At 57.3% G+C, this 44,358-nt stretch carries 46 protein-coding genes; 27 read left to right on the top strand and 19 right to left on the bottom strand.

The features are described from left to right. The 11 genes from GRPL_RS25165 to GRPL_RS25115 all read left to right on the top strand — a co-directional run. A partial coding sequence (locus tag GRPL_RS25165) for a GspE/PulE family protein (RefSeq protein WP_032698122.1) occupies positions 1-576 on the top strand: 576 nt, incomplete at its 5' end. A 1-nt stretch (position 577) separates the two neighbouring features. Then, positions 578-1,792 carry a type II secretion system inner membrane protein GspF gene (gene gspF / locus GRPL_RS25160; protein ID WP_032698123.1) on the top strand — a complete coding sequence of 405 codons (1,215 nt, stop codon included), beginning with the start codon at positions 578-580 and terminating at the stop codon, positions 1,790-1,792. Positions 1,793-1,812: 20 nt separating this feature from the next. After that, positions 1,813-2,235: a type II secretion system major pseudopilin GspG gene (gene gspG, locus GRPL_RS25155; protein ID WP_032697285.1), complete on the top strand. Its 423-nt coding sequence runs from the start codon at positions 1,813-1,815 to the stop codon at positions 2,233-2,235. Continuing rightward, entirely contained in the window at positions 2,235-2,753 is a 519-nt protein-coding gene (gene gspH, locus GRPL_RS25150) for a type II secretion system minor pseudopilin GspH (RefSeq protein WP_032689433.1), read from the top strand. Before gspG ends, gspH begins: the two co-directional genes overlap by 1 nt. Continuing rightward, on the top strand, positions 2,750-3,115 hold the full coding sequence (gene gspI, locus GRPL_RS25145) for a type II secretion system minor pseudopilin GspI (RefSeq protein ID WP_032698124.1): 366 nt from the start codon (positions 2,750-2,752) through the stop codon (positions 3,113-3,115). Before gspH ends, gspI begins: the two co-directional genes overlap by 4 nt. Then, positions 3,115-3,711, top strand: coding sequence for a type II secretion system minor pseudopilin GspJ (gene gspJ / locus GRPL_RS25140; RefSeq protein WP_032697303.1), 597 nt, complete (start codon positions 3,115-3,117; stop codon positions 3,709-3,711). Before gspI ends, gspJ begins: the two co-directional genes overlap by 1 nt. Continuing rightward, on the top strand, positions 3,708-4,694 hold the full coding sequence (gene gspK / locus GRPL_RS25135) for a type II secretion system minor pseudopilin GspK (RefSeq protein ID WP_032698125.1): 987 nt from the start codon (positions 3,708-3,710) through the stop codon (positions 4,692-4,694). Before gspJ ends, gspK begins: the two co-directional genes overlap by 4 nt. Continuing rightward, complete coding sequence (gene gspL / locus GRPL_RS25130; protein WP_032698126.1) at positions 4,681-5,883, top strand: type II secretion system protein GspL; 1,203 nt, start codon at positions 4,681-4,683, stop codon at positions 5,881-5,883. Before gspK ends, gspL begins: the two co-directional genes overlap by 14 nt. Beyond that, positions 5,876-6,370, top strand: coding sequence for a type II secretion system protein M (locus GRPL_RS25125; protein ID WP_032698127.1), 495 nt, complete (start codon positions 5,876-5,878; stop codon positions 6,368-6,370). The genes gspL and GRPL_RS25125 overlap by 8 nt, the downstream gene beginning before the upstream one ends. Next, on the top strand, positions 6,360-7,100 hold the full coding sequence (locus GRPL_RS25120) for a type II secretion system protein N (RefSeq protein ID WP_032698128.1): 741 nt from the start codon (positions 6,360-6,362) through the stop codon (positions 7,098-7,100). Before GRPL_RS25125 ends, GRPL_RS25120 begins: the two co-directional genes overlap by 11 nt. Before the next feature lie 14 nt (positions 7,101-7,114). Further along, the gene (locus GRPL_RS25115) at positions 7,115-7,912 is read left to right on the top strand and encodes a prepilin peptidase (protein ID WP_032689439.1); all 798 of its coding nucleotides are present in this window, start codon (positions 7,115-7,117) and stop codon (positions 7,910-7,912) included. A gap of 20 nt (positions 7,913-7,932) precedes the next feature. Here the strand turns inward: GRPL_RS25115 and hrpB are convergent, their stop codons facing one another. Then, a complete protein-coding gene (gene hrpB / locus GRPL_RS25110; RefSeq protein WP_032698129.1) occupies positions 7,933-10,362 on the bottom strand; it encodes an ATP-dependent helicase HrpB in 2,430 nt (809 codons plus the stop codon). 72 nt (positions 10,363-10,434) lie between these two features. Between hrpB and thpR the strand changes: the two genes are divergently transcribed. The 9 genes from thpR to panD all read left to right on the top strand — a co-directional run bounded on the left by thpR (position 10,435) and on the right by panD (position 17,538). Further along, a complete protein-coding gene (thpR, locus tag GRPL_RS25105) occupies positions 10,435-10,971 on the top strand; it encodes an RNA 2',3'-cyclic phosphodiesterase (RefSeq protein WP_032689441.1) in 537 nt (178 codons plus the stop codon). Then, positions 10,971-11,687, top strand: coding sequence for a DNA/RNA nuclease SfsA (sfsA, locus tag GRPL_RS25100; protein WP_032689442.1), 717 nt, complete (start codon positions 10,971-10,973; stop codon positions 11,685-11,687). Before thpR ends, sfsA begins: the two co-directional genes overlap by 1 nt. Positions 11,688-11,851: 164 nt before the next feature. After that, positions 11,852-12,307: an RNA polymerase-binding protein DksA gene (gene dksA / locus GRPL_RS25095; RefSeq protein WP_032689443.1), complete on the top strand. Its 456-nt coding sequence runs from the start codon at positions 11,852-11,854 to the stop codon at positions 12,305-12,307. A 62-nt stretch (positions 12,308-12,369) separates the two neighbouring features. Beyond that, positions 12,370-13,251: a tRNA glutamyl-Q(34) synthetase GluQRS gene (gene gluQRS / locus GRPL_RS25090; protein WP_032698130.1), complete on the top strand. Its 882-nt coding sequence runs from the start codon at positions 12,370-12,372 to the stop codon at positions 13,249-13,251. A gap of 50 nt (positions 13,252-13,301) precedes the next feature. Next, positions 13,302-14,696, top strand: a complete 1,395-nt coding sequence (gene pcnB, locus GRPL_RS25085) for a polynucleotide adenylyltransferase PcnB (protein WP_071824645.1) — start codon at positions 13,302-13,304, stop codon at positions 14,694-14,696. After that, positions 14,693-15,172 (top strand): 2-amino-4-hydroxy-6-hydroxymethyldihydropteridine diphosphokinase, encoded by a 480-nt coding sequence (folK, locus tag GRPL_RS25080; protein ID WP_032698131.1) that lies wholly within the window; start codon positions 14,693-14,695, stop codon positions 15,170-15,172. The genes pcnB and folK overlap by 4 nt, the downstream gene beginning before the upstream one ends. Positions 15,173-15,294: 122 nt before the next feature. Then, on the top strand, positions 15,295-16,086 hold the full coding sequence (gene panB, locus GRPL_RS25075) for a 3-methyl-2-oxobutanoate hydroxymethyltransferase (protein WP_004858008.1): 792 nt from the start codon (positions 15,295-15,297) through the stop codon (positions 16,084-16,086). Positions 16,087-16,097: 11 nt separating this feature from the next. Further along, entirely contained in the window at positions 16,098-16,952 is an 855-nt protein-coding gene (gene panC, locus GRPL_RS25070; RefSeq protein ID WP_032689446.1) for a pantoate--beta-alanine ligase, read from the top strand. A gap of 205 nt (positions 16,953-17,157) precedes the next feature. Beyond that, entirely contained in the window at positions 17,158-17,538 is a 381-nt protein-coding gene (gene panD, locus GRPL_RS25065) for an aspartate 1-decarboxylase (RefSeq protein WP_004858002.1), read from the top strand. A gap of 59 nt (positions 17,539-17,597) precedes the next feature. On the opposite strand, the gene GRPL_RS25060 is transcribed toward panD, so the two are convergent. The 7 genes from GRPL_RS25060 to GRPL_RS25035 form a co-directional block, all read right to left on the bottom strand. Further along, positions 17,598-17,840, bottom strand: coding sequence for a hypothetical protein (locus GRPL_RS25060; protein WP_032689447.1), 243 nt, complete (start codon positions 17,838-17,840; stop codon positions 17,598-17,600). Then, entirely contained in the window at positions 17,840-18,316 is a 477-nt protein-coding gene (locus GRPL_RS26345; RefSeq protein WP_072010657.1) for a DUF2778 domain-containing protein, read from the bottom strand. Before GRPL_RS26345 ends, GRPL_RS25060 begins: the two co-directional genes overlap by 1 nt. Further along, the gene (locus GRPL_RS25055; RefSeq protein ID WP_032698132.1) at positions 18,313-18,795 is read right to left on the bottom strand and encodes an Hcp family type VI secretion system effector; all 483 of its coding nucleotides are present in this window, start codon (positions 18,793-18,795) and stop codon (positions 18,313-18,315) included. The genes GRPL_RS26345 and GRPL_RS25055 overlap by 4 nt, the downstream gene beginning before the upstream one ends. 276 nt (positions 18,796-19,071) lie before the next feature. Continuing rightward, positions 19,072-20,319 (bottom strand): polysaccharide deacetylase family protein, encoded by a 1,248-nt coding sequence (locus GRPL_RS25050; RefSeq protein ID WP_032689569.1) that lies wholly within the window; start codon positions 20,317-20,319, stop codon positions 19,072-19,074. 62 nt (positions 20,320-20,381) lie between these two features. After that, positions 20,382-20,822, bottom strand: a complete 441-nt coding sequence (locus tag GRPL_RS25045) for a PTS sugar transporter subunit IIA (RefSeq protein WP_032697273.1) — start codon at positions 20,820-20,822, stop codon at positions 20,382-20,384. A gap of 119 nt (positions 20,823-20,941) precedes the next feature. Continuing rightward, positions 20,942-21,712 carry an ABC transporter permease gene (locus GRPL_RS25040; RefSeq protein ID WP_032689450.1) on the bottom strand — a complete coding sequence of 257 codons (771 nt, stop codon included), beginning with the start codon at positions 21,710-21,712 and terminating at the stop codon, positions 20,942-20,944. Beyond that, on the bottom strand, positions 21,709-22,635 hold the full coding sequence (locus tag GRPL_RS25035; RefSeq protein ID WP_004857993.1) for an ABC transporter ATP-binding protein: 927 nt from the start codon (positions 22,633-22,635) through the stop codon (positions 21,709-21,711). Before GRPL_RS25035 ends, GRPL_RS25040 begins: the two co-directional genes overlap by 4 nt. A 106-nt stretch (positions 22,636-22,741) precedes the next feature. On the opposite strand from GRPL_RS25035, the gene can reads away from it, so the two are divergent. After that, on the top strand, positions 22,742-23,404 hold the full coding sequence (gene can, locus GRPL_RS25030) for a carbonate dehydratase (RefSeq protein ID WP_032689451.1): 663 nt from the start codon (positions 22,742-22,744) through the stop codon (positions 23,402-23,404). 61 nt (positions 23,405-23,465) lie between these two features. Here can and hpt read toward each other — a convergent pair whose 3' ends face one another. Next, the gene (gene hpt / locus GRPL_RS25025) at positions 23,466-24,002 is read right to left on the bottom strand and encodes a hypoxanthine phosphoribosyltransferase (protein ID WP_015585135.1); all 537 of its coding nucleotides are present in this window, start codon (positions 24,000-24,002) and stop codon (positions 23,466-23,468) included. Positions 24,003-24,205: 203 nt separating this feature from the next. Here hpt and GRPL_RS25020 point away from each other — a divergent pair, with 203 nt between their 5' ends. Beyond that, positions 24,206-26,596: a glucose/quinate/shikimate family membrane-bound PQQ-dependent dehydrogenase gene (locus GRPL_RS25020; protein WP_032689452.1), complete on the top strand. Its 2,391-nt coding sequence runs from the start codon at positions 24,206-24,208 to the stop codon at positions 26,594-26,596. A 90-nt stretch (positions 26,597-26,686) separates the two neighbouring features. Here the strand turns inward: GRPL_RS25020 and cueO are convergent, their stop codons facing one another. Beyond that, the gene (gene cueO, locus GRPL_RS25015; RefSeq protein ID WP_032698133.1) at positions 26,687-28,312 is read right to left on the bottom strand and encodes a multicopper oxidase CueO; all 1,626 of its coding nucleotides are present in this window, start codon (positions 28,310-28,312) and stop codon (positions 26,687-26,689) included. Between the two features lie 146 nt (positions 28,313-28,458). Between cueO and GRPL_RS25010 the strand changes: the two genes are divergently transcribed. The 3 genes from GRPL_RS25010 (at position 28,459) to speD (ending at position 30,691) form a co-directional block, all read left to right on the top strand. Then, positions 28,459-28,806 carry a YacC family pilotin-like protein gene (locus tag GRPL_RS25010; RefSeq protein WP_015585138.1) on the top strand — a complete coding sequence of 116 codons (348 nt, stop codon included), beginning with the start codon at positions 28,459-28,461 and terminating at the stop codon, positions 28,804-28,806. Positions 28,807-29,012: 206 nt separating this feature from the next. After that, entirely contained in the window at positions 29,013-29,882 is an 870-nt protein-coding gene (gene speE / locus GRPL_RS25005) for a polyamine aminopropyltransferase (RefSeq protein ID WP_032689454.1), read from the top strand. A 14-nt stretch (positions 29,883-29,896) separates the two neighbouring features. Beyond that, a complete protein-coding gene (gene speD / locus GRPL_RS25000; protein ID WP_032689455.1) occupies positions 29,897-30,691 on the top strand; it encodes an adenosylmethionine decarboxylase in 795 nt (264 codons plus the stop codon). Positions 30,692-30,717: 26 nt separating this feature from the next. Here speD and GRPL_RS24995 read toward each other — a convergent pair whose 3' ends face one another. From GRPL_RS24995 to acnB, 6 genes are all read right to left on the bottom strand, one after another. Further along, complete coding sequence (locus GRPL_RS24995) at positions 30,718-31,485, bottom strand: DeoR/GlpR family DNA-binding transcription regulator (RefSeq protein ID WP_032689456.1); 768 nt, start codon at positions 31,483-31,485, stop codon at positions 30,718-30,720. Positions 31,486-31,494: 9 nt separating this feature from the next. Next, positions 31,495-32,478: a D-threonate 4-phosphate dehydrogenase gene (locus GRPL_RS24990; RefSeq protein ID WP_133959984.1), complete on the bottom strand. Its 984-nt coding sequence runs from the start codon at positions 32,476-32,478 to the stop codon at positions 31,495-31,497. Continuing rightward, entirely contained in the window at positions 32,468-33,739 is a 1,272-nt protein-coding gene (dtnK, locus tag GRPL_RS24985; RefSeq protein WP_032698134.1) for a D-threonate kinase, read from the bottom strand. Before dtnK ends, GRPL_RS24990 begins: the two co-directional genes overlap by 11 nt. After that, positions 33,736-34,689 (bottom strand): 2-keto-3-deoxygluconate permease 1, encoded by a 954-nt coding sequence (locus tag GRPL_RS24980; RefSeq protein WP_032689458.1) that lies wholly within the window; start codon positions 34,687-34,689, stop codon positions 33,736-33,738. Before GRPL_RS24980 ends, dtnK begins: the two co-directional genes overlap by 4 nt. Before the next feature lie 174 nt (positions 34,690-34,863). Beyond that, positions 34,864-35,226, bottom strand: coding sequence for a protein YacL (yacL, locus tag GRPL_RS24975; RefSeq protein WP_004857933.1), 363 nt, complete (start codon positions 35,224-35,226; stop codon positions 34,864-34,866). Between the two features lie 301 nt (positions 35,227-35,527). Further along, complete coding sequence (gene acnB, locus GRPL_RS24970) at positions 35,528-38,125, bottom strand: bifunctional aconitate hydratase 2/2-methylisocitrate dehydratase (RefSeq protein WP_049267581.1); 2,598 nt, start codon at positions 38,123-38,125, stop codon at positions 35,528-35,530. A gap of 356 nt (positions 38,126-38,481) precedes the next feature. Between acnB and GRPL_RS24965 the strand changes: the two genes are divergently transcribed. Together GRPL_RS24965 and GRPL_RS24960 are read left to right on the top strand one after the other, a co-directional pair. Continuing rightward, entirely contained in the window at positions 38,482-40,113 is a 1,632-nt protein-coding gene (locus GRPL_RS24965; protein WP_032698136.1) for a DUF3300 domain-containing protein, read from the top strand. Between the two features lie 9 nt (positions 40,114-40,122). Next, on the top strand, positions 40,123-40,917 hold the full coding sequence (locus tag GRPL_RS24960) for a DUF2950 family protein (protein WP_032697266.1): 795 nt from the start codon (positions 40,123-40,125) through the stop codon (positions 40,915-40,917). Positions 40,918-40,972: 55 nt separating this feature from the next. Here the strand turns inward: GRPL_RS24960 and GRPL_RS24955 are convergent, their stop codons facing one another. From GRPL_RS24955 to aceF, 3 genes are all read right to left on the bottom strand, one after another. Continuing rightward, complete coding sequence (locus tag GRPL_RS24955) at positions 40,973-41,257, bottom strand: hypothetical protein (protein WP_032689462.1); 285 nt, start codon at positions 41,255-41,257, stop codon at positions 40,973-40,975. A 162-nt stretch (positions 41,258-41,419) separates the two neighbouring features. Beyond that, positions 41,420-42,844 (bottom strand): dihydrolipoyl dehydrogenase, encoded by a 1,425-nt coding sequence (gene lpdA, locus GRPL_RS24950; protein ID WP_004857924.1) that lies wholly within the window; start codon positions 42,842-42,844, stop codon positions 41,420-41,422. Positions 42,845-43,176: 332 nt separating this feature from the next. Further along, positions 43,177-44,358: dihydrolipoyllysine-residue acetyltransferase (gene aceF, locus GRPL_RS24945; protein ID WP_032698141.1), on the bottom strand; the 1,182-nt coding region annotated here is incomplete at its 5' end.

Raw genomic sequence — 44,358 nt, forward strand, 5'->3', positions numbered from 1 at the left:
GCCCGCGGGCTGCGCGCGATTTTGCGTCAGGACCCGGACGTGGTGCTGGTGGGGGAAATTCGCGATGGCGAGACGGCGCAGATCGCCGTGCAGGCCTCGTTGACCGGACATCTGGTGCTCTCCACGCTCCATACCAACAGCGCGCTGGGGGCCATTTCGCGTCTGCAGGATATGGGCGTCGAGCCGTTTTTGCTCTCCACGTCGCTGCTGGCCGTCATGTCGCAGCGTCTGGTGCGCCGCCTTTGCCCGCACTGCCGCCAGTCGCAGCCGGCCGATGCGCAAACCGCCGGCCAAATGGCCATCGCCCGCGGAACGCCGCTGTGGCGGGCGGTCGGCTGCGCGGAGTGTAGTTTTACCGGCTATCGCGGACGCACCGGGATCCATGAACTGCTGCGGGTTGACGATCGGGTGCGCATGGCCATCCACCGGGGAGAAAATGAATTAACGCTGATTCAGCAGCTGGGGGCGGACTACACCACTCTGCGGGATGCCGGGCGGGACAAGGTGCTGGCCGGAATCACCAGTTGGGAAGAGGTGGTCAGAGTGACCGAACAGCGCACGGGAGAAGCAGACTAAAATGGCTATCTTTCGCTATCAGGCGCTCGATGAGCATGGCAAAACCCAGCGCGGCGTGCAGCAGGCCGATTCCGCCCGTCACGCCCGCCAGCTGCTGCGAGAAAAAGGCTGGCTGCTCCTTGAGATTCACGCCGTCGCGCAGGCAACGCCGGGCTCCCCTCGATCGCTGCTGACGCGGCGCACCAGTGCCAGCGATCTGGCCTTGCTGACCCGCCAGCTGGCCACGCTGGTGGCGGCCGCCATCCCGCTCGAGAAAGCGCTGGATGCCGTGGCGCAGCAGTGCGAAAAAGCCCCTCTCAGGACCCTGATGGCGGGCGTGCGCGGCAAGGTGCTTGAAGGCCATTCGCTGGCGGAATCCATGCGCGGTTATCCGGGCTGTTTTGATCAGCTGTACTGCGCCATGGTGGCCGCCGGGGAAACTTCCGGTCATCTTGACAGCGTCCTGAACCGACTGGCGGACTATACCGAACAGCGCCAGCAGCTGCGCGCCCGTCTGCTGCAGGCGATGATCTACCCTATCGTCCTGACGCTGGTCGCCATCAGCGTGATCGCCATTTTGCTCTCCACGGTGGTGCCCAAAGTCGTCGATCAGTTTGTCCATATGAAGCAGGCGCTGCCGTTCTCAACCCGCCTGTTGATGGCCCTCAGCGATCTGGTCCGCACCGCCGGCCCCTGGCTGTTGCTGGCGCTGATCGGCGGAGGCCTGCTGCTGCACTACGCCTTACGTCAGCCCACGCGACGTCTGCTGTGGCACAAACAGCTGCTGCGCCTGCCGCTGATCGGTCGGGTCGCCCGCAGCATCAACAGCGCCCGCTATGCCCGAACCTTAAGCATTCTGAACGCCAGCGCCGTTCCGCTGCTGCTGTCGATGCGCATCAGCGCGGAAGTGCTGAGCAACGCGTGGGCACGCCGCCAGCTGGAGGCGGCCACGGAGTCGGTACGCGAAGGCATTAGCCTGCATCGCGCCCTGGAAATGACCGCCCTCTTCCCGCCGATGATGCGCTACATGGTGGCCAGCGGCGAACAGAGCGGAGAACTCAACGGCATGCTCGAACGTGCCGCCGACAACCAGGACCGCGAACTGAGCGCGCAAATTCAGATGGCGCTCAGCCTGTTTGAACCTTTGCTGGTGGTGGCAATGGCTGGAATGGTGCTGTTTATCGTTCTGGCGATCCTGCAACCGATCCTGCAACTCAACACCCTTATGAGTATGTAATTGTCTTAATGGAGAAAAATATGCAACGGCAGCGCGGCTTCACGTTACTGGAAATTATGGTGGTGATTGTCATCCTCGGCATTCTCGCCAGCCTGGTGGTGCCCAACTTAATGGGCAACAAAGAAAAAGCGGATCGCCAGAAGGTGGTCAGCGATCTGGTGGCGCTGGAGGGGGCGCTGGATATGTACAAACTGGACAACAGTCGCTACCCCAATAGCGAGCAGGGTCTCCAGGCGCTGGTCAGCCGGCCTGACGCCGAGCCGCAGGCGCGTAACTACCCGGAGGGCGGCTATATCCGCCGCCTGCCTCAGGATCCGTGGGGCAACGACTATCAGCTGCTCAGCCCCGGCCAGCACGGTCAGATCGACGTATTTAGCGTTGGCCCTGACGGGATGCCGGATACCAATGACGATATTGGCAACTGGAATATCGGGAAAAAATAGTGCGACAGCGCGGCTTCACGTTACTGGAAATGATGCTCATTTTGCTGTTGATGGGCGTCAGCGCGGGCATGGTGATGCTGGCGTTTCCGACATCACGCGAGGATGACGCGGCGCACACTCTTGAGCGATTTCAGACGCAGCTGCGCTTTATCCGCGAACGCGGGCTCCAGACCGGCCAGTTCTTTGGCATCTCGATTCACCCCGATCGCTGGCAGTTTATGCTGCTGCAACCGCGCGATGACGCTGCGGCGAATCCCGCTACGGAGGAGAGCTGGTACGGTTATCGCTGGCTGCCGCTGCCGCCGGGCCGCGTCGCCACCGCAGGCCAGGTCGCATCGGGAAAACTGACCCTGAGCTTCCCGCATGATGCCCAATGGACGCCGGGCGAACAGCCCGATGTCCTGCTGTTTCCCGGCGGCGAAGTCACGCCGTTTCAGCTGCAGATCGGCAGCGCCGAAGGGATTGCCGTCGATGCCCGCGGCGCAATCCGCTCAGCCCGACAGGATGATGGACGATGAAAGCACAATCCGGAATGACGCTCATCGAAGTCATGGTCGCCCTGGTGGTCTTCGCCCTGGCCGGGCTCTCCGTCATGCAGGCGACCCTCCAGCAGACCCGCCACATGGGGCGGATGGAAGAGAAAACCCTCGCCGGCTGGCTCGCCGATAACCAGCTGGTGCAGCTGAAGCTGGAAAACCGCTGGCCGGCGCTGAGCAGCTCGGAAACCGAGGTACAGGCGGCGGGAAGCCGCTGGTATATCCGCTGGCAAGGCGTGGAAACGGAGATCCCGCAGCTACGCGCGCTGGATGTCGAGGTCCGTCACGATAAGCAGGATAAGACCCCGATCGCTTCGCTACGTACCTACGTGACTCAGCCATGATGATACGCACGATGCGCGGTTTTACTCTCGTGGAGATGCTGCTGGCGCTGGCGATTCTGGCGGCGCTGAGCATCGCTGCGATGGCGGTTCTGCAAAACGTCCTCCGCGCCGATAGCCTGACCCGGGAAAAAACGCTGCACGTTGAGGCGCTGCAACGCACCTTCAGCCAGATGGCCGCCGACTTCAATCAGATTATCCCGCGTCGCAGCCGCGAGAGCGCCAGCCTCTTTTTTGCCGGACGTTTTCAGCTCAACAGCGATGACTGGGCGATAGCCTTCAGCCGCAACGGCTGGCCGAATCCGCTGGGGATGCTGCCGCGTTCCGAGATCCAGAACGTCAGCTACCGTCTGCGCCAGCAGCAGCTGGAACGGCTGAGCTATGATCAGCAGGACCCGCTCACCGGCGTCGAACCGACGGTGGACGTCCTGCAAGATGGCATCCAGGCCTTCCGTCTACGCTTCTATGCCAATGGCCGCTGGCAGGAGCGCTGGGACAACACGCAAAGCCTGCCCCTGGGCCTCGAAGTCACCCTGACGCTGGATGGCTACGGGGATATCACGCGCCTGTTTCTGATAACGCCCGGAGCCAGCCAATGAACCACCGACAGCGCGGCGTCGCGCTCCTGATGGTACTGCTGATCCTGACCCTGATGATGGTGCTGGCAAGCGCGATGACCGAGCGTACGGCGCGCCTCTATCAGCAAACCGCCACCACCCTCGATAACCTGCAGGCGAAATGGTATGCGCTAGGCGCGGAAACCATGGCCGCCGCGCTGCTTCAGCGCGATGCGCTGGACTCCCCGAACCAAACCCATCTGGCGCAAAACTGGGCGCAGGAAGGACGCCGCTTCACGGTCAACGACGGCGAGATTAACGCGACCATCACCGATGGCCAGGCCTGCTTTAACCTCAATGCTATCAACCACGGCAGCGGCGAGGAAAGCGAAGCGATCCCCTGGCCGGCGCGCGCCTTTACCCGCCTGCTGGAAAACCTCGGCGAAGAGCCGCTACAGGCGCTTCAGCTCACCGCCGCGCTGCGCGACTGGATCGATGGCGACCGGGAACCGCGCCTCAACGGCGGCGAAGATGAGGTATACATGGCGCGCTCGCCGGGATACCTCGCCGCGAATCAGAAGATCCAGGACGTCAGCGAACTGCGGCTGATTGCCGGAATGGACGCCGCGCTGTATCTGCGCCTGCTGCCCTTTGTTTGCGCCCTGCCGGACGACGCCCTGCAGCTCAACGTAAATACGCTCAGGGTAGACCAGGCCCCGCTGCTGATGGCGCTCTTTCCTACCGGCGTCAATCTCCAGCAGGCGCGCCAGCTGCTGCAGGATCGCCCGCGCAGCGGCTGGAACAGCGTTGCCGCTTTCCTGGCCCTGCCAGCTTTACAGCAAAGCGATACCGCCGCCGCCCGCCCGTGGCTGACGGTTCACAGTCAACGGTTTGTGGCCGCCTTCACCGTGGTGATGGGCAGCACGCGTTATCAGCAGCGGAGTGTCCTGCAAAAAGAAGGTCGTACTTTCCGTATTATCCAGCGGCATTATGGACTCTATAGGGTGGCCGATGAATCACGATAAAACCGCACAGCGAGAGATGCTCATTGTGCGTCTTGCTGCCCCCGAGCGCCCCGTCGCCTGGCGACTGGTCTGCCCGGGTGACCCGCAACGGGAAGCCTGCGGCGAGTGGTCCGCCACCGGCGCTGACGCTACGCTCCCCGAACTGGCGCAACGCTATCCCGCCTGGGTACTGGTCCCGGCCAGCGACTGCGCCTTCCACCACGTCACGCTCCCGGCGGGTCTGCGCAAAGCTCCACAACAGGTGGTGCCGTTTTTACTGGAAGAGCAGCTGGCCACCGACGTCGACGAGACCCACTTCGCCCTGCTCCACCGTCAGCGTGAGCGCTGTGCCGTCGCGGCGATAGCGCGGCAGAAGATGGCCGCCTGGCTCGCCCGCTGCGACGAACTACGGCTTCATATTCTCGCGCTGACGCCGGATGTATTGACGCTGCCCTGCCTCCCCGATCGCTGGAGCGCGGTACAGGCCGATGACCAATGGCTGATTCGCCAGGACGCCTGGTGCGGGATGGCGGTAGAAACCCCGTGGCTTGCGGAAGTACTCGCGGCCTGGGAAACGCTGCCGCCGATCGATTGCTATTCCCCACCGCCTGCCATCTCCGCCCCCTGGCACGCGCTCGCACCGCAGGATGTGCTCGCTCTGGCGGCGGCGAACCCGGCGGCCCGGCAGATCTGTTTACGTCAGGGGACCTTTGCACCAAAGCGTCGCTGGCAGCCGGCCGGCCGGCGCTGGCGCCCGACGCTCGCCGCGGCGGCAGCGCTGATGCTGCTGTGGAGCACCAATGCCGTGCTTGACCACCTTGCCCTGAGCCGCCAGGCGGATGCGGTCCAGGAGGCCAGCCGGGCGTTTTATCGCCAGTGGTTCAAAAACGATAAAAATGTTATCAACCCGCGCCTGCAGATGCAGCAGCACCTGCACCAGTTGGAAGCGACAACCGCCGCCTCACCGCTGGCCGCCCATATTCGCAGCTTGCAAAATATGGTCTCCGACACCCCGGGGATTCAGCTGCGGTCGTTGACCTGGGATGCCGCGCGCAATGCGCTTCAGCTCGATATTTCGGCGGTTTCTTCACGGGCGCTGGAGCAGTTCACCACCCGCGCACAGGCCGGTTTTCGCGTGCGGACTGGAGAAATGAAGCCCCGCCCCGACGGAATTGAAGGGCGTCTGACGCTGGAGGGCAACGATGGCTGATTGGGTTATGTTATGGCAACAGCGCACCCGTCGCGAACAGCGCCTGTTAATCGGCATGGGCCTGCTGCTGGCGGTGGGCATCATCTGGTACGCGCTCTGGCAGCCGTGGCTCAGTCGGGAAGCCCGCTGGCAACAAACGCTCGTCAGAGAGCAGGCAACCCTGCGCTGGATGCAGCAGCAAACGCCCCGGCTCCAGCAGCTAGCCCGCCAGACACCGGGGGCCGCGACCGCGACGAAGGAGGATCTCTCCGCCGCCATCATGCGTGAAGCCACCCGCCTGGAGCTGGCGATTGTCCGGCTACAGCCGCAGGGCGCCCGGGTGAACGTGACCTTGCCGGCCTGCACTTTTCAGGCGCTGATGACATGGCTGGACGCCCTCGCCCGCCAGGGCATCTTCGCCTCTTCTCTGGCCGTCAGCGCTCAACCGACGCAACCCGGTTGGGTGACGGTGACGACCCTGGTGCTGGAGCGTCCGCATGCCCCGTAAAGTCGCGTTCGGCCTGCTGCTCGCGGGAATGTATCTGTGTTGGCTGCTGTTGACCGCGCCGGCCCGTCTGCTGACTTTCGCCCTGCCGGACGGCGTCAGAGTCGGCGAGCTCAGCGGAACCGTTTGGCACGGTGAGGCCCGGCAGTTAGCCTGGCGCGGCGTTCGCCTCGCCCACCTTCGCTGGACGCTGACCTTCTCTTCCGGCCTTCCCGGCTGGCGGGTCACGCTCGACGATCCCGACGGCTTACGCGGACACGTCTCGCTCTATGGAATGACCACGCTCCGCTTGCAGAACGGCCTTTTGATCATCCCCGCCAACCTTGCCAGGCGCTGGCTCACGCCGGCGCTGCCGGCCGAGGCCAGCGGCCAGATCGCCCTGAACCTGTCGGAAGGTCGCTTTAACCAGGCCGGCTGCCAGCAGGTGTCCGGCGGCCGCCTGCAGTGGCAGGAAGCGCAGCTAAGCTCCCCGGCCGGCTCCCTCGAGCTGGCCCGCGTAAGCGGCAAATTTAGCTGCACGCCCGCAGGGGCGCTGGCGCTCACCCTCAGCCAGGACTCTCATCAGCTCAGCCTCACTGGCCAGGGCACCCTGAGCCCCGATGGTCGCTACGCCTTTCACGGCAAGCTGCAGACACGTCAGTCAACCCCAGCCCTCCTCACCCTGCTCGTTGCCCAACATCAGCGCCAGGATGAGCAGGGACGCATCCCCTGGCAACTGCAGGGGAAATGGTAATCACAGGAGACATCATGACGCTACTTAGCGCATTTTCGTTGCAGTTCCCCCTGTTATGGGGCGGATTTTTGTTTATTTTCGGCCTGACGTTTGGCAGCTTTTTTAACGTGGTTATCCACCGTTTGCCGCTGATGATGCGGCAGGAAGAGTCCGCACGATTCAACCTGTGCGTTCCCGCCTCCTTCTGCCCCCAGTGCCAGCGGCCTCTCATCTGGCGGGATAACATTCCTCTGCTCAGCTATCTCTCACTCAAAGGACGCGCCCGCTGCTGCCAGGCGCCCATTTCCCAGCGCTATCCGCTGACGGAACTGGCCAGCGGACTGCTATTTGTGCTGGCCGGATATCTCCTGACGCCGGGGTTACCGCTGTTGGGGGGTCTGATCCTGCTCTCCACGCTGCTGGTGCTGGCGATCATCGACGGCCAGACTCAGCTCCTGCCGGATCGGCTGACTCTGCCGCTGCTGTGGGCCGGTCTGCTGTTTAATCTCAACGGCACGTTTGTTCCGCTCAGCGAAGCGGTGATCGGCGCCATGACGGGCTATTTATCGCTGTGGACGGTTTACTGGCTGTTTCGCCTGTTGACCGGCAAAGAGGCGCTCGGATACGGAGATTTTAAGTTGCTGGCGGCACTCGGCGCATGGTCAGGCTGGCAGATCCTGCCGCAGACGCTGCTGTGCGCCTCGGCCAGCGGCCTGATCTGGACCTTGCTGCAACGGCGGATCACCCTCCAGTCCCTGGATCAGCCGCTGGCCTTCGGCCCCTGGCTGGCGCTGGCGGGCAGCGGCCTGTTTCTGTGGACTCAGACGCTGTAACCGGAGCTCGACAAGCCCGGTTACGAATACTTTTTGGTGCGCCGCGTCGGCGCGGTATTGGCCGGGTCGTCCGGCCAGACATGTTTGGGATAACGCCCCTTCATCTCTTTTTGCACCTCGCGATAGGTCCCCTGCCAGAAAGCGCTGAGGTCGCGGGTAATCTGCAGCGGACGCTGCGCAGGCGACAGCAGCTCCAGCACCAGCGCGATCCGGCCCTGGGCTATCGTCGGCGTGGCGGCTTCGCCGAACATCTCCTGCATACGTACCGCCAGCGCGGGCGGATTATCGGCATGGTAGCGGATCGCTATCCGGCTCCCGGTCGGCACCGTGTAATGGGTTGGCAGTTCGCTGTCCAGCTTCTGTCGCAATGACCACGGCAGCCAGTTTTGTAGCGCCTGGCGTACATCCAACGCTTTCAGCGCGCGCAGCGAGTGCACTCCGCTCATCTGCGGTAGCAGCCAGGCTTCAAGCGAGTCCAGTAGCGAGGCGTCGTCGACGGCCGGCCACGCCTCTTCTGGCAGCCATTGTGCCGCGCAGAGCAGGCGCAGACGCAGCTGTTCGGCTTCCGGCGTCCAGTTAAGCACGCCGAGGCCCTTATCGCGGATGCCGTTGAGCATCGCCTGATGCAGCTCCTCTTCCGAGGGTTTCGCCAGCGGCTGGGTTTTTAACACCAGTTGACCGATACAGGTACGTCGCCAGGCCTTCAGCGTCCCCTGCGCCTCATCCCATTCGACGGTATCGGAACGCTGCGCCAACCCGGGGCACTGCGCCAGCAGCGCATTGACATCCAGCGGCAGCGCCAGGAGGATCCGCGCGTCCGGCGAGGCGCTTCCCTGCAGGAGCAGAGGCGCAATCAGCCATTCGTGGCGCCCGAGCGCATCGTCGGCGTCCAGCATCGCCCCCATCCCGTTGGCGAGCTGATAGCGCCCTTCCTGACCGCGGCGACGGGCGATCCGGTCGACAAATGCCGGCGCCAGCAGCGGCGCCAGGCGCTGTGCATCGGGCTGACCATCACGGCTGCCCAGCCGCTTCAAAAGCTGCTGCGCCCGCTGCTGCCAGTTCGGCTGCTGGCGGGCAAACGCCGCGCCGAGATCGCTGTTTCCGCCGCGCGGAGGCTCTTCGAGGATCGCCGCCAGTTTCGCCGCGGTCGCCGCATCATCCGGATCGGCTGCCGCCGTCAACATGGCCGCGAGACGCGGGTCATTACCCAGGGTGGCCATTTGGCGCCCGCGCGCCGATAACCTGTCGCCCTCCAGCGCCGATAGCGCCGTCAGCAAGCGTCGGGCCGCTGCCAGGTTTGCCTCAGGCGGTAAATCGAGCCAGTGCAGCTGCGCCGGATCGCGGCATCCCCACTGTAAAAGCTCCAGCAGCAGCGCTGAGAGATCGCTGTGCAGTATCTCAGGATCGCTCTGTGCCGCCGCGCGTTCCGCCTGTTCTTTGCCGATTAAATGCAGACAAATCCCCGGCTCCAGACGGCCGGCGCGACCGGCGCGTTGGGTCATTGACGCCTGGCTGATGCGTTGCGTAATCAGTCGGGTTAAGCCGGTACGGGCATCAAAGCGGGCGACGCGCTCCTGGGCGCTATCGACCACCAGCCGGATGCCTTCGATGGTTAAGCTGGTCTCGGCGATATTGGTCGCCAGCACCACTTTGCGCTGACCTTCGGCGGCCGGGAGAATCGCTTTACGCTGCTCGCTCAGCGGCAGCGCACCGTACAGCGGACAGAGCACCACATCGTCGGCCACCCGTTCGGCCAGCTGCGCCTGCACCCGCTGAATTTCCCCCACGCCCGGGAGGAACAGCAGCATCGAGCCGCGCTCCTGGCGCAGCAGTTCCGCAGCGGCGATGGCGACCGCTTCATCGAAACGCTGATGCGCGGCAAGCGCCTGAAAGCGTTTTTCCACCGGGAACGCATGCCCTTCAGAGCAGATTGTCGGCGCCGAAGGCAGCAGCCGCTGCAGACGATCGTTATCCAGCGTCGCTGACATAATCAGCAGTTTAAGATCCTCCCGTAGCCCCTGCTGGACATCCAGCAGCAGCGCCAGCGCCAGATCCGCCTGCAGGCTGCGCTCGTGGAACTCATCGAGGATCACCAGCCCGACGCCGCTCAGTTCGGGATCGTGCTGGATCATCCGCGTCAGAATGCCTTCAGTCACTACCTCCAGTCGCGTATTCGGTCCGATGCAGGTTTCCGCGCGCATCCGGTAGCCGACGGTCACCCCCGGTTTCTCACCCAGCAGCTCCGCCAGACGTTGTGCCACGTTGCGGGCGGCTAATCGCCGCGGCTCCAGCAGAATAATGCGCCCGTCGATATGGCCATCGGCGAGTATTTGCAGCGGCAGCCAGGTCGATTTCCCGGCGCCGGTTGGCGCATTGAGCAATACCTGCGGCGCCTGCTGCAGTGCGGAAAGAAGTTCAGGGAGGACGGCGGCAACCGGCAATTGGGACACGAATGGCTCCGGAGGTTAACATTTGAGGGCAAGCATTGTAGCATCCTGATAATTCATTACCGAGTCTCTATCATGTCCGAGCCGAAAAGGCTGTTTTTCGCCCTTGAGCTGCCTGCTGAAGCCCAGCGGCAAATCGTTCACTGGCGCGCGGCGAACTTTCCGGAAGATGCCGGACGGCCGGTGGCCGCAGATAACCTGCACCTGACGCTGGCCTTTCTCGGCGAAGTCAGCGCGGACAAGCAGCGTGCGCTGGCGGCGCTGGCCGGGCGCATCCGCCAGCCCGGTTTTACGCTCACGCTCGACGATGCCGGCCAGTGGCTGCGTTCCCGCGTGGTGTGGCTCGGCACCCGCCGGCCTCCGCGCGGCCTGCTACAGCTGGCTAACATGCTGCGCGCCCAGGCGGCACGTAGCGGCTGCTATCAAAGCCCGCAGCCGTTTCATCCGCATATCACCCTGCTGCGCGAAGCCCGCCACGCGGTGCCCATTCCGCCGCCGGGCTTCAGCTGGACTTTTGCCGTCAGTGAGTTTGTGCTTTATGAATCCCGTTTTTCCCGCGGACGCACCCGCTATACCGCGCTGGAACGTTATCCCTTTAACAAGGAAAGCTGATGCAGTTCACTCCACCTTTACAATCCGCCATCCTGATTAAGCGTTACAAACGGTTTTTGGCGGATGTGGTCACCCCCGACGGTCGGGAGCTTACGCTACACTGCCCGAATACCGGCGCGATGACCGGCTGCGCGACCCCCGGCGATACCGTCTGGTACTCCACGTCGGATAACCCGAAACGCAAATACGCCCATACCTGGGAATTAACGCAAACCCAGCGGGGCGCAATAATTTGTGTTAATACTTTACGCGCGAATATACTGGCAAAAGAGGCGATACTTGCGGGGAGCATTGTCGAACTTTCTGGATATAACACGCTGAAAAGTGAAGTAAAATACGGCGAGGAAAAGAGTCGTATCGATATTATGTTACAGGCAGAAGAGCGACAAAACTGCTATATTGAAGTGAAATCGGTTACGTTGGCGGAAAATGAAAGCGGTTATTTCCCCGATGCTGTGACCGAGCGCGGTCAAAAGCACCTTCGGGAGCTGATGAGCGTGGCGGCGGCAGGCGACCGGGCCGTAATCTTGTTCGCCGTGCTCCATTCGGCGATCGACCGTTTCTCACCCGCGCATCATATTGATGCCAGATACGCACAGCTGTTGATTGAGGCGCAAACCAAGGGGGTAGAAATTCTCGTTTATAAAGCGGAACTTTCTACTGAAATGATGACTCTGAATAAGCCGATTACCGCGGTGTTAACCCCCGGTAAATAAACGGCTAAATTGTGTCCGGGTCGCGAGCGCAAATACGCTTTTCTTCACAGGGTTGTCAAGTGTAACGTTTAGATAATTGCTATCCGGAAAAGCATCTGCTATTTATAGCGGCCTGATTTTTCCCCCAACATGGGGATCGATAGTGCGTGTTAAGGAGAAGCAACATGCAAGAAGGGCAAAACCGTAAAACATCGTCCCTGAGTATTCTCGCCATCGCTGGGGTGGAGCCATATCAAGAGAAGCCGGGCGAAGAGTATATGAACGAAGCCCAGCTGGCGCACTTCAGGCGTATTCTTGAAGCATGGCGTAATCAACTCAGGGATGAAGTGGATCGCACCGTATCGCACATGCAGGATGAAGCAGCTAACTTCCCGGATCCGGTAGACCGTGCCGCTCAGGAAGAAGAATTCAGCCTGGAACTGCGTAACCGCGACCGCGAACGTAAACTGATCAAAAAGATCGAGAAAACGCTGAAGAAAGTCGAAGACGAGGATTTCGGCTTCTGCGAATCCTGTGGCGTTGAGATTGGCATTCGCCGTCTGGAAGCGCGTCCGACCGCTGACCTGTGCATCGACTGCAAAACGCTGGCGGAAATTCGCGAAAAGCAGATGGCTGGCTAATCCGCTTCGCTATCGTATCTCCGGCGGGAGTCTCTCCCGCCTACATGTTTTATTAGTCACCCATGAATGACTCACACTATATTGGCCGCTTTGCCCCCTCACCTTCCGGCGAACTCCACTTCGGCTCTCTGATTGCCGCACTCGGCAGCTATCTTCAGGCCCGTGCGCAAAACGGTATCTGGCGCGTACGCATTGAAGATATCGATCCGCCGCGTGAAGTCCCCGGCGCCGCCAGTACGATTCTGCGCCAGCTGGAGCACTACGGCCTGCACTGGGACGGCGAAGTGCTGTGGCAGTCGCAGCGTCACGAAGCCTACCGCGAGCGGCTGGCCTGGCTGCATGAACAGGGGCTTTGCTATTACTGCACCTGTACCCGGGCCCGTATTCACGCCGTCGGCGGCGTGTATGACGGCCACTGCCGCGATTTACGACTCGGCGCCAACGACGCCGCCCTGCGCTTACGTCAGACGCGACCGGTCCTCGCGTTTTATGACCGTCTGCGCGGTACCCTCGTCGCCGATGAGGCGCTGGCGCGGGAAGATTTCATTATCCACCGCCGCGACGGTCTGTTCGCCTATAATCTTGCGGTGGTCGTGGACGATCATTTCCAGGGAGTCAGCGAAATCGTCCGCGGGGCGGATCTTATCGAACCGACGGTGCGCCAGATTTCGCTGTATCAGCATTTTGGCTGGCAGGCTCCGGACTATGTCCATCTGCCGCTGGCGGTGAATGCCCAGGGGAATAAACTCTCCAAACAAAACCACGCCCCGGCGCTGCCGGAGGGCGATCCGCGTCCCGAAATTATGCGGGCGTTAATGTTTCTTAATCAGGATATTGAGCAGGAATGGCGAGCGTTAAGTATTGAGGATTTACTGAAGAATGCGGTAGCCAACTGGGACCTGCAAAAAATCCAGCATTCTCAAATGACTCTCGCTGAGCTATGATTAGCCGCTATTTTTTGTCCTGAAGTCCGTCTGACACTACGAGGTGCAACATTTTTACCCGAGTCGCTAATTTTTGCCGTAAGGTGCTAAGCCGTGAAGAGCGCGACGCAGAAGCCGCCGTTGAACAAACGCATATGACGGTTATCCCGCGTGAACAGCATGCAATTTCCCGCAAAGATATCAGTGATAATGCCCTCAAGGTGCTCTATCGACTGAACAAGGCGGGCTATGAAGCCTATCTCGTCGGCGGTGGCGTACGTGACCTTCTGCTTGGTAAAAAACCTAAAGATTTTGACGTGACAACCAGCGCGACGCCGGATCAGGTTCGTAAACTGTTCCGCAACTGTCGTCTGGTGGGTCGTCGTTTCCGCCTGGCGCACGTGATGTTCGGGCCGGAAATCATCGAAGTCGCCACCTTCCGCGGCCACCATGAAGGGCACACCACCGATCGTGTGACTTCACAGCGCGGCCAGAACGGGATGCTGCTGCGCGACAACATCTTCGGATCGATCGAAGAAGATGCCCAGCGTCGCGACTTCACCATTAACAGCCTGTATTACAGCGTGGCCGATTTTACCGTGCGCGACTACGTCGGCGGCATGAAAGATCTGCAGGAGGGCATGATTCGCCTGATTGGCGATCCGGAAACCCGCTACCGCGAAGATCCGGTCCGCATGCTGCGCGCTGTGCGCTTTGCCGCCAAGCTGAATATGAACATCAGCGCGGAAACCGCCGAGCCGATTCCGCGTCTTGCCGCGCTGCTCCATGACGTTCCCCCGGCGCGTCTGTTCGAAGAAGTGCTGAAGCTGCTGCAGGCGGGCTATGGCTATGATACCTACATGCTGCTGCGCGAATATAACCTGTTCCAGCCGCTGTTCCCGACCATCACCCGCTACTTTACCGAGCGCGGCGATAGCCCGATGGAACACATCATTACCCAGGTGCTGAAGAATACCGATAACCGCATCCATAACGATATGCGCGTTAACCCGGCGTTCCTGTTTGCGGTCATGTTCTGGTATCCGCTGCTGGAAATGGCGCAGAAAATCACCCAGGAGAGCGGTCTGGCCTACAACGACGCTTTCGCGCTGGCGATGAACGATGTGCTGGATGAAGCCTGCCGTACGCTGGCCATTCCGAAGCGTATTACCACTCTGGTACGCGATATCTGGCAGCTGCAGCTGCGCATGTCCCGCCGCCAGGGCAAACGCGCCTGGAAGCTGATGGAACATCCGAAATTCCGCGCCGCCTACGATCTGCTGGAGCTGCGTGCCGGCGCCGAGAAAAATGGCGAACTGCAGCGTCTGACCAAATGGTGGGGCGAGTTCCAGGTTGCCGCGCCGCCAGATCAAAAAGAGATGCTTAACGAGCTCGATGACGAACCCGCACCGCGCCGCCGCCATCGTCGCCCGCGTAAACGCACCCCGCGTCAGGGTGGCGCATGACCCGCGTCTACATCGCGATCGGCAGCAATCTGGCTTCTCCTCTGGAGCAGGTCAACGCTGCCGTGACGGCGCTGGCTGCCATTCCAGACAGCCGGATGGTTGCGGTCTCCTCTTTTTACCGCACGCCGCCGCTGGGGCCGCAGGATCAGCCTGACTACCTCAATGCCGCCGTCGCCCTGGAGACGGAACTGCAGGCTGAAGCCTTGCTGGAGCATACCCAGCGCATCGAGCTGCAGCAGGGCCGTCAACGCAAAGCCGAACGCTGGGGCCCTCGTACGCTGGATCTCGATATCATGCTGTTTGGCGATGCCGTGATTAACAGCGAGCGCCTGACGGTACCGCACTACGATATGAAAAACCGCGGCTTTATGCTGTGGCCGCTGTATGAGATTGCCCCGACGCTTCATTTCCCCGACGGCGCCACTCTGCGCCAGGCGCTGGAAAACCTCGGCGCCGAAAAGCCGGCGATCTGGTAGTTCCCCCTTCCCCATTTTTAGCCATTACGGCGATCGTCGTTATCGGTTGCCTAAAACCATTGCCCCTCTGAATGCTGCTGTTAGAATGCCGGTTAATATGACTTTCATCATCAGGAAACGTTATGAAACCGACCACTATCGCCCTGCTGCAGAAATGCAAACAGGAGAAGCAGCGCTTCGCCACCATCACCGCCTATGACTACAGCTTTGCGAAGCTGTTTGCCGATGAAGGGATCAACGTGATGCTGGTAGGTGACTCGCTGGGTATGACGGTGCAAGGGCACGACTCGACCTTGCCGGTGACCGTGGAAGATATCGCCTACCACACCCAGGCGGTACGTCGCGGCGCCCCCCATTGCCTGCTGCTCGCTGACCTGCCGTTTATGGCCTACGCCACCCCGGAACAGACCTTCGCTAACGCCGCCATTGTGATGCGCGCAGGCGCCAACATGGTTAAGCTTGAAGGCGGCGCCTGGCTTGCGGAAACGGTGAAAATGCTGGCGGAACGCGCGGTGCCGGTTTGCGGCCACCTTGGTCTGACCCCACAGTCGGTCAATATTTTCGGCGGCTATAAAGTGCAGGGCCGCGGCGACGCGGCGCAGGCGCTGTTCGACGACGCGCTGGCACTGGAAGCGGCTGGCGCACAGCTGCTGGTCCTTGAGTGCGTCCCGGTCGAGCTGGCTCAACGTATCACCGAGGCGTTAACCATTCCGGTTATCGGCATTGGTGCGGGTAACGTCACCGACGGCCAGATCCTCGTGATGCATGACGCTTTCGGGATCACCGGCGGCCATATCCCTAAGTTCGCTAAAAATTTCCTCGCTGAAGCGGGCGACATGCGCGCCGCAGTGCGGCAGTATATTGCCGACGTGGAGTCCGGCGTTTATCCGGGCGAAGAACACAGTTTCCATTAAGGAGTCTTGTTGTGCTGATTATTGAATCCCTGCCGCTGCTGCGCCAGCATATCCGCCGTTTGCGCCAGGAAGGTAAGCGTATCGCGCTGGTTCCCACTATGGGCAACCTGCACGACGGTCATATGCAGCTGGTGGATACCGCAAAAGCCAGCGCCGATGTCGTGGTGGTCAGTATTTTCGTCAACCCGATGCAGTTCGATCGTCCTGACGATCTGTCGCGCTATCCGCGTACGCTGCAGGATGATTGCGAAAAGCTGAACAAACGTAAGGTGGATTTTGTTTTCGCCCCCGCGCCGGCAGAGATCTATCCGCACGGTACCGAAAACCAGACCTGCGTGGATGTACCGGGGCTGTCGACCATGCTTGAGGGTGCCAGTCGTCCGGGCCACTTCCGCGGCGTATCGACCATCGTCAGCAAGCTGTTTAACCTGGTCCAGCCGGATGTCGCCTGCTTTGGCGAGAAGGACTTCCAGCAGCTGGCGCTGATTCGTAAAATGGTCGCCGACATGGGTTACGATATTGAGATAATCGGCGTGCCGATTATTCGTGCTAAAGATGGTTTGGCGCTGAGCTCACGCAACGGCTACCTCACCGCAGAGCAGCGTAAAATTGCGCCGGGCCTGTACAAAGTGCTGAGCGCCGTCGCCGATAAGCTTGCCGCCGGTGAACGTAACCTGGATGAAATCATTACCCTTGCCGGGCAGGAGCTGAACGAGAAAGGCTTCCGCGCCGACGACATCCAGATCCGGGATGCGGATACGCTGCTGGAGCTGACGGAAACCAGTCAACGTGCGGTGATCCTGATGGCCGCATGGCTGGGACAGGCGCGGTTGATCGATAACCAAATCGTCGAACTGGGTCAGTAGACAAGGGTTAAAAATCTGGCAATATTGCCGGACATTTACTCAAAGCGGATGTCATGTCCGCTTCGTATCATTTAAGGTATAGACCCTGACTACTCCGCTTGCAGACCGGCGGCAGGCAAGAGCACTACCGTCCCCCATCAGGGGAAAGTCGCTCGCCCGCCACGCCCCTGCACTCTGAAGCAGGACGGGAAGAAAGGTAGACATCATGATTCGTAATATGCTGCAGGGCAAACTCCACCGCGTTAAAGTCACGCAGGCCGACCTGCACTATGAAGGTTCCTGCGCCATTGACCAGGATTTTCTGGATGCGTCCGGTATTCTTGAAAACGAAGCGATCCACATCTGGAACGTGACCAACGGCAACCGTTTCTCCACCTATGCCATTGCCGCCGAACGTGGCTCGCGAATCATTTCGGTGAATGGCGCTGCCGCGCACTGCGCCAGCGTGGGTGACATTCTGATTATTGCCAGCTTCGTCACCATGCCTGATGAAGAAGCCCGCCGCTGGCAGCCGAAAGTGGCCTATTTCGAAGGCGACAACGAAATGAAGCGCCAGGCAAAAGCCATTCCGGTACAGGTTGCCTGATAGCCAATCGCTGACGGTGCGCCGCCCAGACGGGGCACCGTTTATTTATAACAGAATACTCAAGATAAACGTCTTTTAATCGCAGCCGTTATATAAACCACTATTGCTACGATGAACAGTGAAGCAATACAAAGCGACAGAAAGTAATACTTATCCCATATATCACCAGGTATAACTTCTGTATAGCGTCTGATCAGATAATAGGTTTTGACTTCCGGCATAAATAAAAACAGCAGTACGAACACTACTGTATATAGTAATGCTTCGCCAATCCATAATAGCGCGTATTGTATCGGTTTCATTAGTACACCTGTACGGTCCCGAAGGCAGTTAATGACGCTGTTACCTGTATTGTGGGCGTATTAAGTAATGCAGCACGTAACAACATAAAATCAGATAGTCGGGGTAGAGTAATACAACCTTCACTAACTCCCTTATAACCTGCTGGATGAAGTCTAAAATGTCCCCTCTGTACTTCTCCCCCCCATGTTAGATCATCTATCTGTGAATCATGTCGATACAGGGCAAACCATATCGACCGCTCCGAGCCAGAAATAAATGACGCTATGGGATCAGTTAACGCCGTAAGCAACCCTCCGGTACCACGCGTAACGATATAGTACAGGCCAGTCGGTAATGGTCCAATAGAGGGTACAGCCACCGCATCAGGATCGTTACGTGATGTTCCGGTACCCGAATAGGCAGGGAAAAAACCGATTCCCGGGCAACTCAGGTTACTTAGCTGATTTCCGTTGAGACAGAAAGTACATCGAATCATCGCTCATTCCATGCGTCAGAAAAGAGAATGTTGCCATCACAATGTTTCCATGTAATTTTTTCATAACGTAATGAAACTGCTTCCAGGTGATTATATTTTTCAGTTGCCGGATTTTTACAATCATGCATCATTGGGCAAATAGAGATGACCTTAACGTTCTCAAGTAACATATTAAAGTATTCTTGTTCCTGTCCACAGTCGTTAATTTTATACCATTTAACTTCTACGCTTTTCAGCGTTTGCCCCTTTGCGACGGCTTTATAAATATATGGACTTGATGAATCAAACTCTTTTTGAAATATTAATGGTGAATGTAAACGTGTCCCCGTAATCTTACCGGTGCTGTTATCGGTTGGAAGATGTAAACCATGACTAAAACCGAGAACTTCAATACTCCCCTCACGATCCTGAACATCAACCGCGCCTTTGATATCAGCACCGCCATCATCTTTCATCCATAAATAAGCCGGAATTGCCATTCTGCACATCCTTTTTCTATGATTAGATCTAATGACCATAAATAAAAAATGGACTTTATGCTATCGAATAAATTCTAAAAATAAATAAGATTATTAATGGCATGATATAATAAAGAGCCTGCTCAGAAACTCACCTGTAGGGTATCTGATATCACATCACCGGCAATGGAATCTTATTCTTAGCGCTATTTTGCCGCTCCGTGAGTACGTGCAGCCAGAACTTTGCGCCTGCATTTTCCGCTACCGTACGAGTTTCAGCCCCGGACCAGCCACCATTTATCCCTGCGGCTGGTTGCTGATCAGCCGTGACATCGTCTCCAGCGAATCGGTCCGCAGAATATAGAGTCTTTTCAGTAAGAACGGGTTATCGCCCGGCTTCACCTTGCCTCTCACCGTGGTCACCGCCATATGAAAACCGGCGTCGTTCGCCGCCCTGACCGCCGTCGCGTTATAGCCGCCAAACGGATAAGAGAGATACAGCACGTGCGGATTAAACTGGGCCAGCGCGCGCCGCGAACGTTCAAAATCGAACAGCACATTATGGTAGCTGCGGCTTAACAGAATCGGATGATGCTGGGCATCAACCCGGTGCAGGAAGTGCGTATGGGACTGTATATCAAAAACGTCCTGAATCTGCTTGAGCTCGGAAACGCTCATAAACTGCAGCGATTTCGGCTCCCACTTCTGCGGGTGACGTTTGATACGCGATGAGATAATAAATGCCGTCGCGTGAAAGCCATACTGCTTCAGTATCGGGTACGCGTAGCGGTTAACCGACTTCAGACCATCGTCAAAGGTAATCACCACCGAGCGGGCCGGCAGATTGATTTTATTACGCAGATAGCCTTCCAGCTGATACATCGTCAGCGTGGTGTAGCCACGATCGCGGAGCCAGGTCATCTGGTTGCTGAAGGCACGAACCGAAGTCGTGGTAGAGGTGTGGCGAAAACGGGTGTTCTCTTCATCGCGCAGAATGTGATGGTAGGTCAGCATCGGGATACCGCGATCTTCCTGAGCATCCAGGCTACTGACCCATGCCAGCCGGTTACCCATGCGAATTTGAAACCAGGTCTGGTTGAGACGGTCTTTCAGCTTGCTGATAATGGGATAGCGCAGATTATTCGCCAGGGTGCCAAACGGCGCGCTGCCGACGGAAGGCGCATCGTACACCGGCGTATCTTTCCAGGTGAGCAGGTTCTGGTTACTCAGCGGTTTATGCAAATCGCCGAGGTTGTCTTCAACCCGCTGCTTGCCCTGCACCGGTTCGAGGTGGCCTTTATCGATAAAGCCGGTGCCGAAACCGAAGCTGAATTCGTAATAATCGGCGGACGTCGGCACCACGGCGATAATTTGCCCGCCCCGAATGTTCCCCACGCTCACCACGTCATTCCCGACCTGCGCCCAGATAACCGCATCTTCCGTCGTCTGCATATAGCGGGCGGGGGTGCCCTGCTGGCTAAGCAGGCTGGCTGAAGCGCTGAGCGATGTCAGCAAAAGGAACAGGGCAACAATTCGGGCAAACATGCAGGTCGGACCGCTAGAGAAATCAGCCGCCATTGTAACAAAAGCGGCATCAATACCAATGCTTAATTACCGAACGCATCATGGCGCAGGCGGAAAGGCGGATTTTTTTGCTGTTGGTGCCAGAGGCTGCTGACGACCGGGCCTCCGCTGCTCACGATCGCGTCGCGAAACGCTTCGCTGCTCAGGGTGTCGCGCAGAAGATACATCCGCTCCAGTAATGGATAGCTGATACCAGAGATCACTTCACAATGGGTATGTTTATGGCTCATCAGGGCCGCCACACGATAGGGAGGTGCCCCGGTGTGGTCGGTCAAAAAAATCACGCCATCGCCGCTGTCCGTGGCGTGCAGCGCATCGCACATCATCCGGCTCAACATATTGCTGCTAAGGTTACGCCAGTAATTTACCGCCCGGCATTGCGCCAGCGGGCCAAACTTTTTTTCCAGACGATCCAGCAGCTCCTCCGCTTTCTCATCATGACAGGTAATCACCCAACCCAACATAGACAGCCTCCTTAGCAGAGAAACACTGTAACAAAGGGGATAAGGCAGATGAGTGATGGCAGTCAAGATTAGCAAATAGCGCCTGGTCTTCAGGCCAGACGCTATTTGCCGACGCGCGGTTAGCTGCGCAGACCGCGTCCACGCTGGATCAGATACCAGCACAGCGCGTAGAACAGAACAATAAAGACCACCAGTACGCCAAAGGTCGTAACCAGCGGAACATCGTTGATGCCGAGGAATCCGTAGCGGAAGCCGCTGATCATGTAAACAATCGGGTTGAGGTGCGACAGCGCCTGCCAGAATGGCGGCAGCAGGGTCAGGGAGTAAAACACCCCGCCGAGGTAAGTCAGCGGCGTCAGCACGAAGGTGGGGATCAGGCTGATATCATCAAAGGTCTTGGCAAAAACCGCGTTCAGCAAACCCGCCAGCGAGAAGAGGACCGCGGTCAGAATCAGCGTCAGTCCAACGAATAGCCAGGAATGCACCTGGAACGGCACGAAGAATAACGATATCGCGGTAACCAGAATCCCTACGCACAGCCCGCGCGCGACCCCGCCGCCAACATAGCCGGCGATAACCACGTGCGTCGGCACCGGTGCCACCAGCAGCTCTTCGATATTGCGCTGAAATTTCGCGCTGAAGAACGAGGAGGCCACGTTGGCGTAGGCGTTGGTGATCACCGCCATCATGATCAGACCCGGCACAATAAACTGCATATAGGTAAAGCCATGCATTTCGCCGATCCGCGAGCCGATCAAATTGCCAAAGATGACAAAATAGAGGGTCATGGTGATCACCGGCGGTACCAGCGTCTGGATCCAGATACGCATAAAGCGGTGAATTTCCTTGGCCCAGATGCTTTTCAGCGCGACCCAATAAAGCTGCATCATGCTGATTCTCCTTTTCTGTCATGCACCAGCGTGACAAACAGCTCTTCCAGCCGGTTGGCTTTGTTACGCATACTTAACACCTGAACACCCTGAGCACTCAGCTGGGCAAATACGCTGTTAATCCCCTGCTCGCGCAGCACTTCGACTTCCAGCGTGGAGGTATCCACCAGCCGATACTGATAACCTTCCAGCGTCGGCAGCGGGCTTTTCGGCGCCAGATCGAGGATGAACGTTTCTGATTTCAACTTGGCAAGCAGCGCCTTCATTGAGGTGTTTTCCACCAGCTCTCCCCGTTGAATAATCCCGATATTGCGGCACAGCATCTCCGCCTCTTCCAGGTAGTGAGTGGTCAGGATGATGGTGGTGCCTTTATCGTTCAAATCCTTGAGAAAACCCCACATCGAGCGGCGAAGTTCGATATCCACCCCCGCAGTAGGTTCATCAAGGATCAGCAGTTTGGGTTCATGCATCAACGCGCGGGCAATCATCAGGCGTCGCTTCATCCCGCCGGAGAGCATCCGTGCGCGTTCGTTGCGCTTTTCCCACAGATCGAGCTGTTTTAAGTACTTTTCGCTGCGCAGAAGCGCTTCTTTATGCTCAACGCCGTAGTAGCCGGCCTGGTGAACGACGATCTGCTGGACGGTTTCAAACGGGTTGAAGTTGAACTCCTGCGGCACCAGTCCGAGCTGACGCTTGGCATTTACCACGTCCTTTTGCAGGTCGTAGCCAAAGACGTTGACCTCGCCGGAGGTTTTATTTACCAGCGAACTGATAATGCCAATCGTGGTGGATTTCCCCGCCCCATTAGGGCCGAGCAGCGCATAAAAGTCCCCTGCTTCCACCTGCAGATCGATTCCCCGAAGCGCCTGAACCCCACCGGGGTAGGTCTTGGTGAGCTGTTTTAATTCCAGAGCAATGGTCATTAAATATCTCTTCTCGTGTCATGACACGCGATGGGTTGTTTTAAATAAAGTGAGGTTAACCTATATTAGCCCAACGCACTTACTTGGTTACAGGCCGTAAACGTCCATGAATGATATAGATACACTCATCAGCAATAATGCACTATGGTCAAAAATGCTGGTGGAAGAAGACCCCGGCTTTTTCGCGACATTGTCGCAAGCGCAGAAGCCACGCTTTCTGTGGATTGGATGTTCTGATAGCCGTGTTCCTGCGGAACGCTTAACCGGCCTTGAGCCCGGTGAACTGTTTGTCCATCGTAACGTAGCCAATCTGGTGATTCATACCGACCTGAACTGTCTTTCCGTGGTGCAGTATGCCGTCGACGTGCTGGAAGTCGAGCATATCATCATCTGCGGCCACTACGGCTGCGGCGGCGTGCAGGCGGCGGTCGAAAACACCGAGCTGGGGCTTATCGACAACTGGCTGCTGCATATTCGCGATATCTGGTTCAAACACAGCTCGCTGCTGGGCGAAATGCCCGAAGAGCGCCGGCTGGATACGTTATGTGAACTGAACGTGATGGAGCAGGTCTATAACCTGGGCCACTCGACCATTATGCAGTCGGCGTGGAAGCGGGGGCAGAAGGTCACCATCCACGGCTGGGCCTACGGTATCCATGACGGGCTGTTACGCGATCTTGATGTGACTGCCGTCAGCCGCGAAACCCTTGAACAGCGCTACCGTCAGGGAATTTCCAACCTCAAGAGCAAACACATCAACCACAAGTAACCCGCCCGCTTCAGAAAACCCCGGCAGCGCAGTGCGCCATCGTCCGGGGTTGCATAAAACCTTACTCGTCCAGCAGCACCACTTTGCCGACGTACGGCAGATGGCGATAGCGCTGAGCGTAATCAATGCCGTAGCCGACCACGAACTCATCCGGGATAGCAAAGCCAACAAACTCTACCGGCACGTTCACTTCACGACGGCTCGGCTTGTCCAGCAGCGTACAAATCGCCAGAGATTTCGGCTCACGCAGGCTGAGAATTTCACGCACTTTAGACAGCGTGTTGCCGGAATCGATAATGTCTTCCACAATCAAGACGTCTTTACCGCGAATGTCTTCATCCAGATCTTTGAGGATTTTAACGTCACGGGTCGTCGACATGCCGCTGCCGTAGCTGGAGGCGGTCATAAAATCGACTTCATGCGGCACCTGCACTTCACGACACAGATCGGCCATAAACATAAATGAGCCGCGCAGCAGCCCCACCAGCACCATTTCGCTGCCGCTGTCTTTGTAGCATTCGTTGATTTGACGACCCAGTTCGGCGATACGCGCTTTGATCTCGGCTTCCGGGATCATCACTTCTACAGTATGTTTCATTAAACTAACCATTTGATTCTTAAGATAAATCATCAACACCGCTGCGAATGCACCGACATTGACCGGCAAGCTATGCAGTATACCAGTAAAAAGAAATATGCGATGCAGGGAATAATAAAGCCCATTTTGTGATTCCGATCACACTTGTTAAATCCTATAATTAATTGCAATTAAAAAATTAACAAACAACCGAGTGTCTTTCTATGGCAGAAACAAAGTCTCAACAATCACGGCTTCTCGTGACGCTGACAGCTCTCTTTGCAGCGTTCTGCGGCCTGTATCTTCTTATTGGTGGGGTATGGCTGGCGGCCATTGGCGGCTCCTGGTATTACCCTATTGCGGGTCTGGTCATGCTGGGCGTCACCGTGATGTTGTGGCGCGGCAAACGTTCAGCGCTGTGGCTCTATGCCGCACTGCTGCTCGCCACCATGATCTGGGGCGTCTGGGAAGTCGGCTTTGACTTCTGGGCGCTGACGCCGCGTAGCGATATTCTGGTCTTCTTCGGCATCTGGCTCATTTTGCCTTTTGTCTGGCGTCGTCTGCCGATCCCATCGGGTGGCGCGGTCGCCGGTCTGGTCGTTGCCCTGCTGATCAGCGGCGGTATCCTGACCTGGGCCGGTTTTCATGATCCGCAGGAAGTGAACGGTACCCTGAATGCCGATGCGACGCCGGCGGCGCCGATCTCCGCGGTAGCCGATGGCGACTGGCCGGCGTACGGCCGTAACCAGGAAGGCCAACGTTATTCACCGCTGAAGCAAATCAATGCCGATAACGTGAAAAACCTGAAGGAAGCCTGGGTGTTCCGCACCGGCGACCTGAAGCAGCCGAACGATCCGGGTGAAATCACCAACGAAGTGACGCCGATTAAAGTCGGCAATATGCTGTACCTGTGTACCGCCCACCAGCGTCTGTTCGCCCTTGATGCGGCTACCGGGAAAGAAAAATGGCACTTTGACCCGCAGCTGAATGCGGATCCGTCCTTCCAGCACGTCACCTGCCGCGGCGTCTCTTACCACGAAGCGAAAGCGGATAACGCGCCGGCTGACGTCGTCGCCAACTGCCCGCGCCGTATTATTCTGCCGGTCAACGATGGCCGCCTGTTCGCCATTAATGCCGACAACGGCCAGCTGTGCGAATCCTTTGCCAACAAAGGGATTCTCAATCTGCAGACCAATATGCCGGTTACCACGCCGGGGATGTATGAACCGACATCGCCGCCGATTATTACCGACACCACCATTATCATCGCCGGTGCGGTCACCGATAACTTCTCTACCCGCGAGCCGTCAGGCGTCATTCGTGGTTTTGATGTCAACACCGGTAAACTGCTGTGGGTGTTCGATCCGGGCGCGAAAGATCCGAACGCCATTCCGGACGATGAACATCACTTCACGCTGAACTCCCCTAACTCCTGGGCGCCGGCGGCCTATGATGCGAAGCTGGACCTCGTGTACCTGCCGATGGGCGTGACCACTCCGGATATCTGGGGCGGCAACCGCACGCCGGAACAGGAACGCTACGCCAGCTCGATCGTGGCGCTGAACGCCACCACCGGTAAACTGGTATGGAGCTATCAGACCGTTCACCACGATCTGTGGGACATGGATATGCCGTCTCAGCCTACGCTGGCGGATATCGACGTTAACGGTAAAACCGTTCCGGTCATCTACGCACCGGCCAAAACCGGGAATATCTTCGTCCTTGACCGTCGTAACGGCGAACTGGTCGTCCCGGCACCGGAAAAACCGGTTCCTCAGGGCGCAGCCAAAGGCGATTATGTCTCTAAAACTCAGCCATTCTCCGACCTGAGCTTCCGTCCGAAGAAAGATTTGACCGGCGCGGATATGTGGGGCGCCACCATGTTCGATCAGCTGGTGTGCCGCGTTATCTTCCATCAGCTGCGTTATGAAGGCATCTTCACTCCGCCGTCAGAGCAGGGCACTCTGGTCTTCCCGGGTAACCTGGGGATGTTTGAGTGGGGCGGGATTTCCGTCGACCCGAACCGTCAGGTGGCGATTGCCAACCCGATGGCGCTGCCGTTCGTATCGAAACTGATCCCGCGCGGCCCGGGCAACCCGATGGAACCGCCGAAAGATGCGAAAGGTTCCGGTACCGAATCCGGTATCCAGCCGCAGTATGGCGTACCGTTCGGCGTGACCCTCAACGCCTTCCTGTCGCCGTTTGGCCTGCCGTGCAAACAGCCGGCCTGGGGTTACATCTCCGCGCTGGATCTGAAAACCAACGAAGTGGTATGGAAAAAACGTATCGGTACGCCGCAGGATAGCCTGCCGTTCCCGATGCCGATCCAGCTGCCGTTTAACCTGGGTATGCCGATGCTGGGCGGCCCAATCTCCACCGCGGGCAACGTGCTGTTTATTGGCGCTACCGCCGATAACTACCTGCGCGCATACAACATGAGTAATGGTGAAAAACTGTGGCAGGCCCGTCTGCCGGCAGGCGGCCAGGCTACGCCAATGACCTATGAAGTGAATGGCAAACAGTATGTGGTCATCGCCGCTGGCGGCCACGGCTCGTTTGGCACGAAGATGGGCGACTATATCGTCGCCTATGCGCTGCCTGATGAAGCGAAATAAGCCCTGAGTAAAAACGCAGTACCAAAACAAAAGGCCCGGTGAAAACCGGGCCTTTTTTACGCGAGCACAATCTCCCCGGCGAGGGGAAAACTAGACCGTAAAGCCGAGCATCATGCCGGTATCTTCATGTTCCAGCAGGTGGCAGTGCGCCATATAGGCATGCTCTTTCGACGCCTCGTGATCGAACTTCACCAGCACTTCACTGACGCCACCCTCAACCCGTACGGTATCTTTCCAGCCTGAACGATGCGCGGCAGGCGCAGCGCCATTCTCCGACAGGATACGGAACTGGGTACCGTGAATATGGAACGGGTGCAGCATCATGTCGCCTTTGCCGGAAATCACCCAGCGCTCATATTGCCCTTTTGCTGCGGCAAACATCGGCAGATTCATATCAAAGGCTTTGCCATTGATCCGGTTAGCATTATGGAAATCGAAACCGTCAGCGCCGTGGTTCATCTGCCCCATGCCGCCGTGGTTCATGTTCCCCATATCGCCATGATTCATCTGACCCTTGTCGCTCATATTGCCCATCATGGAATGGCCCATATTGCCGTGATCCATCATGCTGCCGTGGTTCATGCCGGACATCGCCTGGTTACCATATTTTTGCATCAGCGCCTGCATTCCCATCATATCCAGCATCGGATCCATCGACAGCTGGAGCGTGCGCTGAGTCAGCCCCTCCAGCGACGGCAGCGCCGGCATACTGACCAAAGAATCCGGCAGTTTGCCGGAGGCCTGGATAGTCAGCGGCTGGATGCGCAAGACCGGCTGCGGCTTATCAAACGGCGCGATTGCCATCCCCATCTGGCTCACCGGCAGCGTGATCAGATCGAAAGCTTTACCGTCGCGGGTATCGATCAGCACTTCAAAGCGCTCGCCCATTAACATCGGCAGTTCATTCACCTTCACCGGCTCGGCAAGCAGTCCACCGTCGCTGGCGATAACGTACATCGGCCGACTATCGCTGGTGGAGAAATTCAGCGAGCGGGCGTTACAACCGTTGAGTAAACGCAAACGCAGCCAGCCGCGCGGCGCGGCGTGTTCCGGGTAAAGTGCCCCGTTTGCCAGCAAGGTATCGCCAAACCAGCCGACCGCCGCGCTCATGATGTCGAGCTGATAATCGATCTCCCCGGCAGCGGTAAAGCGCTTATCCTGCACAATCACCGGTACGTCATCGATCCCCCACTGCTTCGGCAACAGCAGCTGCTCGCTTTCTTCATCAGAAATCAGTACCAGTCCCGCCAGCCCCATCGCCACCTGACGACCGGTTTTTCCATGCTGGTGCGGGTGGAACCAGCAAGTCGCGGCCCGCTGGCTGGGGGTAAAGTTCACGCTGCGGGAGGCGCCAGGCGCAATGATCCCCTGCGGACCGCCGTCGACCTCACCCGGCACCTCCAGCCCATGCCAGTGTACGGTCGTCTCTTCGGCCAGGCGGTTGTGAATATCCACGGTCACCGCCTCCCCTTTTTTGAGCTTCAGCGCCGGCCCCAGCAGATTTCCGTTATAACCCCAGGTGGTCGCCTGATGCGGACCAAACTGCGTTTTTCCGGTCTGGATGGTTAATGTGATGCGATTACGTGCGTCGGCGGTCAGAAGATCGGGCACCGGCAGGGCCGGACGGCCAGCGGCGAAAACCGAACGACTCCAGAGCGGCAGCGCGCTGAATACGCCGGCCGCCGCGGTTAATTTGATAAATTCACGACGTTGCATTTTCACATCCTTTTTATTCTGCTGGTGAACTTTTGAGCTTAAACCTTCCACCAACAGGAAGGTCAAGCAGAAGAGTAAGAATAAAGCTCTACGTAGTGTAAAGAAGTATGCTAACTTTGAGCGTCCGTGATTCAATGGTAGAGAAAATGAAGACGCTTTTCAGAACAATAGTGCTCGGCAGCCTGCTTGCTCTGTCCGCCAATAGCTATGCGTTAAGCGAGTCCGAAGCGGAAGATATGGCTGATTTAACGGCGGTATTTGTCTTCCTGAAAAACGACTGCGGTTACCAGAATCTGCCGAATACCCAAATTCGTCGCGCGCTGGTCTTTTTTGCTCAACAGAACCAATGGGATCTGAGCAACTACGACAGCTTCAATATGAAGGCGCTCGGTGAAGACAGCTACCGCGATCTCAGCGGTATCAAAATCCCCACGACCAAAAAATGCAAAGCGCTGGCCCGCGATTCGTTGAGCCTGCTCGCTTACGTTAAATAGTCCACCCGCCGGCCCGGACGCCATCCCGCCGCCTGTACAAGGTGGCCTGGTCTCCCCATCCCGCAGCCCGGCAATATTCCTGCCATTCAGCCCTGCGCCATGCGAATTGCTGAAATATCCACCGTGCATCATCATCTATAGTTGGCTATGATGTTGCGCTCGTTTTTTTCGAGTGAACCGGACGTTCACAATGGAGGAATCCGCCCGTGGCTGATAACAATCTGTGGCATGAAACGCTGCACGACCATTTTGGTCAGTATTTTGCGGTTGATAATGTGCTGTATCACGAAAAGACCGATCACCAGGATTTGATCATTTTTGAGAACGCCGCCTTTGGCCGCGTGATGGCGCTGGACGGCGTGGTCCAAACCACCGAACGCGATGAGTTTATCTATCATGAGATGATGACCCATGTGCCGCTGATGGCCCACGGCCAGGCGAAACATGTGCTGATTATCGGCGGCGGCGACGGCGCGATGCTGCGAGAAGTCTCTCGTCACCGCACCATCGAAACCATCACCATGGTCGAAATCGACGCTGGCGTGGTCTCATTCTGCCGCCAGTATCTGCCAAATCACAACGCCGGCGCCTATGACGATCCGCGCTTTACGCTGGTGATTGACGATGGCGTCAATTTTGTTAACCAGACGACGCAAACGTTTGATGTGATCATCTCCGACTGCACCGACCCTATTGGTCCCGGCGAGAGCCTGTTCACCTCGGCCTTTTACGAAGGTTGCAAACGTTGCCTGAATCCCGGCGGCATTTTTGTGGCCCAAAACGGGGTCTGCTTTCTGCAGCAGGATGAAGCGATCGACAGCCACCGCAAGCTCGGCCACTATTTCAGCGATGTCAGCTTCTACCAGGCCGCGATTCCGACCTATTATGGCGGCATTATGACCTTCGCGTGGGCGACCGATAATGATGCCCTGCGCGACCTGTCCAATGAAATTATCCAGGCGCGTTTTCACAAAGCGAACCTGAAGTGCCGTTACTATAATCCGGCTATTCACAAGGCGGCATTTGCCCTACCGCAATATTTACAGGATGCGCTGTCCGCCAGCGATCTTCAGTAAGGGGGTGAACTAAATTGAAAAAACTGAAGCTGCATGGCTTTAACAACCTGACCAAGAGCCTGAGTTTTTGTATTTACGATATCTGCTATGTCAAAACGGCAGAGGAGCGCGATGGCTACATCGCCTATATCGATGAACTCTATAACGCCAACCGTCTGACCGAGATTTTGTCAGAGACCTGCTCAATCATCGGCGCCAACATTCTGAACATTGCTCGCCAGGATTATGAACCTCAGGGCGCCAGCGTGACGATTCTGGTCAGCGAAGAACCCGTTGACCCACAGCTTATCGACCAGACCGAACACCCGGGCCCGCTCCCGGAAGCCGTCGTCGCCCATCTCGACAAAAGCCATATCTGCGTGCATACCTACCCGGAAAGCCATCCGGAAGGCGGGCTGTGCACCTTCCGTGCCGACATCGAAGTCTCCACCTGTGGGGTTATCTCACCGCTTAACGCGTTGAATTATCTTATCCACCAGCTGGAATCTGACATTGTCACTATTGATTATCGCGTCCGCGGTTTTACCCGTGATATCAATGGCATGAAGCACTTCATTGACCATGAAATCAATTCAATTCAGAACTTTATGTCCGAGGACATGAAAGCGCTGTATGACATGGTGGACGTCAATGTCTACCAGGAAAATATCTTCCACACCAAGATGCTGCTGAAAGAGTTCGATCTGAAGCACTACATGTTCCACACCAGACCCGAAGATCTCAGCGCCGCAGAGCGCAAGTCCATCACCGACCTCCTGTGGAAAGAGATGCGGGAAATTTACTACGCCAGAAATATCCCTTCCATCTGAACATCTGACGGCGCCTGCGGGCGCCGTTACTCGGGCTGAACCAGTTTGAGGGTAACGTTCTGCTCTTTGAGCGCGTTCTGAACCGCCTGCGAGAGATTAACGTCGGTCACCACTTCGCTAAAACCGGCAAGCGGCGCCACGGTAAATAATGAATGTGCGCCATACTTGCTGCTGTCGGCCAGCAACACTTTACGCTGGGCGTTGGCAATGATTTCCTGCTTCAATCCAGCCTTCTCTTCCGTCGGTGTAGTCACTCCGGTTTCCGCACTCCATGAGTTACAGCTCATAAAGGCAATAGTCGGGAAAACGCTACGCAACATTTTGCGGCCATACTCACCAATGCAAGACTGACTGCTGTCATCAATTCGTCCGCCGACGATGGTCACTTCAATTTGCCTGAATTCGGATAAAAACAGGGCAATATGCAAGTCGACGGTTATAACCCGCAGCGGCAGATGGGTTAAGCACTTTGCCAGCTCCAGCATGGTCGTCCCGGCATCCAGAACCACCGCATCCCCAGGATGTACCAGAGAGGCAGCATAGCGCGCAATGGCTCTTTTTTCGGCAGGCGATCGCAGCTGCTTTTCATTCGTAGTGGGCTGTACAGGTTCAAAGCGGCGTAACGCTACGCCGCCATGGCTTCGACTGATAACGCCCTGTTCATCCAGTTTGATCAAGTCACGTCGGATAGTGGCCGGGGATGCATCCACCGCCTCAACCAGTTGCTCTACCGTAACCAGCGTATGGTTTTTCAGATACGCCACTATTTTATCCAGACGGTGTTGTCCTTTCATAACAGGGAATTACGCCAGTTGCATTGCCAGTTTTATCGATATAGCCATGCTCTCAGATTTTGCTTTTCCCGTCCAGGCGATATCAAAAGCGGTCCCGTGATCGGCTGACGTCCGGATAAACGGCAGCCCGGCAGTAATATTAACGCCATCATAGAAACCTAATAATTTCAATGGAATATGTCCCTGATCGTGGTACATGGCGACCACCATATCGTATTGCCCTTCATAGGCCTGAAGAAAAATCGTATCCGGAGGGCAAGGGCCGTAAACCGCTATCCCTTTGGCCTTTGCGCTGGCAATGGCCGGCACCAGAAACCGGCCTTCTTCATCACCAAACAGGCCATTCTCACCCGCATGAGGATTGACGCCGGCGACGGCAATGCGCGGTTTCGCATAGCCGACGCGCTTGAGAAAATTATCTGCAATCGCGATAACGGTTTCGACGCGGGACGTATTCAGGGTGTCCAGGAATGTGCGTAGGGCGATATGCGTCGACACATGGATAACTTTCAGCTTCTCCGTGAACAGCACCATGGCATAATCGCGGCTTTCGGTCAGCGTCGCCAGCAGTTCGGTATGCCCGGGATAGTTATGTCCGGCGAGATGCAATGCCTCTTTGTTCAGAGGCGCCGTGGCGATCGCCTGAACGTCACCTTTCAACGCCAGCGCCGTCGCCCGCTTGACACAACGATAGGCCAGATCGCCCGCCTGGGCCTGAACTTTTCCCGGCACCAGCGCCTGTGGATCCGCCAGCGGCTCATCAATCACATGGATTACTCCGGGCGTAAAGCGCGCAGCGGCCACCTCGTTGATAGCGCGAAACTCGACATCCGCTGCCAGACCTTTTTCCTGCAACCGCTTCAGGGTTTGCAGACAACCGACCACCACCACAGGCGTACCGTTCAGTGAATCTTCCGCGAGGGCTTTAACAATAATTTCTGGCCCAATCCCCGCGGGATCGCCCATCGTGATAGCAATAGTCTTAATGCCCACTATACATCTCCTCAATATAATAAAGCGCATCGCACAGCGTGCTGTCCGATCCAAATCCCCCGGCCTTAGTGATCACCGGCAAATCATCCAGTTCGCTGTTGATAAATGTCCCGCAAGGAATGCAGGGCGCAACCTCACTCTGAATCCGATATCCCTCCGCGCCCAACGCGCTGGCCACCGCAGTGGCGATGTCGCCCCCAGTCAGAAACAGGCCGCCGACTCGCGCCTGCCCGAGGATCTGCAATGTGATCGCCCCGATCCGTTGGCTTAGCATCTCCCCCAGCTGCTGGCGACTTATCGCGGCGGAACCACACAAACTCTCGATCAGATGTCGATCTTCCGCGCTGCGACTGGTACGCAAGATCGTATGATGCTGGCGACCGAGCTGGGCGCAGGCTTGCTCTGCCACCGAGGCTATCTCCAGGGCATATGAGGAAGAGATCAGGCGGGAGGCGTCGATATCCACCACCTCTGCTCTCCCTTCGTAAAGCGCACGATCCACCTGTCGGCGCGTGGCCTCACTCAGTGAGCCTGCCACCACCAGCACAGGCAGAGTCTGCTGCTCTTGCATAAAGAAGCTGACAGGCAAGGCATTTGCAAGGCCCGCCGCTCCGACCATCAGCGGAAGCCGTTCTTGTTCCCCGAGAGCCTGAGCGATCAGCATCAGATCGCGATCCTCAACGGCATCAACGACCACCATGCACTCGCCTTCGGCGTCCAGGGCGCTCAAAACGGCGCTGAGTCCTCCGTGTCGGACCTCCTCCAGATGAACTTCGTAAACAGGAATACCGCTTTGCAGCGCGATCAGTTCAGCAATTCGGGACGACGTAACTGGCGTTTTCGGATCGCTGGCAAATTCGGTCTCCAGAAGCGGAACACCGTTGACCAGACACAGGCCGTTCTGCGTAGTGCGGCCGGCGGAAGGAATAGCCGCGGCAATCACCGCCATGCGACTACCGATGGCTTGCATCGCCGCCACGACTTCAGCCCCGACGTTACCACGAAAGGTAGAATCAATTTTTTTGTACACCAGCGGCGGGGCTATCGTTTCACACCACGGCGCGAGTGCGCGACGCACGGCCTTTGCGGCCAGCTCTGCGGAAACAGCCCGGCTCTCGGTATTGATGATGAGCACATCGGCGCGACGTGAAGGCTTCTGCGAGGTACTGAGCATCACTTCCGTTCGTGCGCCTTTTTTCGCCAGCTGTACCCCGGTATCATTCGATCCCGTAAAATCATCGGCAATCACGATCATTTTCATGTGTTCTTTTCCTCCGGAAGCTGACGCACCTGCCTTTTTGCCACCCAGGAAGTCAGTATCGGCGTCAGGATTGCGGTCGTGATAACCGAGGCCGCTATGAGCGGGGCCGCCGCGGCAGCGACGGATGCCAGCGAAGGATCGGCCTGGGCAATCGCCAGCGGTGTAGCCACCGCGTTACCGGCCGTGCTGGATGCTGCAGCGCCAGCGATACCACTTCCTCCGACCAGCCGATCGGCGCGAATATTAAAAAATCCGCCAATAAAGGTGGTCAGAATGCCGAGGAGAATGCCCGCCAGCCCGCCCTGGAGCAACATTTCCAGATTGATACCAGCCCCCAGAGCAAAAGCAAAAAATGGAATGAGCAGCGGTCCGCCTTTCGTCAGGAAGTCGCGCATGTGCACGTCAAGGTTGCCAAGGATCATGCCAACAATCAGAGGAATCAGTACCGCAACGAGTGCCATGATCGGAATGTTGGCCATACCTGCCGCCCCCAGCGCGATCATGGTGAAGAAAGGACCATCGTTCAGTGACAAAATAGAGATAGCGCCGACATCACGTTCATTGCCAAACTCCCCAACCAGCGCCGCGTAAAGCCCGCCGTTGGAATTGCTCATGGCGGCAATAATCGCCAGGCCGCTCAAACCGAAGATCCCCTCGGCGCCGAAAAGATGTTCAACCCCCAGCCCTAGCGCGATGGCGATAAGGAGTTTGGTCAGCGTGATAGTCCCCCCCTGTAACAACGCCTGAGGAGCGGCTTTGATGCTAATCCCCGCCCCCATACACAGCAAAAATGCGCCAATCAGCGGTGCAGCACCGTTCTTAAAGAGCGCGGTTGTAAACCCGCCGACCTCCAGCGCATGAGGTGCAAACGTATTTATGACCGCACCGATGACCAGTGGCACAACCATCATGCCTCCGGGTACTCGCTCTATTGCTTTTTTGATGTTCATGTCGTGCCGCCTGTCATTAATATGATTAAATGAAATCACATTGATTATATTTAATCAAAAACAAACGATAAACACGCGCGATCACAGTTTTAAAATGATTAAATAAAATCAATTAATCATTCAGGGCAAAAAAAAGCCGGGAGTTCGGCTCCCGGCGTGAATGCATGAAGGGGGTTACGCTTTGCTGACAAACTCGCGGTACGCGGCCACCACCTGTAAAAAATCCTCAACGCCGCACAGAGAGAGGCTTTCTTCGTCGTAGTAGCTCATCCCCTCTTCGATTTCATCACCTGAAATCTCCAGCTGGTTGGCGCGAATCATCACCTCTTCGCCATCCAGCCATAGCGTGTATTCATGTCCGGCACGCTGCCAGGAACGCTCGCTGCCTTTTACGGTGCGCGCGGCCTGTTCCACTTCATCCAGCAGGGCGAGGTTATCTTTCACCTCTTCGTTAAACCAGTGCCCCACCACCTCGTGGCCCATCGACATTCGCACCTTTACCACTCCGGTAATATCGCGCAGAAACTCGTAATCCATAGTGTCTTCCTCTGCAAGGGCAATGCGTCACCGCTACATTGTACCCATAGGGTAATTATCGCAGCCCCCGGGCAGAAAAAAAGTGGACCAGATAGAGCAACAGTAAATAAAAGCGCCTCAGTTGGTTAACCGGTCGTCTTGCCGCCAACTGGCGGGCATTATTCCACCATTCTTTGCCCGCTGCCGGTCTGTCGGCGTCAAATCCCTTGCGCCTTTACCAGATGCCGATGGTTATCGGAGTACGTTTAGCGCAGCAATAAAAAAGCCACTCCGAAGAGTGGCTTTGAGCAGCAAGATTCGCTTATACCGCGGTCTGGAAAATCACACCGTCAGCTTTATCAGTGTACTGTTCCAGCTGGTTGAAGTTCAGGTAGCGATAGGTATCCGCCGCAGTCTTATCCACCTGAGCGACGAAGGTCTGGTACTCTTCCGGCGTCGGCAGTTTGCCGAGCAGGGAAGCGACCGCAGCCAGCTCCGCAGAGGCCAGATAGACGTTAGCGCCGGTGCCTAAACGGTTCGGGAAGTTACGGGTTGAAGTGGATACCACCGTCGCACCGTCCGCCACGCGCGCCTGGTTACCCATACACAGGGAACAGCCAGGGATTTCAATGCGCGCGCCGCTCTTACCAAACACGCTGTAGTAGCCTTCTTCAGTCAGCTGCGCCGCATCCATACGGGTTGGCGGAGCCACCCACAGACGAGTCGGCAGCTGGCCTTTGTGGCTGTCCAGCAGTTTACCCGCCGCACGGAAGTGACCGATGTTGGTCATGCAGGAACCGATGAAGACTTCGTCAATCTTCTCACCCTGCACATCGGACAGCAGACGCGCATCGTCCGGATCGTTCGGTGCACACAGGATAGGCTCTTTGATATCCGCCAGATCGATATCGATCACCGCGGCATACTCGGCATCGGCATCGGCTTCCAGCAGCTGCGGATCCGCCAGCCATTTTTCCATCCCCTGGATGCGACGCTCCAGCGTACGACGATCGCCGTAGCCTTCTGCGATCATCCACTTCAGCAGGACGATGTTGGAGTTCAGATACTCGACGATCGGTTCCTGATTCAGCTTAATGGTACAGCCGGCAGCAGAACGCTCTGCGGACGCATCGGTCAGCTCAAACGCCTGCTCAACTTTCAGATCCGGCAGACCTTCAATTTCCAGAATGCGTCCAGAGAAGATGTTTTTCTTCCCTTTCTTCTCAACGGTCAGCAGCCCCTGCTTAATCGCGTACAGCGGGATCGCATGGACCAGATCGCGCAGGGTGATCCCCGGCTGCATCTTGCCTTTGAAGCGAACCAGCACCGATTCCGGCATATCCAGCGGCATGACGCCGGTCGCGGCGGCAAAGGCCACCAGACCAGAACCTGCCGGGAAGGAGATACCAATCGGGAAGCGGGTATGAGAGTCACCACCGGTACCGACGGTATCCGGCAGCAGCATACGGTTCAGCCAGGAGTGGATAACGCCATCGCCCGGACGCAGAGAGACACCGCCACGGTTCATAATGAAGTCTGGCAGCGTATGGTGCGTGGTGACGTCAACCGGCTTCGGATAGGCCGCGGTGTGGCAGAAGGACTGCATCACCAGATCGGCGGAGAAACCAAGGCACGCCAGGTCTTTCAGTTCATCACGCGTCATCGGACCGGTGGTATCCTGGGAACCGACGGAGGTCATCTTCGGTTCACAGTAAGCGCCCGGACGAACACCGGCAACGCCGCAGGCGCGGCCAACCATTTTCTGCGCCAGCGAGTAGCCGCGGCTGCTTTCCGCCACGTCTTTTGCCTGACGGAATACGTCGCTGTGCGGCAGACCCAGCGCTTCACGCGCTTTCGTGGTCAGGCCGCGACCGATGATCAGCGGAATACGGCCGCCGGCGCGGACTTCATCAACCAGCACATCGGTTTTCAGCTCGAAGCTTGCCAGCAGTTCGTTGGTTTCGTGGTTACGCACTTCGCCTTTGAACGGGTAAACGTCAATCACGTCGCCCATATTCAGGTTGTTGACGTCCACTTCAATTGGCAGCGCGCCGGCATCTTCCATGGTATTGAAGAAGATAGGTGCAATTTTGCCGCCCAGGCAGAGACCGCCGCCGCGCTTGTTCGGCACGTTCGGGATATCGTCACCCATAAACCACAGCACCGAGTTGGTGGCGGATTTACGCGAAGAGCCTGTACCAACTACGTCACCGACGTAGGCCAGCGGGAAACCTTTTTGCTGAAGCGCTTCAATTTGCTTAATCGGGCCAACGGAACCCGGCTGATCCGGCTCGATACCTTCGCGGGCGTTTTTCAGCATCGCCAGCGCGTGCAGCGGGATATCCGGACGGGACCAGGCATCGGGGGCCGGAGACAGGTCATCGGTGTTGGTTTCGCCGGTAACCTTGAATACGGTGACGGTGATTTTCTCAGCCAGCTGCGGACGATTCAGGAACCACTCGGCATCAGCCCAGGATTTCATGACCTGTTTAGCGTACTCGTTACCCGCTTTGGCTTTCTCTTCTACGTCGTAGAAGTTATCGAACATCAGCAGGGTATGGGACAGCGCTTTGGCGGCGATCGGCGCCAGTTTAGCATCGTCCAGAGCATCAATCAGCGGGTGAATGTTGTAACCGCCCTGCATGGTGCCCAGCAGTTCAACGGCTTTTTCAGGGGTAACCAGTGGGGAGGTCGCTTCGCCTTTGGCGATAGCGGCAAGGAATCCGGCTTTAACATAGGCGGCTTCGTCGACGCCCGGCGGTACACGGTTGATTAACAGGTCTAACAGGAATTCTTCTTCACCCGCAGGCGGGCTCTTCAGCAGTTCTACCAGCGCGGCCATTTGGGTTGCATCTAAGGGTTTGGCAACAATCCCAACGGCTGCACGCTCAGCTACGTGCTTACGGTATTCTTCTAGCACGACGGTTCTCCTCGCTCTCATTGTAAAATGCGGTAGGCGATTCTCTTCACGCTCCTGTGAGACAGCAGTTTGTAGGGTAAATGCCCGATACCGCGTCGGCAGCATAGCAGGATTTTGGCGAGGTGTTAATCTGTTTACAAAAAAGCAACATTAAAATTTAGCTGAATCGTTAAGGGCAGGATTTTACAGGCTTTACGTACATTTCCCGGGATATAAATTTAATTCTGTTACACATAACTGAGCAAAATCCCAACAATCATCAAAAATCAAAAATAGACCGGCTTATACTCCGTCGCGAGCGCTATTTTCGGCGATACTCAGTGGAAACGGGCCAAACTATAGCGCCGGGAGCTAACATGATACGACCTTTGAAACCCCACGTGATTGCCCTGGTGTGCAGTGCCGGGCTATTAGCCGCCTCCGGGGCCCTGTACGTGACAAGCCGCGCCGCAGAAACGCCGCCCGCTCCTGCCCCCCAACCCACCGCCGCTGCCGTTGAGTCCGCCGCTCCGACGGCGCAACCGGTCGCGGCCACCTACACGGCGGCGCAAATCGATCGGTGGGTCGCCCCCGTCGCCCTTTATCCGGATAACCTGCTGTCGCAGGTGTTAATGGCGTCAACCTACCCGAGCAACGTCCTGCAGGCCGTCCAGTGGTCGCAGGATAACCCAACGATGCAGGGCGACGCCGCCGTGCAGGCCGTGGCGAACCAGCCGTGGGACCCCAGCGTGAAATCGCTGGTCGCCTTCCCGGCGCTGCTGTCGCTGATGGGTGAAAATCCGCAGTGGGTGCAGGACCTGGGTAACGCGTTTCTCGCACAGCCGCAGGACGTGATGAATTCGGTGCAGAAACTGCGTGCCATCGCCCAGCAAACCGGGACGCTAAAATCGTCGCCGCAGCAGAAGGTGACCACAACCAAAGCGACGCCGCCACCGGCGACTTCCACCGCCACGTCAACGACGAAAACCACCACGGTGGTCGAGCCTGCGCCCACCACAGAAATCATCAAGATTGAATCTACCGATCCGAAGGTGGTGTATGTGCCAACCTACAACCCCAATACGGTTTATGGCACCTGGCCGAACACCGCGTACCCGCCGGTCTATTTGCCGCCAACGCCGGGTGAACAGTTTACCAACAGCTTCGTCAACGGCCTCGGTTTCAGCCTCGGGGTAGCCACCACTTATGCGCTGTTCAGCAGCATCGACTGGGATGATGACTATCATCACGACGATGACTGGGATCACGGCGGCTACCATGGCGGCGGGAACAACAATATCAATATCGACGTCGATAACTACAACCATTTCAACAAGCAGCGTTTTGACGGCAACAACGCTAGCTGGCAGCACAACCCGGCGTTCCGCAACAATGTGCCGTACCCGAACAATAACGTGGCGCAGCGTTTCCACCAGACCAACGTTCCCGGCGGCCTGAGCGCCACGCAGCACACTCCGGCGAACCTGACCAGCCAGCGTCAGGCGGCGCTCGACCAGTTCCAGCACAGCACTCACAACGGCGCGGCAAAAGGCCTGACCGCGGGCGGAGTAACGGCGGCGGCAGGCAACAGGGATACCCAACGCCAGGCGGCCTCACAGCAGCTCAACAAAATCACCCAGCGCAGCAACTACCGGGGCTATGACACCCCGGAAAACCGCGCGGCGGCGAAGCAAAAGCAACAAAATCCGGCGCCCCAACAGCAGCGACGGGACAAAGCAAACTCGCACCTCCAGAACCCGACGACGCAGCAGCAACAGCATCGCGACGCGGCGAAGTCGCAGGTTCAACAGCGCCCGCCGCAGCAGCGCCAGCAGAGAGTGCAGAATGTTCGTTCGAATGCGTTCAGCGGCAACGACAGCCGCTCGCCATCATGGGAGGCCCAGCGCCAGCGGGGCGCGCAGAGCCGGAGTACAGCGCACCTCAACACTAACCAGCGTGCGGCGGCGCAACAGCGCACGGGCCAACATCGCGAACTGCGTCATCGCTAAGGAGCGGTCATGAAAAAAGTCCTGATTTCTGGCTGGCTGGCGCTTTTTGCCCTGCCCGTTTTTGCCCAACAGTATTTTGCCACCCCGGAGAAGGCCGCCACTGCGCTGGCGGAGGCCATTTCGACGCAAAATGAGCCCGCGCTCAACGACCTGCTGGGGGAGGACTGGCGTCAGTACCTGCCGCAGCGGGAGGCAGATCCGCAAGCCGTCGCCCGTTTTCTTCGCGACTGGAAAGTCGGCCATAAGATTGTCGAACAGGGGGATATGGCACACCTCAACGTAGGCCGTGAAGAGTGGCAGCTGCCGCTGCCGATGCTGAAAAGCGCCGAGGGTTGGCACTTCGATATGGCGCAGGCGGCAGATGAGATCCAGACGCGAGAAATCGGCCGTAACGAGCTGTCGGCAATCCAGGCGATGCACGCCTACGTTGATGCGCAAAATGAGTATTATCAGCACTTCCAGCGTTACGCCAAAAAGCTGTTCAGTAGCACGGGGAAAAAAGACGGTCTGTACTGGCCAACTCAGCCCGGTGAAGAGCCGAGCCCGTTGGGGCCAGCCTTTAGCCCCGTCGAACCGGGCGAAGGCTATCACGGCTACCGTTTCCGCATTATCCATGACGGTGACAAGCAGACGGTCGCCCTGCTGGCGTGGCCCGTTGCATGGGGTGAAACCGGCGTGATGAGCTTTATGATCGACCAGAACGATCGCGTTTATCAGGCAAATTTAGGTAAGGATACGGAGACGTTAGTTCAGGCGATTACCCGCTTTACGCCAGATGAAAAATGGCAGGCTATCGAGCAATAACCCCCTGCCCGGCGCATCCGTATGCCGCCGGGCTGGTTTCCTCATCTGACGATGTTTAGCCCTGATGCGGCATCAGCTGTGGATAGCCGCTGAAGGCTGGCTTGCTGCTGCTTAAGGCCGCCTCATCATTGTGAATACTGCCTGAGTTCGCCGCCCACACGCCTTCCGTAGTTTTGCTGATCGCCTGATGCTGCGCATTCAGGTTCTGACCCATGGCGGCGATATGGGTGTTTTCCGTGCCACCGCTATTGTCGGCCCAGGGAATGGAAGGATCTGCGGCGCAAGCCACCGCAGAAGCCAGGGTGGCAGCAAACAGGGCAGTTGTTAAAACGAGTTTCATAACACACCTCACAGATAGTTAACTGCCTATAAGTTTATGACGTAATTATTTTCAATGTATCTATAAGATGTGCCGATTTATTAACGCAGACACAGTTCTAAACATCGGGCATAAAAAAAGCGGCTCTCAGAGCCGCTTTTACATTTTGCCGGAAAGAAAAACTTACTTTTTCTTCGCTTTCGCGTTCGGCAGGTCGGTAATGCTACCTTCGAACACTTCTGCCGCCAGGCCAACGGACTCGTGCAGAGTCGGGTGCGCGTGGATGGTCAGAGCGATGTCTTCTGCATCACAACCCATTTCGATAGCCAGGCCGATTTCACCCAGCAGCTCGCCGCCGTTGGTGCCGACAATCGCGCCGCCGATAACACGGTGGGTCTCTTTGTCGAAGATCAGTTTGGTCATACCGTCTGCGCAATCTGAAGCGATCGCTCGACCAGAAGCTGCCCACGGGAAGGTGGCAGTTTCATAGCTGATGCCTTTCTCTTTCGCTTCTTTCTCGGTCAGGCCAACCCAGGCAACTTCTGGCTCGGTGTAGGCGATTGACGGGATCACTTTCGGGTCGAAGTAGTGCTTCAGACCGGAGATAACTTCGGCGGCAACGTGACCTTCGTGAACACCTTTGTGCGCCAGCATCGGCTGACCGACGATATCGCCGATAGCGAAGATGTGCGGCACGTTGGTACGCAGCTGCTTGTCAACACGGATAAAGCCGCGTTCGTCAACTTCAACGCCCGCTTTGCCTGCGTCGAGGTTTTTACCGTTCGGTACGCGACCGATAGCAACCAGCACCGCGTCATAACGCTGTGCTTCAGCCGGGGCTTTTTTGCCTTCCATGGAAACATAGATACCGTCTTCTTTTGCTTCAACGGCAGTCACTTTGGTTTCCAGCATCAGGTTGAATTTCTTGCTGATGCGTTTGGTGAAGACTTTAACCACGTCTTTGTCGGCAGCCGGGATCACCTGGTCGAACATTTCAACCACGTCGATCTCTGAACCCAGCGCATGGTACACGGTGCCCATTTCCAGACCGATGATACCGCCACCCATAACCAGCATACGCTTCGGTACGGATTTCAGCTCCAGCGCATCGGTGGAGTCCCATACGCGCGGATCTTCGTGCGGAATGAACGGCAGCTGAATCGGACGGGAACCTGCAGCGATGATCGCATTGTCGAAGTTAATCACGGTTTTACCGTTTTCACCTTCCACTTCCAGGGTGTTAGCGCCGGTGAATTTACCCAGACCGTTAACCACCTTCACTTTACGACCTTTGGCCATGCCAGCCAGACCACCGGTCAGCTGAGTGATGACTTTTTCTTTCCAGGTGCGGATCTTGTCAATGTCGGTTTTCGGTTCGCCAAAAACGATGCCGTGCTCGGCCAGCGCTTTCGCTTCTTCGATAACTTTAGCAACGTGCAGCAGTGCTTTAGAAGGGATACAGCCGACGTTCAGGCAAACACCGCCGAGGGTGCTGTAACGTTCTACGATGACGGTCTCCAGACCTAAATCAGCGCAACGGAAGGCAGCAGAATAGCCTGCAGGACCTGCCCCAAGTACCACGACCTGAGTTTTAATTTCAGTACTCATCATGACCTCTGTAGTTTGTATCCGGCGGGTCTGACGCTATTGTTATACACTTCATCCTTCAAGCCGCCTCTGCGTTGGCTGCGCTCGCTCACCCCGGTTACGTACCGCTTGTACGCTCCAGGGATTCACTCCCTTGCCGCCTTGACGCAACTCGAATTTTTTTGTGTAAATTACGCCCATGTCCACCGGGACGTTCTATCCGCCTGCATTTTACAAAATTGTTAACAATTTTGAAACAACAAACGGCAAACGATTTTGTCCTTTGTTGCTGATAACCCCGAAACGAAGACAAGATTACCAGAAAAAAGCCGGCCGTCAGGCCGGCTTTTCGCTTACATCACCAGGCGGCGAATATCGCTCAGCATGTTGTTGATGATGGTGATAAAGCGCGCACCATCAGCACCATCGATCACGCGGTGGTCGAAGGACAGAGAGATAGGCATCATCAGACGCGGTACAAACTCTTTACCATTCCACACCGGTTCCATCGCGGATTTAGACACCCCGAGGATCGCCACTTCCGGCGCGTTGACAATCGGCGCGAAGTGGGTTGTCCCCAGGCCACCGATGCTGGAGATGGTGAAGCAACCGCCCTGCATTTCGCCCGCAGTCAGCTTACCATCACGCGCTTTCTTAGAGATAACCGTCAGTTCACGAGACAGCTCGGTAATGCTCTTCTTGTTCACATCTTTAAAGACCGGAACAACCAGACCATTCGGCGTATCAACCGCCACCCCGATGTTGATGTATTTCTTCAGCGTCAGACGCTGTGCATCTTCGGACAGCGAGCTGTTGAAGCGTGGCATCTGCTCAAGCGCAGCGGCAACCGCTTTCATGATGAAGACAACCGGGGTGAATTTCACGTCCAGTTTGCGCTTCTCAGCTTCAGCATTCTGCTGCTTACGGAAGGCTTCCAGATCGGTGATATCAGTTTTATCGAAGTGCGTAACGTGCGGGATCATTACCCAGTTACGGCTCAGGTTCGCACCAGAGATTTTCTGGATACGGCCCAGCTCAACTTCTTCCACTTCACCAAACTTGCTGAAGTCCACTTTCGGCCACGGCAGCATGCCCGGCAGACCACCACCGGCGGCAGCGGCAGGCGCAGCTTCAGCGCGTTTCACCGCGTCTTTCACGTAAGCCTGAACGTCTTCGCGCAGGATACGGCCTTTACGACCGGAGCCTTTCACTTTCGCCAGGTTGACGCCGAATTCGCGCGCCAGACGACGAATCAGCGGCGTCGCATGAACGTAAGCGTCGTTTTCAGCAAACTCAGATTTGCCTTCCGCTTTCGCCGCAGGAGCAGCGGCCGGTTTAGCCTTCTCTGCCGGAGCGGCAGCCGGTGCCGGAGCAGCAGCCGGAGCGGCGGCAGGCGCAGCGCCTTCCACTTCAAAGACCATAATCAGAGAACCGGTAGAGACTTTGTCGCCGGTGCTGATTTTGATTTCTTTTACGGTGCCTGCAAACGGTGCCGGCACTTCCATAGAAGCCTTGTCGCCTTCTACGGTGATCAG

Origin of the sequence: Klebsiella planticola ATCC 33531, assembly GCF_000735435.1 — a bacterium.
GTDB lineage: Bacteria > Pseudomonadota > Gammaproteobacteria > Enterobacterales > Enterobacteriaceae > Klebsiella > Klebsiella planticola.

What these genes read in the sequence shown, in the direction of transcription:
- gspF (WP_032698123.1), top strand. Translation starts at nt 578, where the DNA reads ATGGCTATCTTTCGCTATCAGGCGCTCGATGAGCATGGCAAAACCCAG.
- gspG (WP_032697285.1), top strand. Translation starts at nt 1,813, where the DNA reads ATGCAACGGCAGCGCGGCTTCACGTTACTGGAAATTATGGTGGTGATT.
- gspI (WP_032698124.1), top strand. Translation starts at nt 2,750, where the DNA reads ATGAAAGCACAATCCGGAATGACGCTCATCGAAGTCATGGTCGCCCTG.
- gspJ (WP_032697303.1), top strand. Translation starts at nt 3,115, where the DNA reads ATGATACGCACGATGCGCGGTTTTACTCTCGTGGAGATGCTGCTGGCG.
- gspK (WP_032698125.1), top strand. Translation starts at nt 3,708, where the DNA reads ATGAACCACCGACAGCGCGGCGTCGCGCTCCTGATGGTACTGCTGATC.
- gspL (WP_032698126.1), top strand. Translation starts at nt 4,681, where the DNA reads ATGAATCACGATAAAACCGCACAGCGAGAGATGCTCATTGTGCGTCTT.
- GRPL_RS25125 (WP_032698127.1), top strand. Translation starts at nt 5,876, where the DNA reads ATGGCTGATTGGGTTATGTTATGGCAACAGCGCACCCGTCGCGAACAG.
- GRPL_RS25120 (WP_032698128.1), top strand. Translation starts at nt 6,360, where the DNA reads ATGCCCCGTAAAGTCGCGTTCGGCCTGCTGCTCGCGGGAATGTATCTG.
- GRPL_RS25115 (WP_032689439.1), top strand. Translation starts at nt 7,115, where the DNA reads ATGACGCTACTTAGCGCATTTTCGTTGCAGTTCCCCCTGTTATGGGGC.
- thpR (WP_032689441.1), top strand. Translation starts at nt 10,435, where the DNA reads ATGTCCGAGCCGAAAAGGCTGTTTTTCGCCCTTGAGCTGCCTGCTGAA.
- sfsA (WP_032689442.1), top strand. Translation starts at nt 10,971, where the DNA reads ATGCAGTTCACTCCACCTTTACAATCCGCCATCCTGATTAAGCGTTAC.
- dksA (WP_032689443.1), top strand. Translation starts at nt 11,852, where the DNA reads ATGCAAGAAGGGCAAAACCGTAAAACATCGTCCCTGAGTATTCTCGCC.
- gluQRS (WP_032698130.1), top strand. Translation starts at nt 12,370, where the DNA reads ATGAATGACTCACACTATATTGGCCGCTTTGCCCCCTCACCTTCCGGC.
- folK (WP_032698131.1), top strand. Translation starts at nt 14,693, where the DNA reads ATGACCCGCGTCTACATCGCGATCGGCAGCAATCTGGCTTCTCCTCTG.
- panB (WP_004858008.1), top strand. Translation starts at nt 15,295, where the DNA reads ATGAAACCGACCACTATCGCCCTGCTGCAGAAATGCAAACAGGAGAAG.
- panD (WP_004858002.1), top strand. Translation starts at nt 17,158, where the DNA reads ATGATTCGTAATATGCTGCAGGGCAAACTCCACCGCGTTAAAGTCACG.
- GRPL_RS25060 (WP_032689447.1), bottom strand. Translation starts at nt 17,840, where the DNA reads ATGAAACCGATACAATACGCGCTATTATGGATTGGCGAAGCATTACTA.
- GRPL_RS26345 (WP_072010657.1), bottom strand. Translation starts at nt 18,316, where the DNA reads ATGATTCGATGTACTTTCTGTCTCAACGGAAATCAGCTAAGTAACCTG.
- GRPL_RS25055 (WP_032698132.1), bottom strand. Translation starts at nt 18,795, where the DNA reads ATGGCAATTCCGGCTTATTTATGGATGAAAGATGATGGCGGTGCTGAT.
- GRPL_RS25050 (WP_032689569.1), bottom strand. Translation starts at nt 20,319, where the DNA reads ATGTTTGCCCGAATTGTTGCCCTGTTCCTTTTGCTGACATCGCTCAGC.
- GRPL_RS25045 (WP_032697273.1), bottom strand. Translation starts at nt 20,822, where the DNA reads ATGTTGGGTTGGGTGATTACCTGTCATGATGAGAAAGCGGAGGAGCTG.
- GRPL_RS25040 (WP_032689450.1), bottom strand. Translation starts at nt 21,712, where the DNA reads ATGATGCAGCTTTATTGGGTCGCGCTGAAAAGCATCTGGGCCAAGGAA.
- GRPL_RS25035 (WP_004857993.1), bottom strand. Translation starts at nt 22,635, where the DNA reads ATGACCATTGCTCTGGAATTAAAACAGCTCACCAAGACCTACCCCGGT.
- can (WP_032689451.1), top strand. Translation starts at nt 22,742, where the DNA reads ATGAATGATATAGATACACTCATCAGCAATAATGCACTATGGTCAAAA.
- hpt (WP_015585135.1), bottom strand. Translation starts at nt 24,002, where the DNA reads ATGAAACATACTGTAGAAGTGATGATCCCGGAAGCCGAGATCAAAGCG.
- GRPL_RS25020 (WP_032689452.1), top strand. Translation starts at nt 24,206, where the DNA reads ATGGCAGAAACAAAGTCTCAACAATCACGGCTTCTCGTGACGCTGACA.
- cueO (WP_032698133.1), bottom strand. Translation starts at nt 28,312, where the DNA reads ATGCAACGTCGTGAATTTATCAAATTAACCGCGGCGGCCGGCGTATTC.
- GRPL_RS25010 (WP_015585138.1), top strand. Translation starts at nt 28,459, where the DNA reads ATGAAGACGCTTTTCAGAACAATAGTGCTCGGCAGCCTGCTTGCTCTG.
- GRPL_RS24995 (WP_032689456.1), bottom strand. Translation starts at nt 31,485, where the DNA reads ATGAAAGGACAACACCGTCTGGATAAAATAGTGGCGTATCTGAAAAAC.
- dtnK (WP_032698134.1), bottom strand. Translation starts at nt 33,739, where the DNA reads ATGAAAATGATCGTGATTGCCGATGATTTTACGGGATCGAATGATACC.
- GRPL_RS24980 (WP_032689458.1), bottom strand. Translation starts at nt 34,689, where the DNA reads ATGAACATCAAAAAAGCAATAGAGCGAGTACCCGGAGGCATGATGGTT.
- yacL (WP_004857933.1), bottom strand. Translation starts at nt 35,226, where the DNA reads ATGGATTACGAGTTTCTGCGCGATATTACCGGAGTGGTAAAGGTGCGA.
- GRPL_RS24965 (WP_032698136.1), top strand. Translation starts at nt 38,482, where the DNA reads ATGATACGACCTTTGAAACCCCACGTGATTGCCCTGGTGTGCAGTGCC.
- GRPL_RS24960 (WP_032697266.1), top strand. Translation starts at nt 40,123, where the DNA reads ATGAAAAAAGTCCTGATTTCTGGCTGGCTGGCGCTTTTTGCCCTGCCC.
- GRPL_RS24955 (WP_032689462.1), bottom strand. Translation starts at nt 41,257, where the DNA reads ATGAAACTCGTTTTAACAACTGCCCTGTTTGCTGCCACCCTGGCTTCT.
- lpdA (WP_004857924.1), bottom strand. Translation starts at nt 42,844, where the DNA reads ATGAGTACTGAAATTAAAACTCAGGTCGTGGTACTTGGGGCAGGTCCT.